This is a genomic window from Alphaproteobacteria bacterium (assembly GCA_005883305.1).
In the GTDB taxonomy this organism is placed as follows: Bacteria; Pseudomonadota; Alphaproteobacteria; order Sphingomonadales; family Sphingomonadaceae; genus Allosphingosinicella.
This window is the reverse complement of sequence record VBAC01000001.1, coordinates 671,131-725,303: the sequence shown is the minus strand read 5'-3', so window position 1 is coordinate 725,303 and position 54,173 is coordinate 671,131. Positions and strand designations below refer to the sequence as shown.

Below are 54,173 nucleotides of genomic sequence, written 5' to 3'. Positions count from 1 at the left end.
CCACGGACGCGATCATCGAAACCTCGAGCGCCTCGGACGGCGTGAGATCGGGGAGGATCGCGGGCAGGCAGGCGGCGAGCAGCGACTTGCCCGCTCCGGGCGGCCCGCTCATCAGCAGATTGTGGCCGCCGGCGGCCGCGATCTCCAGCGCGCGCTTGGCCGTTTCCTGGCCTTTCACCTGGGCGAGATCCGGCCCCATCGCGGGCGGCTCGGCGAGGCCCGGCGCCGGAGGGGCCATCACCGCCGTTCCCCGCAGGTGGTTCAGCAAGGCGATCAGGTCCGGCGCCGCCACGACTTCGACCTCGCCTGCCCAGGCCGCCTCCGGCCCCTGCGCGGCCGGGCAGATCAGGCCCAGCCCGCGCTCGGAGGCATGCAGGGCGGCGAGCAGGACTCCCGGCGAGGGCGCCACCCGGCCGTCGAGGCTCAGCTCTCCCACGGCGAGATAGCCGGCCAGAGTCTCGCGGTCGATCGCGCCCATCGCCGCGAGCAGGCCGAGCGCGATCGGCAAATCGTAATGCGATCCCTCCTTGGGCAGATCGGCGGGCGACAGGTTGACCGTGATTCGCTTCGGCGGCAGCGACAGGCCGATCGCCGCCAGCGCGGCATGGACCCGCTCGCGGCTTTCGCCGACCGCCTTGTCGGGCAGGCCGACGACGAGGAACTTCGGCAGGCCGCTGGCGATTTGAACCTGTACCTCGACGGCGCGCGCCTCCAGCCCCAGGAACGCAACCGTGGCGACATGCGCGACCATTTACTGATGCCCCCTGCCGTCGAACGCGTCGCATTATTGAAGAGGCCGATCGGCAAAGTCGAGAGGCAACGGATAGTTGGAGAGCGAAGCTTGGATCCCCAGATAGACAAGATGAGCGACAGACCAGTCGGCCGATCGTGGGGCGAAATACCGCTCGTGCGCCGGCTTCTGGTCGGGCTCGGCTTCGTGTTGATTGCGATCACCCCGCTGGTCGGGCCGATTCCGGGGCCGGGCGGGATCATCGTCTTTGGCGCGGGGCTGAGCCTGATCCTCAAATATACCGGCTGGGCGAAGCGCCTTTACGTGCGCTTCAAGCGCAAGCATCCGAACAAGGGCCGGTGGACCGACTGGAGCCTGCGCCGCGAGAGCGCTCGGCGGCGGGAAGCGATTCGCAAGCTGGGCGAAGGCGAGAATTGACTTTGCCGGCGCCCTTCCCTATCCGCCCCTCCGACGAGGCCGCCGTATCGGGTCCGCGCAAAAGTATCGCTTTTGTGGGATTCTGGGGCGGCCGTTTTCTTTCGACTTAGAATTACGAGGAATGAGCGATGAAGCGCACCTTCCAGCCGAGCAATCTCGTGCGCAAGCGCAGGCACGGCTTTCGCGCCCGGATGGCGACCGTCGGCGGCCGCAAGGTTCTGAACGCCCGCCGCGGCCGCGGCCGCAAGAAGCTGTCCGCGTAGCCACGCAGCCTATCGGCAAGCTGACCCGCCGCGCGGACTTTCTGGCCGCGAACGGCGGGTTTCGCGCGCCCGCGCCGGGCTTCGTCCTGCTGGTGCGCCGGCGCGGCGACGAGGATCCCTCGATCCGCCTCGGCCTGACGGTTTCGAAGAAGGTCGGCAACGCGGTCGTTCGCAACCGCATGAAGCGGCGGTTTCGCGCACTGGCACGCGCGATCCTGCCACAAGCCGGCATAGCCGGCGCGGACCACGTCCTGATCGGTCGCCAGAGCGGGATCGAGCGGCCTTATGCCGAGCTCGCGGCCGATCTGAAGCGCGCCCTCGCCAAAGCGGCGCGATGATCGCCCGGCTGCTGATCCTGATCGCTCGCGGCTGGCAATTGGGGCCTTCCCGCGTGCTTCCGCCGAGCTGCCGCTATCAGCCGAGTTGCTCGGCCTATGCAATCACCGCGCTTTCCCGCTATGGCGCCCTCCGCGGGAGCTGGCTGGCCGCCAGGCGGCTGCTCCGCTGCCACCCCTGGGGGGGATCCGGCTACGACCCCGTGCCCGAAAAGAAAGCTGGTTGAGGGACTAAGGTGAACGATCACAAGAATATCATCCTCGCGGTCGCCTTGTCGGCGCTCGTCCTGTTCGGCTGGGGCTGGCTTTCCGAGCGCTATTTCCCGACCGCCAACCCGCCGGCGACCAAGATCGAGAACGGCCGCAGCGTGCCGGCTCCGCAGCCGCAGGCGAGCGCCGTCCCCAACGCGCCGGCGGCGATGCGCGACCGCGCCGTGGTGCTGCGCGAAGGCCCGAGGGTCGCCATCCGCACGCCCCGCCTTTCGGGCTCGATCAATCTCAAGGGCGCGCGGATCGACGATCTGCTTCTGACCACCGAGCGCGAATCGATCGCCGCCAATTCGCCGCCGGTGCGCCTCTTCTCGCCTTCGGGCGCCGCCGGCGCCTATTTCGCTGGCTTCGGCTGGACCGGCCAGAACGTCGCCGTCCCCGGCCCCGACACGGTCTGGCAGGCGAGCGGCGCCGTTCTATCTCCGGCAAGCCCGGTGACCTTGAGCTGGAACAACGGCCAGGGCCAGGTCTTCCAGATCCAGCTCTCGGTCGACGACGGCTATCTTTTCACGGTCGAGCAGCGCGTCGTGAACCGCGGTGCGGGAGCGGTCGGCATTCAGCCCTTCTCGCTGGTGAGCCGAACGGGCGCCTCGCACGATCCGGACAGCTGGACCGCCCATGTCGGGCCGATGGGCGTATTCAACGGCGCCGCCGATTACGGCAACAATTATGCCGACATCGCCGCCGACGGCCAGCGCGGCTTCGACGGCCGCGGCGGCTGGCTGGGCTTCACCGACAAATATTGGCTCGCCGCGATCATTCCGAGCCAGACGAGCCATGTGCACGGCACCTTCCGCCACAGCGCACCGGGCGACGTCTTCCAGGCCGACTATGCCGCGCCGCTGACGCTCGTCGCGCCGGGCCGCGGCGCGCGCTACCAATCCCACCTCTTCGCCGGAGCGAAGGAAGTGCGGATGCTCCAGGATTATTCGGCCGCCTTGGGAACGCCGATCGAGCGGGCGATCGACTGGGGCTGGTTCCGCTGGTTCATGATCCCGATCTTCTCGCTGCTCATCTGGCTCTACGGCCAGATCGGCAATTTCGGCGTGGCGATCATCTGCCTGACGCTGATCGTCCGGACGATCCTCTTCCCGGTGGCGCAGAAGCAGTTCCAGTCGATGGCTAAGATGCGGGTGCTCCAGCCGAAGATGAAGGCGATCCAGGAGCGCTACGCCGACGACCGCATGAAGATGCAGGAAGAGACGATGAAGCTCTACCGGGAGGAGAAGGCGAACCCGCTCGCCGGCTGCCTTCCGATCTTCCTTCAGATCCCGATCTTCTACGCGCTCTACAAATGCCTGCTGCTGTCGGTCGAGATGCGCCACAAGCCCTTCGCTTTGTGGCTTCAGGACCTTTCGTCGCCCGATCCGCTGACCCCGGTCAACCTGTTCGGCTATCTGCCGTTCACGCCGCCGCACATGCTGGCGATCGGCGTGCTTCCGATCCTGCTCGGAATCACCATGTGGCTGCAGATGCGGCTCAACCCGCAAATGCCCGATCCGGTCCAGCGCCAGATCTTCGGGCTGATGCCGTGGGTGCTGATGTTCGTGATGGCCAGCTTCGCCTCGGGGCTTCAGCTCTACTGGGTGACCAACAATCTGCTGACCATCGCCCAGCAGAAGTGGCTCTACAGCCGCCATCCGCAGCTCAGAGCGCAAGCGGCGACGTGAGCGAGGAAATGGACCTCGAGGAATCGGCCCGGAAGCTCTTTTCCGGGCCGGTCTCGTTCCTGAAGTCGGCACCCGAGCTCAAGTTCCTGCCCGATCCCGGAGCGCCCGAGATCGCCTTCGCCGGCCGCTCCAACGTCGGCAAATCCTCGCTGCTCAACCGGCTGACCAACCGCTCCTCGCTCGCGCGCACCTCGAACACGCCGGGGCGCACCCAGGAGCTGAACTATTTCGAGGTCGGCGATCCGGTTCGGCTTCGGCTGGTCGACATGCCGGGCTACGGCTTCGCCAAGGCGCCGAAGGACATGGCGCGGCGCTGGCGATTCCTCGTCAACGATTACCTGCGCGGCCGCCAGGTGCTTAAGCGCGCGCTCGTCCTGATCGACGCCCGCCACGGCATCAAGGAGGTCGACCGCGACGTTCTGAAGATGCTCGACGACGCCGCGGTCAGCTACCGCGTGATCCTGACCAAGGCGGACAAGATCAAGGCGAGCGAGCTGGCGGAGGTCACCGCGCGCACCGAGGAGGAAGCGAGGCTTCACCCCGCCGCCCACCCCGAGATCATCGCCACGTCGAGCGAGAAGGGGCTCGGCATGGACCGGCTGCGCGCGGCGGTGCTAGAGGCGGCGTTGCTCTGACTTATCCACCCACGTCATTCCCGCGAAAGCGGGAATCCAGCCTGGGCACGGATTAGGAAAGCTGGACCCCCGCTTTCGCGGGGCGACGGGAAAAGAGAGAATCGACGTTGCTCAAGCTCATCATCGGCAACAAGGCCTATTCATCCTGGTCGCTGAGAGGCTGGCTGGCGGTGAAGCAGTCGGGCCTGCCGTTCCAGGAAATCACCGTGCCGATGTTCGACGAGGCTTGGGACAAGCGCACCCAAGGCCAGGAATTTGCGCCGTCCGGCGGCAAGGTGCCGATCCTGTGGGACGAAAAGACGGTGATCTGGGACAGCCTGGCGATCATCGAATGGCTCGCCGACAAGACCGATCGCGCCCGCTTCTGGCCGCGCGACGACGCCGCCCGCGGAATGGCCCGATCGATGGCCGCGGAGATGCATTCGTCCTACGCAAACCTGCGCCGCGAGCTGTCGATGAACGTGCGCAAGAATTTCCCGACGCCGGACCTCGACGAGGAGGTCAAGGGTGAGATTGTCCGAATCCTCGAGCTCTGGGCCCAGGCGCGCGCGCGGCACGGCAGCGGCGGGCCCTATCTCTTCGGAACGTTCGGCGCCGCCGACATCATGTTCGCGCCGGTCGTCACCCGCTTCGTCACCTACGCCATTCCCGTCCCCCGCTTCGCCGCCGCCTATATCGAGACGATCCTCGACCACGCCTGGATGCAGGAATGGATCGACGCGGCGCAGGACGAACCCTGGGTGATCGAGCAGTACGAGACGCCTCAGGCGTAGGGCGAGCCGTCCTTGCGGGTATATTTCCCGCTCGCGGCATCGAGGTGCATGTCGACGTCCGGATAATGGCAGTCGCTCGTCGCGGATTTGCCGACCGCGACGAAGGCGCAGGGCGCCTCAGAGCGGTTGACCAGGTGATGGCCGTTGGCGACCCCCTTGGGGAAGGCGGCGATGTCGCCCGGGCCCATGACGGTCTCTCCCTCGTCCTCGACCAGCACGGCTTCGCCTTCGAGCATGATCACCAGCTCGTCCTCGCCTTCGTGCCAGTGGCGCTGAGAGGAGATTCCGCCGGGCTCCAGCACGACGTGGCTGGCTCCGAAGTCCTCGATGGCCGCCGCCGGCGCCAGGCGGCGATAATGACGCCTGGCCATCGGCGCGTCGTAGGGCGGCGGATAGCCGGTGCGGTTGATCTGCTCGATCGCGCCGAGGTCGATCTTGGGCATTTCGTTTCTCCCGCCCTCGATGCTAGGCCGCGCGCATGACGACCGCAATCGACCCCGTGGACCTCGCCGCCCGACTGATCGCCTGCCCGAGCGTCACGCCGGCGACGGGCGAAGTGTTCGACGTTCTCGAGGCCGCGCTGAAGCCGCTCGGCTTCGAAGTCCATCGCTTCATCCTCGGCGAGGCGCCCGACGGCCCGGTCGAGAATCTGTTCGCCACGAGAGGGCGAGGCGCGCCGCATTTCGCCTTCGCCGGCCATCTCGACGTGGTTCCCCCCGGCGACGGCTGGGAAAGCGACCCCTTCGTGCCCGAGATTCGCGGCGGCCTGCTTTACGGGCGCGGCGCCGTGGACATGAAGAGCAGCATCGCCGCCTTCGCCGCGGCGGCCGCCGAAACCGATCACTCCGGCACGCTCAGCCTCCTCATCACAGGCGACGAGGAAGGCCCCGCGACCCATGGAACGCCGGCGCTGATGAAGTGGATGGCCGAACGCGCGATCCGCCCGGACATGATCCTGATCGGCGAGCCGACGAGCGAGGCGCGACTCGGCGATATCGTCAAGATCGGCCGGCGCGGCTCGGTCAATATGTGGATCAATGTCCCGGGGGTGCAGGGCCACGTCGCCTATCCGCACCGGGCCGACAATCCGGTGCCGAAGCTTGCCCGCGTGATCGCCGCGCTGGAGGCCCTGCGGCTCGACGACGGCAACGACGCGTTCCAGCCCTCCAACCTCGAGGTCACCGCGGTCGAGACTGCGAGCAAGGCGACCAACGTCATCCCGGGATCGGCCGCGATCCAGCTCAACATCCGCTTCAACGACCTCCAGCGCGGCGAGGATCTCGTCGCGCTCGTCCGCAAGACGGCGGATGAAGCGGCGCCCGGGGCCACGGTCGAGGCGAAGATTTCCGGCGAGGCGTTCCTGACTCCGCCGGGGCCGATCTACGAGATCGTCAGCGCGGCGATCGAGGCGGAAACCGGACGAAATCCCGTTCTTTCCACCCATGGCGGCACCTCGGACGGCCGCTTCCTGATCGCGCTCTGCCCGGTGGTCGATTTCGGCCTGCCCAACGCGACCATGCACAAGCTCGACGAGGCGGCGGCGGTGGAGGATATCCAGGCCCTCACGCGAATCTACGCGCGGGTGATCGGGGCCGCCCTCGGCTCCCCTCCCTGAAAGGGAGGGGTCGGGGGTGGGTAGCGCCGTCTGGCGCTCAGAACACGCGGTCCAAAAGCTCGCTTCGCTCGCACCCACCCCTAACCCCTCCCTTGCAGGGAGGGGAATCAGCGACGCTTCCTGAGCACGATGTAGAGCGCGCCCGAGCCGCCGTGGCGCGGATGGGCGCTCCGGACCGCGGCGATCGATCCGGCGTGGCGGGACGAGGCCAGCCAGTCGCCGACCGCCGCGCGAATCGCGCCCCGACGATCGGCTCCCGCGCGCGGCTTGCCGGTGATCAGCAAAAGGACCCGGTCGCCCGTGGTGACGGCTTGGTCGAGACGATGGTCGAGGAGATCGTAGGCGGTGGCAAGGCTGTGGCCGTGAAGATCGAGCGTGCGATCGGGCTGGACCAGGCCGCGCGAAAGCCTCCTGTCCCAAGTCCCGTCGAGCGTCGTTCCGGGCCCGGCCTTGGGCGCCGGCTGGGCCGCGACCTTCGCCGCAGCCGGTTTCGCGCGCGCGACAGGCTCGGACGGCGCAGGCTCGCTCCTGGAAAGCCCCGCATGGAACGGCCGAACGCTCTCCACGACCCGGCGCCAGAGCGCCTGCTCCTCAGGATCGAGCCGGCGCAAGGCGGCTCCTGAGCCGTTCCACGGCGGATCGCGGAAGCAAGATGGAGGCGCGGCCGCGGGACGACATCGAGCCGGCGATCCGCGCCGCCTCTTCGCCCGCGCCCCAGAAGGTATCGAAGCGGTTGGCCCCGCGGATCGCCCCGCCCGTGTCCTGCGCCACCCAGATGCCGTTGGCGGCCTGGTTGTCCATGCCGCTGAGCAGCACCGGCGCGCCGAGCGGAACGAAGTTCGGATCTGCGGCGACCGTGACTCGCGCCGTCACCGGCCGTCCAAGCGCGCCGAGCGGCCCCGGCCCGGTCAGCTCCTGGAAGAAGACGTAGGAGAGGTTCTCCCGCATCAGCGCCCTGCCCGCCTCGGGATTGGCGCGAATCCACTCGCGGATGCGCTGCATCGAGATCGGGGACTGGAGAATGCCCCGATCGCGCAGAAGGCGGCCGATGGCGACATATTCGCGGCCGTTCTGCCCCGCATAGCCGATGCGCATCACGCTTCCGTCGGGCAGGCGCAGCCGGCCCGAGCCCTGGATCTGGACGAAGAAGAGATCGACCGGATCGGCGGCATAGGCCAGTTCGAGCCCACGTCCGGCGAGCGCACCCTGCTCGATTGCCGAACGGTCGTGGTAGAGCACGTAATTGCCGTTTTCGTCGACGCGGCCTCGGCCCCTGGCTCCGGTCGCGGGGTTGGCGTCGAGCAGGTCCGGCGGCTTGCGATAGATGGGCACCTCGCAACCGGGCCGCGGCGTGCGGCAGCCGGGAATCTGCGGCTCGTAATAGCCGGTGGCGAAGGCGGCTCCGTCGCCGACCTGAACGGCGACGAAGCGGGTGCGGAAGAAGGCGGCGGGGTCGTCCGGCGTTTCCGCACACAGCGCGCGCCAGTCCGCCGGCTCGGTCAGGCCGCTCGGGTCGGCGCGGCTAAGGAGCGAGGGGCAGGAAAGCTGGAAGGCGCGGAGCGCGCGCTCGGCTGCGTCCGAATCGAGCGCCGGCAAAGCGGGGCCGAGGCGCAGGCCCGCCTCGAGCGCAGTCGCGGCAGCGGGCGGCGCGGGCGGCCTCGCCGGCGGTTGGGATGGTCTCGTGGGTCCGACGCAGCTGGCCAGCCCGAGCACAAGCCCGAGCAGCAGCGCGGCGCGGTTCAGGCCGCGTCGTCGGTGTCGACGAGCAGCCAGTTGGGGTCCTTGCTGGCCAGGTTGCGCTGGAAGGTCCAGATGTCGTTGGTCGGCACCGCGTCGGACATCGAGCCGGCGACGAGCGTGCCCTCCTTGTCGCGGGTCACGGCGGCGATGAACGCCTCGAAGCGGACGTCGATCTCGGCGACCTTGCCCTTCAGCCGGGCGTCGTCGATCGCCGCGCGCTCGATCGCGACGAGGCGATTTTCGAGCACATGGCCCTCGGCCTCGCGGGCGTCGATGGCCTCCTCGAAAGCGGTGCGAACCTCCGGGCTCGTCAGCCAGGCCAACTCTTCGCGATCGCCCTTCCAGAAGGCTTCGAGCACCATCCGGTAGGCCGACTGCGCCCCTTCGATGAAACGGGCGACGTCGAAGCTCGGATCGGCCGAGACGATCGCGCGGATGCCGCCCGCGGCACCCTGCTCGTAGACGAGGGCGCTCGATTCAGGCGTGCTCGGCGCCACGTCGGGCGCGACGAGCGCCGGCTTGGCTTCGGGCTGGGCCTCGGGACGGGTGACCGGCTGCTGCTCGTGACCCGTCCGCTGCCCGAGGACGGCATAGAGCCGAAAGCCCACGAAGAGGGCGATCATGGCCAGCAGGACGATTTCGACGGTCAACCAATTTCTCCCGGGAAGACGCCCCTTACATAGGCGCGAAGGCTTAAGGTTTCAAATGCATTGGGGGCAACGAACGCGGGCCGTGCTTGTTGCGCGCCCAGCGGCGTCCTGCTACCCGCCCGCTTGTGTTCGGCGCGCCCGCGCCGCCGTCCAATCCATCTCCTGTTTCGAAAGAGCGACATCATGGCCGAAGACGAAGGCGCCATCGACACCACCCAGCCCGCGAGCAACGGCAGCGACAGCCTGCCCCAGGTCGGAATCCTCGCCCAATATGTGAAGGACCTGTCGTTCGAGAATCCGAACGCGCCGGCCGTCTACCAGTGGCAGAGCCAGCCGCAGATGGACATCCAGTTCAACATCGGCACCCAGGCCGCCGGCCAGGACATCCACGAGGTCGCGCTCAAGATCGACATCACCGCCAAGGCCGAGGAAGGCACCGCCTTCCGCATCGAGTTGCTCTATGCCGGCCTGTTCGCGCTCAGGAACCTGCCCGAGGAGCAGCTCCAGCCGTTCCTGCTGGCAGAGGCGCCGCGGCTGCTCTTCCCGTTCGCGCGCAAGATCATCGCCGACGCTTCCACCGAGGGCGGGTTCCCGCCGCTTCGGCTCGATCCGATCGACTTCGCCGGCCTCTACATGCAGAGCGCCGCGCAACAGCAGGCGGCCGCGACCGGCGGCCAGGCCGGGGACGTGACGGGCCAGGCCTAAGCTGCCACAAGAGCGGCGATGAACCTCGCTCGCGCCCTCGGCTCGGTCGGCGGGCTGACGCTCGTCAGCCGCGTGCTGGCTTTGGTGCGCGACACGCTTCAGGCAAGCTTCGTCGGCGCGGGCTTCGCCTCGGACGCCTTCTTCGTCTCCTTCCGCCTGCCCAACATGTTCCGCGCCCTCTTCGCGGAAGGGGCCTTCTCGGCCGCCTTCATCCCGATGTTCAACCGGAAGGTGGCGGAGGGCGGCGAGCTTCCGGCGGGCCTTCGCTTCGCCGAGCAGACGCTGGCGGTGCTGCTGCCCGTGCTTCTGGTCTTCACTTTGCTGATGATCGCCGCCGCCTGGCCGGTCACCTGGGGCCTGTCGGGCGGGTTCGACAATCCGACGCCCGAGCAATTCGCCTTCGCCGTCGGCCTGTCGCGGATCACGCTTCCCTACCTGCTGCTGATCAGCCTCGCCTCGCTGCTCGGCGGAATCCTCAACTCGCTCGACAGATTCTGGGTCAATGCGGCGGCGCCGATCCTGCTCAACGTGGCGATGATCACGGGCCTGTGGTTCTTCCACGGCGATCCCTATGAGACGGCGCGGGTCCAGGCGATCTCTATCACGGTCGGCGGGGTGCTCCAGCTCGGCTGGCTGATGGTCGCCTGCCGGGCGAGCGGAGTCAGCCTTCGCCTGCGCCGCCCGCGGCTCGACGACGACGTCAAGCAATTGCTGAAGCTGATCCTCCCGGCGGCGATCGGCGCCGGCGCGGTGCAGGTCAATCTCGCCATCTCGACCGCGCTCGCGGGCGGCCTTCTCGACGAGGGCTCCATCTCCTACATCTATTACGCCGACCGGCTGAACCAGCTTCCCCTCGGCCTGATCGGCATCGGCCTCGGCACGATCCTTCTCCCCACCGTCTCGCGCCTGCTCAGCCGGGGGGAGGACGCGGCGGCGATGGAGACCCAGAATCGCGGCATCGAGCTGGCGCTGTTCCTCACCCTCCCCGCCACCGCCGCCTTCATCTTCGCGGCCGGCCCGATCATCAGCGGCCTCTTCCAGCACGGCGCGTTCGACGCCCGCGACGCGATGCTGTGCGGCTGGGCGCTTTCGGCCTTCTCGATCGGCCTGCCCTCCTACGTGCTGGTGAAGGTCCTCACGCCTGGCTTCTACGCGCGGGCGGACACCAAAACGCCGGTACGTCTCGCCCTCTGGTCCGTCGGCGTGAACCTGCTCGGCAACCTGATCCTCATCCCCCTGCTCGGCCGCTACGGAGTCGGCCATGTCGGCCCGCCGCTCGCGACCGCGCTGGCTTCGACGATCAACGTCTACATGCTCTACCGCACGCTTCGCCGTCGCGGCCATTTCGAGGCGGACGCGCAGCTCAAGCGGCGCCTGCCCCGCCTCGCTTTGGCCGCGCTCATCATGGGCGCCGCGATCTGGTTCCTGGCACCTTACGCCAACCCCTGGCTGACCCGCTCGCTGCTCGAGCGCGGCCTTGCGCTGGCGGTGCTGGTCGGCGGCGGAGTGGCCGTCTATGGCGCTTCATGCTTCCTCACGGGAGCGTTCGCGCTGCGCGATCTCAAAACCCTTCTCAGGCGCCGGGCTTCCGAGGCATGAATTTGATCAACATGAAGACCGTCGTTTCGGGCATCCAGCCGACCGGCAATCTCCATCTCGGCAATTATCTCGGCGCGATCCGGCGCTGGGTGCGGATGCAGGACGAGGCGCGCTGCCTCATCTTCCTCGCCGACCTCCACGCGATCACCGTCTACAACGATCCGGCGGAGCTTCGCCGCAACGTCAACGGCATGGCCGCGGCTCTGATCGCCTGCGGCATCGATCCCGAAAAGGTCGTGCTGTTCAACCACGCGCGGGTCCCCGCCCATGCGGAGATGGCCTGGATCCTGTCCTGCACGGCGCGGGTCGGCTGGCTGGGCCGGATGACCCAGTTCAAGGAGAAATCGGGCAAGAACCGCGAGGGCGCCAGCGTCGGCCTCTACGCCTACCCTGTGCTCCAGGCCGCCGACGTGCTGCTCTATCAGGCGACCCACGTCCCGGTCGGCGAGGACCAGAAGCAGCATGTCGAGCTGATGCGCGACATCGCGGCCAAGTTCAACGCCGATTACGGCGTCGATCTGTTCACCCTGCCCGAGCCGCATATCGCCGAGACCGCGGCGCGGATCATGTCCCTGCGCGACGGCAATGCGAAGATGTCCAAGTCCGACCCGTCCGACATGAGCCGGATCAACCTCAGCGACGACGACGACACGATCAACCAGAAGGTCCGCAAAGCGAAGACCGATCCCGAGCCTCTGCCCGACAGCGTCGATGAGCTGAAGGGCCGCCCGGAGGCGCTCAACCTCGTCACGATCTACGCTGCGCTGGCCGACCGCAGCGCTCAATCGGTGGCCGGGGAATTCGCCGGGAAGGGCTTCGGCGCGTTCAAGCCGGCGCTCGCCGATCTGCTCGTCGAAACGATCCGTCCTATCCGCGCGCGACTCCAGGATTTCGAACGCGATCCGAACGCGCTCGAGGCGATCCTCGCCGATGGCTCGCGAAAGGCCGCCGCCTTGGCCGCGCCGACGCTCGAGGGCGCCTATGCGGCGCTCGGCCTGCCCCGCTAGTCGGGCGGCAGGACGGGGCGCACCGGAACTTTTCACCACCGTTTCAAGGGCGCTTTGCGAAAAGCGACAAGTTGTTGTACAGTCACGACAAAGCTTCGCGGTCTCCAGCCGCGAATCCTGCGTGAAAGGACCGCCCCATGTCCATCGCCAAGAAGCTGTTCGCGCTCGCGGCTCCAGTCGCGCTGCTCGCCCTTTCCGCCTGCACGACGGGCCTGCCGACTCAGGTTCAGCGCTTCCAGGCGATGCCCGCGCCGCAGGGCCAGGCCTTCGTGATCGTGCCGACCAACGAAGCCAATCGCGGGGGGCTCGAATTCTCGCAATATGCCGATCTCGTCCGCCGCCACCTGGTCGCGCAAGGTTTTGCCGAAGCGCCGACGCCCGAGCAGGCGACCCTGATCGTCAGCCTTGATTACGGCATCGATAGCGGCCGCGAGCGGATCGTCTCCTATCCCGATCCCTTCCCTTATTACGGCTATGGCGGCTTCGGCCGGTACGGCGGCTATGGACGCGGCTGGGGTCGGGGCTGGGGCGGCGCCTACGGCCTCGGCTATTCGCCTTTCTACTGGGGCTGGGGCGGCTGGGGCGGCTACGACACCCACAGCTACACCGTCTACACCTCCTACCTCGATCTGGACATCAAGCGGGCGGCCGACGGCCAGTCGCTGTTCGAAGGACTCGCGCAGGCGCATTCCAGCTCCAACGAACTGCCGGCCCTGGTCCCGAACCTGGTCGAGGCGATGTTCACCGGCTTCCCCGGAAATTCGGGCGAGACGGTGCGCATCACGGTGCCGCCGCCCGACGCACGCACGCACAACTGATTGTGAAGAGGATGAAGAAGGGGCCGGAAATCCGGCCCCTTTTCGCGTCAGCTTTCGAGCTGTCTCGTGAGGAGCCGGATGTCCTGATCGAGCTCCGGATCCTGCGCCCGCAGCTTCTCGATCTGGCGCACGGCGTGGATCACCGTCGTGTGATCGCGCCCGCCGAAACGGCGGCCGATTTCCGGCAGCGAGCGCGGAGTCAGCTGCTTCGACAGATACATCGCCACCTGGCGCGGCCGGGCCACCTCGCGCGCGCGCCGCGCCGAAGTCATCTCCGCCTTGCGGATCCGATAATGGTCGGAGACCCGGGTTTGAATCTCGTCGATCGAGATCCGGCGCTGGTTGGCGCGCAGGATGTTGGCGAGCACCTCGGCGACGAAATCGAGGTCGATCGTGCGGTTCTGCATCGCCGCATAAGCGGCGATTCGGTTGAGCGCGCCCTCGAGCTCGCGCACGTTCGAGCTGATCCTCTTGGCGAGGAACATGACGACCTCGCCCGGCACCTTGACGTCGGGCAGCTGCTCCAGCTTCTTGGTGATGATGTTGAGCCGCAGCTCCAGGTCGGCCGCGTTGATGTCGGCGACCAGGCCCCAGGACAGGCGCGAGAGGATTCGCGGCTCGAGGCCGTCGAGGTCCTGCGGTGCGCGGTCCGAGCTGATCACGAACCGGCGGCCGGCCGAGATGATCTCGTTCATCGTGTGGAAGAATTCTTCCTGGGTCGATTCCTTGCCGGCGATGAACTGGACGTCGTCGATCATCAGCAGATCGGCCGAGCGCAGCTGCTGCTTGAACTTGAAGGTCTCGTTGGCGCGCAGAGCGGCGAGGAACTCGACGGTGAACTTCTCCGCCGACATGTAGATGATCTTGGCGCGCGGCCGCTGCCGGTGGAATTCGTGGCCGATCGCGTGCAGCAGATGGGTCTTGCCGCGGCCCGTGCCGCCATGGAGGAAGAGCGGGTTGAACGCGACCTTGTCGGAGGTGGCCAGCGTCTGGGCGGCGCTGAAGGCGACCTCGTTGGCCTTGCCGACGACGAAGCTTTCGAACCGGTAGCGCGGCTCGAGCGCGACCGCGTAAAGTCCTTTGGGCTCGGGCTCGGAATCCTGAGGCGGCGCCGGGATCTCGACCACTGCGGCGGTCTTGGGCGCGGCCGGGCCGACGCCGATCCGAATCTGCCTGACCTGCGGGAGCTTGGCGCGCCAGGCGAGGGCCAGCCGCTCGGCGAAGTGGGTCTGCACCCAATCGGCCATGAACTGCGATGGAAGCTGAAGCCGGAGCACGCCGGCGTCCGAATCGAACCCCCCGAGGGCGATCGGCCTCAGCCAGCCGTCAAAGGTTCGCGCCCCGCAGTCCCGGCGAAGACTCGCCCGAATCGATTCCCAGGTCACCGCGATGAGGTCGCCCGTGTCGGCGTCCGTTCCGCTCGCAATCTCTCTTGCCGGTGTCTGCACCGCGCACGCACCCCTCTCGTGACGCCGCTTTGGGCGGCTTATTGTTCAAGGCGCAAAAACTCCCCCGCGCGACGAACCTCCCCCGGCATGCCGCTGCTCGATGTATTTTTGCTTGTGCCGACGGATGATTTTCGTGCCGCCGGAAAGCCGTTGTATGGAGACCAAGCGAGTCCGATCAAGCGAAAAAAATCGGTCGCGACCAAATTAATTCGTTGACACCGAGAAAACGGCGGAACTGCGTTGTTGGTTCGGTAATAGTATTGTATTTCAATATGTTACCGCAACGCTACCGCAACGGCGCAGCGCGAATCGCGGGAAAACCTAGGCTTTTTGAAATCCCGTTTTGCGGCGCACCAAAAAGCCCGCCAGCGGGGGCCGGCGGGCGCATTCGGTCGACGGGAAAGGCGCTTAGCCGAGGGTCGCGAGACGGCGTGTCAGGCGCGACAGCTTGCGCGAGGCGGTGTTCTTGTGGAGCACGCCCCGGGCGACTCCGCGCGACAATTCCGGCTGCATCCGGGCCAGAGCGGCCTTCGCCTCGTCCTTGTTGCCCGAAGCCAGCGCCGACTCGACCGCCTTGACGAAGGTCCGGATGCGGCTGACGCGGGCGCGATTGATTTCGGTCCGGCTGGCGTTGCGACGGATGCGTTTCTTTGCTTGCGGCGTATTCGCCATCTTTGAGCTGCCTTATCTCTGAAATGAAAAGGGCGCGGCCAGACCGCACCCGCTCGGCGGGGCCTCTACGCAAAGAGGCCGCTCCGGTCAAGCGTCAGCGCTGGCATTTCGCGCAGTAGAAGGTCGAACGTCCGCCCTCGGCGCGGCGGCGAATCGGCGCCGCGCAGCGTGGGCAGGGCTTGCCCTCGCGCCCGTAGACCCGCCACTGGCTCGAGAAATAGCCGAGCTCCCCGTTCGGCCGGACATAGTTCCGCAGCGAGGAGCCCCCGGCCTCGATGGCGTCGCGCAGCACGGCCTTGACCGACTCGGCGAGCCGGTCGAGCCGGGCGTGCGAAAGACCGCCTCCAGCCCGCCCCGGAGCGATCGCGGCGAGGTTCAGAGCCTCGCAGACGTAGATGTTGCCGAGCCCGGCGACGATCCGCTGGTCGAGCAGGAGCAGCTTGATCCCCGCTTTGCGTCCGGCGAGCGCGCGCTTCAAATAGGCCCCGCCGAACGAGTCGCCGAGCGGCTCGGGCCCCATAGCGCGGAATAGCTCGGCCTCCTCCAGCCCCTCGGTCCGGACCAGGTCGACCGAGCCGAACCGGCGCGGGTCGTTGAGCGCGACTCGGCGGCCGTCCTCCGTCTCGATCACCAGGTGGTCATGCTTGCCGAGATCCACGGGATCGAGCCGCCAAGAGCCGGACATTCCGAGGTGAAAGACGAGCGTGTCCCCGCGATCGGTCTCGATCATCCCGTATTTGGCGCGGCGGCCGAGCGCCGTGACGCGAGCGCCCGTCAGCCGCTGGCGAAGGTCGGGCGGAAAGGTCCGGCGCAGATCGGCGCGGCGCGCCTCGACGGCCGCGATTCTCTTGCCCTTGAGCACCGGCTCGAGGCCGCGGACCGTGGTTTCGACTTCCGGAAGCTCAGGCATGTTCCACCATCCCCCCTCCCCTGCTAGACGGCGCCGCGATGGACAAGGTTTCTTTCGGCCGCGAGGATGTCGAGCCCGGCGAGAAGACTCGCCGGGTGGGCGCGGTCTTTTCGAGCGTCGCCTCCAGCTACGACCTGATGAACGACCTTATGTCGGGCGGCATGCACCGGCTATGGAAGCACGAATTCGTCCGGAGAGTCCGCCCACGCAAAGGCGAGACGGTCCTCGACATGGCCGGGGGCACCGGCGACATCGCCTTCCGCATGGCCAGTGCCGGGGCGCAGGTGACGGTCGCCGACATAAACCCGGACATGCTCTCGGTCGGCATCGATCGGGCCGGGGCGCGCGGAATCGGCGGCCTGATCTGGGCGGAGGAGAATGCCGAGGCGCTGAGCTTCGCCGACAAGAGCTTCGACGCCTACACGATCGCCTTCGGCATCCGGAACGTCACCGACATCCTGGCGGCGCTCCGCGAAGCGCATCGCGTGCTGAAGACCGGCGGGCGCTTCCACTGCCTCGAATTCTCCCAGACCCGCTGGCCGGGCTTCGCGACGCTCTATGAAACCTATTCGCGCCGGGTCGTGCCGCGGATCGGCAAGGCGGTGGCCAAGGACGAGGACAGCTATCGCTACCTCATCGAATCGATCGAGCGCTTCCCCGATATGGCCGCCTTCGCGCGGATGATCGGCGCCGCGGGCTTCGCCAACGTCAAGGCGGAGCCGATCTTCGGCGGGCTCGTCGCCATCCACAGCGGCTGGAAGATTTGACCTCGTCCGTCACCCACGTCTGGCGCCTGCTGAAATGGGGCCGGGTGCTGGCGCGGCACGGCGCTCTGCGCGGCATCGAGCGCGACCCGAACACGCCGCCGCCGGTGCGCCGGCTGGCGCGGATCGCCCGCTTCGGCGCCCGAGTGCCCACGGTTCCGACCTACGCCGAAGCGTTCCAGAACATCGGCCCGGCGGCGATCAAGCTCGGCCAGGCGCTGGCCACTCGGCCCGATCTCGTCGGCGAGCAGGCGGCCCACGATCTCGCCATGCTTCAGGACAGCCTGCCGCCGGCCCCGTTCGAGAAGATCAGGGCGGCGATCGAGCTCGGCCTCGGCAAGCCGATCGACCAGGTCTTCTCCTCGATCGATCCGGAGCCGGTCGGCGCCGCGTCGATCGCCCAGGTCCACCGGGCCGTGACGACGGAGGGCCGTCTGGTGGCGGTCAAGGTGCTTCGGCCGAATATCGAGGAGGATTTCGCCGCGGCGATCGAGACCTACGAATGGGCCGCGGCGCAGGTCGAATCGATGGGCGGCGAAGCGTCCCGCCTTCGCCCCCGCCTGGTCATCGAGACCTTCCGCCAATGGACCAACCGCGAGCTCGATCTGCGACAGGAGGCCGCCTCGGCATCCGAGCTGCGCGAGAATCTCGAGGCGGAAGGCGGCTTCTTCGTTCCCGCGATCGACTGGAGCCGCACCGCGCGCCGGGTGATGACGCTCGAATGGATCGACGGGATCAAGCTGACCGACCGCCAGGCGCTGGTCGACGCCGGCCACGATCTCAAGGCGCTCGCCGCGATCCTGGTGCGCGCCTTTTTGCGCCAGGCGGTGGTCGACGGCTTCTTTCACGCCGATCTCCACCAGGGCAATTTGTTCGCGCTTCCCGACGGAAGGCTGGCGGCGATCGATTTCGGGATCATGGGCCGGATCGACCGCCAGGCCCGGGTCTGGCTCGCCGAAATCCTCTACGGCCTGATCACCGCCAATTACCGCCGAGTCGCCGAGATCCATTTCGAGGCGCAATATGTGCCCCCCCACCACGATATCGACGAGTTCGCCACCGCCCTGCGCGCAGTCGGCGAGCCGATGCGCGGCCTCCCGGCGAAGGAGATTTCGATCGGCCACATGCTCGACGGCCTGTTCAAGATCACCCGCGATTTCGACATGCAGACCCAGCCCCATCTGCTGCTGCTTCAAAAGACGATGGTGATGGAGGAAGGCGTGGCGAGCGCGCTCGATCCGGACATCAACATGTGGGAAACGGCCGAGCCCTTCCTCACCGAATGGGTCCGCGACGAGCTCGGCCCGGAGGCGCGGATCGCCGACGAGATCGTGCGCACCGTGCGCACGCTTCGCAAGCTCCCCGAGCTGATCCGCCGAATCGATTATTACTACCCGCCGCCCGGCGCCGCGCCGCCCGCGCGGCCGCTGCCCGACATCGCGGTCGTGCGCCCACATCGCGCCTGGCCGATCGTGATGACGGCATTGGTGTCGGCCGCGGCTGGTGCGGCGGCGGTTTGGACACTATTCTAGCGCTATGAAGCGTGACGAGGTCCTTGCGATGCTCAGGCCTCTCGAATCGGAGCTCAAGCGGCTCGGGTTTGCGAGCCTCTACCTGTTCGGGTCGGCCGCTCGCTCCGATCCGGAAGTCCGAGACGTGGATTTGCTCTACGAAGCTGAAGGAACGCTCCGCCCGGGATTCCACGAGCTGATTGATGCATCGGACCGGCTGGAGGAGGTCCTAGGCAAGCAAGTGGACCTGATCGATCGGGAATTGCTTCATGGACGCATCCGTCCGCGCGTTGAGAGGGAAATGGTCCAGGTTTACTGATGAAGGCGAGCCCGGAAGCAGATAGCCTATACCTGGATCGCATAGTCGAGCTGATCCAGCTCATTCGCGAAAGCCTTGCCGGTGTAAATGAAGGCCAATTTCTACAGGACCGGATGGCCGGGGATGCGACGGCGCTTCGCCTCGGCGCCATCGGCGAAGCCAGCCGTAGGCTTTCGGAGGATTTGCGTACCCGACATCCCGAGGTGGAGTGGCGAAAGATGTACGGACTCCGCAACATCGTTGCACACCATTACCACCAGTTGAATTACCGGATGCTCTGGCAAATTGCGACAGGTGCGCTCGATCGGCTGGAAGTCGCCTGTCGCGACGAACTTTCACGACTCGATCAATGAACGGCAAGCGCGTCCTCCTGATCGTCGGCGGCGGGATAGCGGCCTACAAGGCGTGCGAGCTGGTCCGGCTGATCCGCAAAAGCGGCGGAAGCGTGCGCTGCGTGCTGACCGCGGGCGGGGCGCAGTTCGTCACGCCCATGACGCTCGCGGCGCTTTCGGAGCAGCAGGTCCACACCAGCCTGTGGGATCTCAAGGACGAGGCCGAGATGGGCCATATCCAGCTCAGCCGCGAGGCCGATCTCGTCGTCGTCTGCCCGGCGACCGCCGATCTGCTGGCGAAGATGGCCGCGGGGATCGCCGACGATCTCGCCACCACGCTTTTGCTCGCCACGGACAAGAAGGTGCTCGCCGCGCCGGCGATGAACGTGAGGATGTGGCGGCACGAAGCGACCAGGCGCAACGTCGCCCGGCTGCGCGCCGACGGAGTCACGATCATCGAGCCTGACGAGGGCGAGATGGCCTGCGGCGAATATGGTCCGGGGCGGCTGCCCGAGCCGGACGCGATCCTGGCGGCGATCGGGGGCGCCCTGGGCATGCCGGGCCCGCTCGCCGGCCGCCACGTCATCGTCACCGCCGGGCCGACCCACGAGCCGATCGATCCGGTGCGGGTCATCGCCAACCGCTCCTCCGGCAAGCAGGGCTTCGCCATTGCCGAAGCGATCGCAGCGCTGGGCGCCAGGGTGACCCTGGTCGCCGGCCCGGTCGCGCTTCCGACGCCCCCGGGAGTCGCCCGGATCAACGTCGAAACGGCGCGGGAGATGGACGATGCCGTGCGCTCGGCCTTGCCCGCCGACGCCGCCGTGCTGGTCGCCGCGGTCGCCGACTGGCGAGTCGAGCCCGCGAAGGCCAAGCTCAAGAAGGCGGACGGCCCGCCGACCCTCGACTGGCAGGCCAATCCCGACATTCTCGGCGGGCTCGACTCGAGCCCGCAGCGGCCGCGCCTGCTGATCGGCTTCGCCGCCGAGACCGGCGACCTCGAAGCCGAGGCCGCCGCCAAGCGCGGCCGCAAGGGCTGCGACTGGATCCTCGCCAACGACGTGTCGGGAGACGTGATGGGGGGCGATTCGAACCGCATCCATTTCGTTCACGGCGAGGGCGCCGAAGATTGGGAGACGATGAGCAAGGCCGACGTCGCCCGCCGCCTGGCACAAAGGATTGCCGATGCGATCGGCGGGAGCGCCGGTGACGCCTGAAATCCGAATCGCCCTGAAGCGGCTCCCCCATGGCGAAGGGCTCCCCCTCCCCGCTTATGCGACCGCGCACGCGGCTGGAATGGACGTCGTCGCCGCCGAGGACGTGACGCTTCCCCCGGGGGGCCGGCACGCGGTGGCGACCGGCTTCGCCATCGCCATTCCGGAAGGCTATGAGGTGCAGGTCCGTCCGCGCTCGGGTTTGGCGCTGAAACATGGTATAACCTGCCTGAACACGCCCGGCACCATCGACGCCGACTATCGCGGCGAGGTGAAGGTGATCCTCGCCAATCTCGGCACCGAGACGGTGGAGATTGCACGCGGCGAGAGAATCGCGCAGCTTGTGCCGGCACTGGTGCAGCGCGCGGTCTTCGCCGAGGTCGACGTGCTGGACGATACGGCCCGCGGCGTGGGCGGATTTGGTTCGACTGGGAGGTGAACATGAAGCATTTGATTTTGGCGAGCCTGTTCGTCGCGGGCGCCGCAGCGGCCGCGCCGACCCTCGAGACGGGAAGCGGCGACTGGAGCAACGTCCCGCAGATGCATCCCCGCGGCAGCGCGACGATCGATACCGACGTCGTCACCGCCATGATCGGGCTGGTCGACAGCGGCGAATGCAACATCCCCGGGCAGCGTCCGGGCCGAATCTCGATGAGCGTCCCCTTCCTTACCAAGTTCGACGCCCAGGGCTTGGCCGAGCGTGTGGTGATCAGGCCGGTCGGCTGCACCCGCGCCGACGGCCTGCTCGCGCAAGAGGTGCGGCGCATGGTCGAAACCCGCATCTTCCGCCCCGAGGGAGGCGAGCAGGAAGGCTGGTTCCGCGGCGAGATCGCTTTCTCCTATTTCCGGGAATAGCGACCCCCGCTTGAGCCTTACCGACGCGCAGCTCGATCGCTACGCCCGCCACATCGTTCTCAGCGAGATTGGCGGCGCGGGGCAGCGGCGGCTGCTGTCGGCGACCGTCGCCGTCGTCGGCGCGGGCGGAATCGGCGCTCCGGCGATCCTCTATCTCGCGGCGGCCGGCGTCGGCAGGCTGAGGGTGGTCGACGACGATATGGTGAGCCTCGACAATCTGCAGCGGCAGGTGCTGTTCGCGAGCGGCGACGTGGGCCGGGCGAAGATAGCCGTCGCCGCGGAAGCGGTCGCGGCGCGCAACCCGGACGTGGCCTTCGACGCCCGCGGCGCCCGACTCTCCGCGGAAAACGTCGCCGATCTGCTCGACGGCGCCGACGTTGTGCTCGACGGCAGCGACAATTTCGCGACCCGCCTCGCGGTCTCCGATCATTGCACGCGTGCGCGAATCCCGCTCGTCTCGGCGGCGATCGGCCAGTTCCAGGCGCAGGTCGGCACGTTCCGCGGCTGGGAGGCCGACAAGCCCTGCTATCGCTGCTTCGTCGGCGACGCTTTCGACAACGAGGATTGCGACACCTGCTCGGAACTTGGCGTGCTCGGCGCGATGACCGGCGTCGCCGGAAGCTTCGCCGCGCTGGAGGCGATCCGCGCCGTGACGGGCTTCGGCCAGGATCCGGCGGGCAAGCTCCACGTCTTCGACGGCCTCGCGCCTTCGATGCGCACGCTCAGGATCGTGAAGGATCCGGCCTGCCGGGGCTGCGGGGGCTAGACGCCGAGCGCGCGGAGCGACTGGTCGAGGAAGCGCGCGGTCATGCCGGGCTGGGCGGCATAGGAGAAAGCCAGTCCCGCGGAGAGGCTGAAGAGCAGGAACTTCCAGCCCAGAATCCGCCCGATCAGCGATGGGCCGCGCGCATGAGGTTCGCGCTCGGAGCGGGCGGGCGCGGGCTCGCAGAGCAGGATCTCGTCGGCGGGAAGCGCCAGGATCAGCGCCTTCTCCGCGGCGAACTCCTCAGCCGAGAGGAATTGGGATTCGTGCAGGCGGGTGAGGCGCTCAAGCGCGGTCAGGCGGTCGTGCACGGCGAAATAATCGGGCGAAACCGGCGGAGACCCCGGTAGCATTTGGGCCCGCTGGGGGATCGGTGCGGGCTCGCGCTTTGGCGAAGCCTCCGCCGGCTGCTGCACGAGCCTCAGCCGGGGCGAGACCGTCTCCGGCGTTCCCTCCAGCTGGTGCCCGCGGCTGATGCTTAGCCTCCCGGTTCGCATAAGACGCTTTTACCGGCGGCACGGTAAACAGAGCCGGACCGGGCATCGTAAACGCGCCGTCAACCACGATCAGCTCGCCGGCGTGTCACCCGGCGGAGCGATGGCGATGAGGTCGATGGTGAAGAGCAGGGTCGCGCCGCCCGGAATCGGCCCGCGCCCCTCGTAGCCGTAGGCGAGGTTGTAGGGGATGGCGAACTCGTAGCGGTCGCCGACGCCCATCATCGGCACGCCCTCCTGCCAGCCGCGGATCAGGCGGTTCAGCGGGAAGGTGGCGGGCTCGTTCCGGGCGACCGAGCTGTCGAACTCGGTGCCGTCGATGAAGCGGCCGACATAGTGGATGGTGACCGTGTCGGTGACCGCGGGATGGCGGCCGGTGCCCGGGCCGCTGACCTTGCGCCAGCGGAGCCCGCTCAGCGTCCGGTGCCAGCCCGCCGCCGGATCGAGATGATTGAGATAGCGGAAATGGTAATCGGCATTGGCCGGGTTGGGCGCAGGCGCGGGCGGTTCCTGTGCCGCGAGCGCGAGCGCCAGTGCAGCGGTAACGATCATTTGGCTCCCTTTTTCTTCGCCGGCGCCTTGCGGGCCCGGCCCTTTTTCGGCGGCCGACCCTTGGCGGCGCGCTCATCGATCAATTGCGCCGCCTCCTCCAGCGTCAGCTGATCCGGCGCCAGCGACTTGGGCAGAGTGGCGTTGGTCGTTCCGTCGGTGACGTAGGGGCCGAAGCGCCCCTCCATCAGCTTGATCTCCGCCTCGGTGCGCGGATGCGGGCCGAGCAGCTTCAGCGGCTCGCGCGAGCCCGCCCGGCGCCCGCCCCCGCTCGCAGCGTCGGCAAGCCTGGCAACGGCGGCGTTCATGCCGACCTCGAACACCTCGGCGGTCGAGGCGAGCTTGGCGTATTTGCCGTCATGGGCGAGATAGGGCCCGTAGCGGCCGATGCTCGCGGTGATCGGCTTGCCGCTCTCCGGATGGTCGCCGACGGTGCGCGGGAGGGCGAGCAGGCGGAGCGCCATTTCGAAATCGGCCTCGACGTCCTTCGGCACCGAGGCGCGCTTGGCCTCCTTGCCCTCGCCGAGCTGGAAATAAGGCCCGAAGCGGCCGGAACGCAGGGTCACGTCCTGGCCGGTTTCCGGATCCTGGCCGAGCACCTGAGGCCCGGCATCCTCGCCCCCTTCCCCGGCCTGGCCGAAGCGGCGGGTGAACTTGCAGTCGGGATAGTTGGAGCAGGCGACGAAGGCCCCGAACTTGCCGCCGCGAAGGCCGAGCCGCCCCTCGCCGCAGGCCGGACAGAGCCGCGCGTCCGATCCGTCGCCCTTGTCCGGGAACAGCCAGGGGGCGAGGAAATCGTCGAGCGCGGCGGTGATCTCGGAGGGCTTCTGCTCCATCACCTCGCCGGTCTTCGGCTTGAAGTCGCGCCAGAATTCCTCGAGCACCGCCTGCCAGCCCATCCGCCCGCCGGAAACGTCGTCGAGCTCGTCCTCCAAATGGGCGGTGAAATCGTAGGAGACGTAGCGTTCGAAGAAGCGCTCGAGGAAAGCGGTCAAAAGCCGCCCGCTCTCCTCCGGGATGAAGCGGTTCTTCTCGAGCCGGACATAGTCGCGGTCCTTCAGCGTCTGAAGCGTCGCGGCATAGGTCGAGGGGCGGCCGATGCCGAGCTCCTCCATCCGCTTGACCAGGCTCGCTTCGGAATAACGCGGCGGCGGCTGGGTGAAGTGCTGCTCCGCCTCGACGCCCTTCCTGGCCGGCGAATCGCCTTCCCTGAGGCGCGGCAGGCGGCGCGAATCCTCGTCCTCCGCGTCGTCCCTGCCCTCTTCGTAAAGCGCCAGGAAGCCGGGGAAGAGCACGACCTGGCCGGTGGCGCGCAGACCATGCTGACCGGTGCCGTCGGCGAGCTCCGCGGTCGTGCGCTCCAGCCGCGCCGAGGCCATCTGGCTCGCCAGCGCGCGCTTCCAGATCAGCTCGTAGAGCCGCGCATGGTCGCCGGAGCCCGCGCGGTCGCGCGAGAAATCGGTCGGGCGGATCGCCTCGTGCGCCTCCTGGGCATTCTTGGCCTTGGTTTCGTAGTGGCGCGGCTTGTCCGGCACGTAGCCGGCGTCGTAGCGATCGGCGACGGCCTTGCGCGCCGCCGAGATCGCCTCACCCGCCATCTGCACGCCGTCGGTCCGCATGTAGGTGATCGATCCGTCCTCATAGAGCCCTTGTGCCACGCGCATCGTCTGGCTCGCCGAGAAGCCGAGCTTGCGCGCCGCCTCCTGCTGCAGGGTCGAGGTGGTGAAGGGCGGCGGCGGATTGCGGGTGAGCGGCCTGGTCTCGACCGAGACGACCGAGAAACGCCCCTCCTCCACCGCCTTCTTGGCGGCGAGCGCCGTGCCTTCGTCGCCGATCGTCAGCCGGTCTATCTTGTCGCCATTGTAGCGCACCAGCCGGGCGGCGAACTCGGTGCCGTCGGCCTCGAGCCGGGCGGTGACGCTCCAATATTCCTGCGCGCGGAACAGCTCGATCTCGCGCTCGCGGTCGACCACCAGCCTGAGCGCGACCGACTGGACCCGGCCGGCCGACTTGGCTCCCGGAAGCTTGCGCCAGAGCACCGGCGAGAGCGTGAAGCCGACCAGATAATCGAGCGCCCGGCGCGCCCGGTAGGCGTCGATCAGGTCCTCGTCGAGCGCGCGAGGGTTGGCCATCGCCTCCAGCACGGCGGATTTGGTGATCGCGTTGAACGTCACCCGCTCGACATGGGCGGGGAGCGCCTTCTTCTTCGCCAGCACCTCCTGCACGTGCCAAGAGATCGCCTCGCCCTCGCGGTCGGGGTCGGTGGCGAGGATCAGCGACTCGGCGCCCTTCGCCTCGTCGGCGATCGCCTTCAATTGCCGCGCCTTGTCGGGATAGGTTTCCCACTGCATGGCGAAGCCGTCGTCGGGATCGACCGACCCATCCTTCGGCGGAAGATCGCGGACATGGCCGTAGGAGGCCAGGACCCGATAGCCCGTGCCCAGATACTTCTCGATGGTTTTCGCCTTGGCGGGCGATTCGACGACGACGAGCTTCATGGGGTTTCTTGTTCCTTACGCGTACGCGTACGAGGATGGGAAGCGGCGGTTGAGCGCGTCAAGGCCCGTCCCCCGCCGCGCGAGGTTGGCTCTCGGCCCGCAACTGGATTATGAAGAAGGGCCGGGAGGGGAAAACATGTCCAAGGAAGCCGAGGAACGCCGCGACAGGCTCGCCGTCGACCTGGATAAGGCGATCCACGTTCTCGGCAGCGCCGGAAGGCGCAATTATCTGGCCACCTTCTCGCTCGCCCTGATCGGCAGCGGCGCCAGCGTGATGGCGGGAATCCTCGCGTTCCTGCAGGTCGATAGCGTCATTGTCGGCGTGTTGGCCTTGATTCCGGCCATGTGCGCGATCGTGGTCGGCAGGCTGAAGCTCCAGGACCGCGCCAATTGGTATTATCGCAAGAGGACGGCGCTCTTCGCCCTCTACAACGAGGTTCATTTCGAGCTGCCGGATCCGCCCACTTCGGCCGCGATCGCCGAAATCTCCCGCAAGTGGAGCGCCCTCAATCAGCAGATGGAAGGCGATTGGGGATCGCGCCTGGCGCTCACGCTTGAGGATATGAACAGGACCGCCGCGTCGGCGGCGAGAACGCCCTAGCAGCTGGAGGCTGGAGCGGGCGGCGCCTCAGGCGAGGCTCACACGGCCTCCGGCGTGGCGCTCCAGCCGGCCCGCCAGCTCGAGCTCGAGCAGAACGGTCTGGACCGTCGCGGGCGGAAGCGCCGACTGGCGGACCAGTTCGTCGATGAGGACCGGGGTCGGTCCCAGCAGGCCGGAGACGGCGCGGCGCGCGGTCTGGTCGGCGTCGGGACCGGGACCCGCGGCGGCAAAATCGCGATCGGGCTGGCGCAGCGGCCGGACACTCATCGGATTGACCGCCTCGAGCACATCCGCGGCGTTCTGAACCAGGGTCGCGCCTTCGCGGATCAGCTGGTTGCAGCCCTGCGCCCGGGGATCGAGCGGCGAGCCGGGCACGGCCATCACCTCGCGCCCCGCCTCCGCGGCGAGCCGGGCGGTGATCAGCGAGCCTGACTTGGGCGCGGCCTCGACCACCACCGTTCCGTGCGCAAGCCCGGCGATGATCCGGTTGCGGTAGGGGAAATGGCGGGCGCGCGGCTCGGTGCCGGGCGGCTGCTCGGCGAGGAGAAGGCCGCGCTCGGCGATGGCTTCCTGGCGCGCCGCGTTTTCGGGCGGATAGACGACGTCGATTCCGCCGGCGATGACCGCGACGGTGCCGCTGTCGAGCGCGCCGTCGTGCGCCGCCGAATCGATCCCGCGCGCCAGCCCCGAGACGATTACCGCGCCGGCGGCGCCGAGATCGAAAGCGAGCTGGCGGGCGAAGCGGCACGCGGCCGCCGAGGCGTTGCGCGCGCCGACCACGGCGATGGCCATCCTGTCGAGCAGCGCCGTGTCCCCCTTGGCGACGAGGGCGGGGGGCGCCGTCTCCAGCTCGGCGAGCAAGGCCGGATAACCGCCTTGGCCGAGGAAAAGGTAGCGCGCGCCCAGCCGCTCCACCCGCTCCATCTCGCGCTCGATCTCCGCTCTGGCGGCGAGCCTCGGCGCGCGCCCGCCGCCGCGCGCGGCGAGATCGGGGATCGCGTCGATCGCCGACTGCGCCGAGCCGAACCGCGCGAGCAGCTGGAAATAGGTGACGGGGCCGATATTCTCGGAGCGAATCAGGCGCAGCCGCGCGACCTGGTCGGCCGGCGCTCCCATTCAGGCGTCGGCCCTGGCGCCGACCCGCGGCTCGGTGCCCGCGGCGAGGCGCGCGATGTTCGCGCGGTGCTTCCACAGGATCAGCGCGGCGAAGCCGAGGAAGGTCAAGGCAAGGTCGAACCGGCCCGTCGCCACCGCCGAGACCGGCGCCGCGATCGCCGCGGCCATGCCGGCGAGCGACGAATAGCGGGCGAGCGCGAAGGCGGCGAGCCAGACCAGGGCGACGACCACGCCGCACGGCCAGTGCAAAGCGGCGACGATCCCCATCAGCGTCGCCACGCCCTTGCCGCCCAGGAAGCGCAGCCAGACGGGGTAGAGGTGCCCGAGGAAGGCGCCGATCGCCGCGATGGCGGGGAATTGCGGCTGATCGGGCCACAGCCAGGCGGCGGCCAGCACCGCCGCCGCTCCCTTGGCCGCGTCGAGCAGCAGGGTCGCCGCGGCGAGGCCCTTGCGGCCGGTGCGAAGCACGTTGGTCGCGCCGATATTGCCGGAGCCGATCGCGCGCACGTCGCCGAGGCCGGCGGCGCGAGTCAGCAGCAGGCCGAACGGGACCGATCCGAGCGCGTAGCCGAGAGCCAGGCAAAGCAAAGGCGGCACGTAGATTTCGGCGGTCACGAACATCCCCCCTTGGGCGCCAAGCTAGCGCAAGCCGCGGCGGGGCCGCAACAAATTGCGTCAAGGCAGTTCGCCCCTTTCGCCCGACGGCGTGAGATAATCCGCTCATCCTGAGGAGCCGTTGAGCCTGTCGAAACGGCGTCTCGAAGGACGGTCCTTCGAGACGGGCCTTCGCCAAGCTCAGTCCCTCCTCAGGATGAGCGGAGAAGTTGAAACGGATGCTTTTCCCGCTACACGGCCCCCATGGCCGGCCCCTTGCTCATTTTCGATTCAGGGGTCGGCGGGCTTTCCGTGCTTGCCGAGATCCGCAAGGCGCTCCCTTCGGCGCCGATCGTCTACGCAGCCGACAGCGCCGGCTTTCCCTACGGCACCAAGAGCCCGACACAGATCGCCGAGCGCCTGCCCGGATTGCTCGGCCGCCTCGCCGAACACTACGATCCGGCTTTGATCGTCATCGCCTGCAACACCGCCTCGACCATCGCGCTCGAAGCGGTTCGCGCGGCGCTCGACCTTCCGGTGGTCGGAACGGTGCCGGCGATCAAGCCGGCCGCCGCGCTGTCGAAGACCCGGGCGATCGGCGTGCTCGGCACCGAGGCGACGATCGTCCAGCCTTATGTCGACCGGCTGGCGGCCGAGTTCGCCGCCGACTGCGCGGTCGTCCGCCACGGATCGGCCGAGCTGGTCGAGCTGGCCGAAGCGAAGCTTCGCGGCGAAGCCGGCGATCCCTCCGCTTACGCCCGGATCCTGGGCGGCCTGCTCTCGCTGCCGGGCGGGGACAGGATCGACACGGTGGTCCTCGCCTGCACCCATTTTCCGCTCGTCCGCGAGGAGCTCCTCGCCGCCGCGCCGCGCCCGATCGCCTTCGTCGACGGCAATCGGGGAATCGCCCGCCGCGCCCGGTGGCTGGCGCGCGATTTCGCCTGCGACGGCCTTCCGGCGGGGGACGTAGCCGTGTTCACCGGCCCGGGCGGAGAGGTCTATCGCCGCGGCCTCGCCGGCTACGGGCTTGCCCGAATCGAACGGCTCTGACCGGAGCGGTTGCGGGCATTTCACGCTGGCCTTAAAGGGCCCCGATCCGCTATTGGAGGCCGGCAGAGCCGGGGAAGCGAATCTTGGACTATCAGCGTATCTTCGCGGAGGCGATCGAGCGGCTTCACGCCGAGGGCCGCTACCGCGTGTTCATCGACATCCTGCGCAACAAGGGCTCCTTCCCCAACGCCCGCTGCTTCGCCGGCCATAACGGGCCGAAGCCGATCACCGTGTGGTGCTCGAACGACTATCTCGCCATGGGCCAGCACGCCGACGTGATCGCGGCGATGGAGGAAGCGCTTCACGACGTCGGCGCGGGCTCGGGCGGCACGCGCAACATCTCCGGCAACAGCCATTATCATATCGAGCTCGAGGCCGAGCTCGCCGACCTCCACGGCAAGGAAGCCGCGCTTCTCTTCACCTCGGGCTACATCTCGAACGAGGCGACCCTGGCGACGATCGGCAAGCTGCTGCCGGGCTGCATCGTCTTTTCCGACGCCCTCAACCACGCCTCGATGATCGCCGGAATCCGCAATTCGGGCTGCGAGAAGCAGGTCTTCCGCCATAACGACCTCGCCCATCTCGAGGAGCTGCTCGCCGCCGCGCCCGCCGACGCGCCCAAGCTGATCGCGTTCGAGAGCGTCTATTCGATGGACGGCGACGTGGCGCCGATCGCCGAGATCTGCGACCTCGCCGACAAATACGAGGCGCTGACCTATCTCGACGAGGTCCATGCGGTCGGCATGTACGGCGCGCGGGGCGGCGGCATTTCCGAGCGCGAGGGCCTCGCCCACCGCCTGACGATCATCGAAGGAACGCTCGGCAAGGCGTTCGGCGTGATGGGCGGCTATATCGCGGCCGACCGCAACATCGTCGACGTCGTGCGCAGCTACGCGCCCGGCTTCATCTTCACCACCTCGCTCTCCCCGGTGCTCGTCGCCGGCGCGCTGGCGAGCGTCCGCCACCTCAAGGCGTCGAGCGCCGAGCGCGAGGCGCAGCAGGCGCGCGCCGCGCGGCTCAAGGACGTCTTCGCCGCGGCCCGCCTTCCGGTCATGCCCTCGGTGACGCACATCGTGCCGCTGCTGGTCGGCGATCCGGTCAAGACCAAGAAGATCAGCGACATCCTGCTCGCCGAATACGGCATCTACGTTCAGCCGATAAACTATCCCACGGTTCCGCGCGGGACGGAGCGGCTGCGCTTCACCCCCGGCCCCGCCCATAGCGAACAGATGATGCTCGACCTCGCCCGGGCCCTCGTCGAAATCTGGGACCGGCTGGAGATGCGCTGGGCCGCCTGAGGGCCGTCACGGCCATCGGCCGCACGACGAGGCGATGCTCGCGGCTCAGATGTACCCGCACGCCTTCATCGCGTCGACCAGCCCGGCGCCGGTGGCGAGATCGGGGCCCGCCTTGGCCTTCTTGTTGTGCGCGGTCGTGCCCTTGACGATGTCGGTGGCGGTCGCGGTCAGCACCGATCGGATCTGATCGGGCGCCAGCCCCGGCTTGATCTGCTTCATCAAGGCGACCAGCCCGGCCACCTGGGGCGCCGCCGCCGAGGTGCCGGAAAAGACGCCCCATCCGGCGCCCTTGGGCGCGGCGCCGAAATTCTCGCCGTCGAGTTCGCTGGTCGGGGGCACGGGAAGCATGATGTGCCCCGCCATCGGCGCCGTCATCGAGCGCCCGACGATGCCGCAAATGTCCGGCGCCGCCCGGCCCGGATAAAGCTTGCTGGCGAAGCTGCTGGCATAGCTCGAGGCTTCCAGGCTGCCGTCCTCGTTGACCGTCACGCCGCCGGCCGAGATCACCTTGGGGAGCGCCCCGGGGAAGGAGAAATGGCCGTTGCCGGCGGAAAAGATCACGCAGATGCCGGCATCGACCGCCTGGCCGATCACGCTTTCCAGATCGACCATCTCGGCATAGGCGATGTCGTAGGGCGCCGCCTTGAACGCGTCGCGGCTCTGCTTGTCGATGCTCCAGCCCCAGGAATTGGTGATGATCTGCGGCTTGAGCGCGATCGCCGCCTCGAGCGAGCCGGCCGCGCTGTTGCCGTGCTTTACGCCGAACACCGTGCAGCGCGGCGCCATCGCGAAGATGTTCGCCGATTCGCCGGTGCCGTGGCCGCTGGTATCGACATCGGCGGGCCCCGATCCGGCCGATTGGGTCGGCATCAGGTTGAAGCCGTTGCGGACGAAATAGGGATGCGGCCAGAATCCGGTGTCGGTCATCGCCACCTTGACGCCCTGGCCGGTCCACCCCTGGGCGTGGCAGCGCGGCGCGTTGAGCGCCAGCGCCACGTCGCCGACGCGCAGGTGATAGATCGGGACGAGCGGCGGGATCGCCAGCGTCGCGTGATATTCGATCTCCTGCGGCACGTAGGCGAAGTCGATCACGTCGGCGAGCGCCGGCGGCACCGGCAGCGCGGAGCCGCGCTTGACCATCAGCGGCTCCGGCTCCCCGACGCTCGCCTCGACCATCGAGGCGACCGAATCCGCCACGGGCGACGCGAACAGCTGCATGAAATCCTCGGGCGTGAGCTCGGCCGAAAAGCGGTTGAGCTCGGATGGAATGGTCTGGACCCCGCCGCTCGCCAGCCGGCTTTGCGCCTCGATCATGTTCGGCCTGGTCGGCTTGACGATCAGCGCCGCCGATTCCGGGGAAAGAGCGGCCAGCAGCCCCAAGGGCGTGCTGCGATCGCGGCTCTTCGGGACGAACCTGACGGTGACCGACATGATTTTTGCCTCCAATGCGCTCCGCGAAATTGCGTTCAGGGAAAGTGATGGGGCTTTTGCGGCACGTAGGCGACCGGGCTGCCCTTCGCCGATCCCACCTTGCGGCCGATGTCGCCGATCGAGGGCAGCGCGCCCTGGCTGAGGTCGATCTTGGTCTTCAGCGCCGATTCGATCTTCGCCACCGTGCCGCGAAGGTCGATCCCGCGATGGCTCGATCCGAGGACCGACAGGCCGGCGCCGGCAAGCCATTGCACCCACTGATCGATATCGTTCGCACCCGCGGATTCGAAGGCGAGCCGGACGCTGATCTCCTCATCGCCGGATTGCGGCGCGGGCGAAGGCTTCGCCGTGTTGCTCATCGCAGGCCCTATAGCACCGAACGGGGCTCCGGCCTACGAAGAGGCGAGGAGCCGGGCCGCCCGTGCCGCAAGGAGTGGCGAATCCCGTTCGATTTGCTAAACTTGGCCGACATTTCAAAGCGGGGGAATGGCGCCGGATGCACGGCCAGACAAAGTCCGGATCGATCCCGGCGCGGCTGTCGGCGATTCCCGACCGCTGGAGCGCCTGGGTTCGCCCGCTCTGGCTGCTGACCTTCGCCTTCGCCGTCCTCGCCGACGTCGCGGGCGCGGGCTACGTGCTCCACGACACCTACGAGACCAACCCGGTGTTCGAGGATCTCGGGCTCAGCGACCAGATCGAATATGACGGATCGGTCACGCTCGGAGCCCCGGTCGGCGACGAGAGCGCGCGGCAGGGCATCAAGGAGGGCAGCCGGATTCTCGCCGTCGAGGGCCGCCCGGTTCCCGCCGGCATCAGGGTGGACGCCCTCGCCGACATCATCCGCGCCGCTCCGGGGCCGGTCGTCCGCGTGCGGATCCAGTCTCCCGAGGGCCGCGTCGCGGACTATGATCTCACCCGCTCGCCGATCCACGTCCGCCAGGAGGCGGCGCGCCAGCCGATCCCGCGCGACACGCGGATGGCGATTCGATTCCTCTTCTCCGCGCTCGGCTGCGTCACCTTGCTCGCCTGCGCCGTGATGCTGTTCATCCGCCGGCCGCGCGATCCGGTGGCGATGCTGATGTCCTTCGCCTTCCTCGGCATGGCGGCGACGATCGATCCGCCGCTTTTGATGTGGATGGCAATCGGGCTGACGGCGCTGAACGACGTCCTCTCCAGCGCCTGGTGGTATCTTCTGGTGGTCGCGCTCGCAGCCTTTCCCGACGGCCGATTCATGCCCGGCTGGCTGCGCTGGATTCCGCTGGCCGCCCTGCCGCTCGCCGTGCTCGTCTCCCTGCCGGGCGTCAACGAAGGCCTGCAGATCGTGGCCGGCCTGCTCATCCCGCTGGCGCTGCTGCTCGCCATGCCGCTGCGCTACAGGCGGCTCGAGCCTGGGATCGAGCGCCAGCAGATCAAATGGGCCGCCTTCGGCTTCGCCGCCGGCCTCCTCCTGATCGGCGTGGCGATGATCCTCGTCGCGATATTGCCGCCGGACGCCTCGCCGGCCCGCTCCGCGCTCAACCTCGTCACCGTGTGCATCTTCAGCCTCGGCTTCGCTTTGATGCCGCTGGGCGTCATGATCTCGCTGATCCGCTTCCGCCTGTGGGAGGCGGACACGGTGATCAGCCGCTCCGCCGCCTACGCCATCGTCACGGTGATCGTCGGCATCGTCTGGGCGGCGAGCACGGATTTGGTCAAGGAGCTGGTCGCCCGGATGATGGGCGAGGAGAACGCCACCGTGGCGACGACGATGAGCGCGATGCTCGCCGCCGGAGTGTTCGCGCCGACCCAGAACGTCGTGCTCGGCTGGACCAGGCGCCATTTCGGCAAGGACGCCGACAAGCTTCGCGGGCTCGCCGCGCGCCTCGCCGTGTGGCGCAACACCGAGACTGCGGCGGAGATGGGGATGCGCGCGCTGGCGATCGTCGCCGAGAGCGTCCACGCCGACAGCGCCGCGATCCTCGCGCTGACCCCGACGGGCCGCGATCTGGTCGCCGCGCGCGACGTCGAGGATCCGGAAAGGCTGGAGGAACCGGGCGCGCTCGACGAGGACGACCCGCGCTTTCCCCTGAGCCTTCCGCTGGAGGATGTGGACGGGCCCGTCGGAGTCCTTCTGATCGGCCCGCGCAGCGACGGCAACCGCTACAACAAGGACGAGCGCGAGGTCCTCTCGATCGTCACCGAGCCGCTCGCCGAGGCGATCCGCTTCGCGAACCTCCGAGCCGCGCGAGAGGACGGCATGCAAAAGATGATCATCAGCGCGGTCGAGGAGCGCCTCGCCCGGCTCAGGATCGATCCCGGCCCCAAGCCCGCCTGAGCGGGCGTCCGCCCTACGGCGCCTGCCGGATATGCCTTTCGAACGTGTCGAAATCGATGTTCGAGCCGCAAACGAGGACTCCGACCTTCTTGCCCGCGAGCCGCTCGCGTAATGGCCCCAGCAGCGCCGCCGTCGCCGCCGCGGCGGCGGGCTCGACCGCAAGCTTCATCTCGCGGAACAGCAGGGCCATCGCCGCGCGCATCGAGTCGTCGTCGACCAGCACGATGTCGTCCAAATTCGCCCGGCACAGGCCGTAGCTGTAGGGCAGGGCGAAAGGCGGCGCGAGGCTGTCGGCGATCGTCTTCACCTCGGCGTGGCCGATCGGCGACCCTTGGGCGAAGCTGCGGGTCATCGTGTCCGATCCGGTCGGCTCGACTCCGAAATCGCCGCCGAGGCGCCGCCGGCCAGCCCGCCGCCGCCGATGGCGATGATCGCGGCGTCGAGATCGGGAACCTGCTCGAGCCACTCCAGCCCCAGAGTCGCCGTGCCGAGCGCGGTGTACGGCCCCTCGAACGGGTGGATGAAGGCGCGGCCCTCGCCCTTAGCGATCGCCTCGACCATCTCGAACGCGGTCTTGCCGTCGGGCGCGACGACCACCTCGGCGCCGAGCGCCCGGCACGCCTCGACCCGCGCCGGATTGGCCGAGCCCATCATCACCACCTTGGCGCTCGTCCCGGCCGCCTTCGCGGCATAAGCGGCGGCGATCGCGTGGTTGCCCGCGCTGACCGCGCAAATCCCTCGCGCCCGCTCCTCGGGCGTGAGGCGCAGGATGTTCGAAATCGCCCCGCGCGCCTTGAACGTGCCGCTCTGCTGGAACAGCTCGAGCTTGAGGTTGACCCGAGTTGCCGGCGGAAGCAGCCCCTCGATCTCCCGCCCGCGCCAGTCGTGCACGGGCGTGCGGACGACATAGGGCGCGATCATGTCGCGGGTCTCTTCGATCTCGGCCAGGGTCAGGTGCGGCGTTTCGTCCATCCGCGATCCTTAGGCCCACCCGTCATTCCAGCGAAAGCTGGAATCTCGCTCCTTTTGGAGGCAGGGAGATTCGCATGAAGACCATGAAGCTCCTCAACTACGCCGCCGACCGCTGGATCGCCGGCGACGGCTCCCTCGCCCCCGTCCACAGCGCGGTGACCGGCGAGGTGATCGCCGAGACCGGCAGCGGCGGGATCGATTTCGCCGCGATGCTCGATCATGCCCGCAAGGTCGGCGGTCCGGCTCTGCGCGCCCTCACCTTCCACCAGCGCGCCTGGCTGCTGAAGGACCTCGCCAACGCGATCATGGCCCGCAAGGAGGAATTGTACGAGCTCAGCTACGCCACCGGCGCGACCCGGACCGACGGCTGGATCGACATCGAGGGCGGCGCGGGAACGCTCTTCTCCTTCTCCTCCAAGGGCCGGCGCGAGCTGCCCAACGGCCGGGTGCTGATCGACGGCGCGATGGAGCCCCTCTCGCGCGGCGGCAGCTTCGTCGGCCAGCACGTCTACACGCCGCTGCAGGGCGTCGCCGTCCACATCAACGCGTTCAACTTCCCGGTCTGGGGAATGCTCGAGAAGCTCGGCCCCACCTTGCTCGCGGGCGTCCCCGCGATCGTCAAGCCCGCCTCCTCCACCGGCTACCTCACCGAAGCCTGCGTCCGGATCATGATCGACTCCGGCATCCTCCCCAAGGGGGCGCTGCAGCTGATCATGGGCTCCACCGGCGACCTGCTCGACCACCTGACGCTGCAGGACGTGGTCAGCTTCACCGGCTCGGCGGCGACGGCGATGAAGCTCCAGTCGCACCCGGTGATCGCCCGCGAGAGCGTCCGCTTCGTCGCCGAGCGCGACTCGTTGAACGCCTCGATTCTCGGCCCCGACGCTTCGCCCGGCACCCCGGAATTCGACCTGTTCGTCAAGGAGGTCGCGCGCGAGATGACGGTCAAGGCAGGCCAGAAATGCACCGCCATCCGCCGCGCCATGGCGCCCGCGCGGCATCTCGACGCCGTCCAGGAAGCGCTCTCCGCCCGCCTCGCCAAGGTGAAGATCGGCGACCCGCGCGACGAGGCGACGACGATGGGCGCCCTCGCCGGCCGCGAGCAATTGCTCTCCGTCCGCGAGGCGGTCGCCGAGCTGGCCAGGTCGGCCCGGGTGGTCTCGGGCGATCCCTCGCGCTCCCCCGTCGCCGGCAACGGCGCCTTCATCGAGCCGATCCTGCTGCGCTCCGACGATCCCTGGGGCAGCCCCGCGATCCACGACGTCGAGCCGTTCGGCCCGGTCTCGACGATCATGCCCTATCGCGACCTCGACGACGCCGTCGCGCTCGCCAATCGCGGCATGGGCAGCCTCGCGCTCTCCTTGTTCACCTTCGACCACAAGGTGGCCGAAGAATTCGTCCTCGGCGCCGGCGCCTATCACGGCCGGATGGTGATCCTCGACCGCACCAGCGCGAAGGAATCGACAGGCCACGGCTCCCCTCTCCCCGTCCTCGTCCACGGCGGCCCCGGCCGCGCCGGGGGCGGCGAGGAGATGGGCGGCGTTCGCGGCGTGAAGCACTACATGCAGCGCACCGCGCTCCAGGGTGGGCCGGACGTGCTGTCGGCGGTAATCGGCCAATGGCTCCCCGGCGCGGAGAAAGTGGAAGGCGACGTCCACCCTTTTCGCAAGCGCATCTCCGAGCTCGAAATCGGCTACACGCTGAAGACCGCGAGCCGCACCGTCACGCTCGAGGATATCGAGCATTTCGCCGCCTTCACCGGAGACAATTTCTACGCCCACATGGACGAGGAAGCGGCGAAAGCCTCGCCGATCTTCGGCGGCAGGGTCGCCCACGGCTATCTCATCCTCTCCTTCGCCGCGGGCCTGTTCGTCGATCCCGCCCCCGGCCCGGTCCTCGCCAATACCGGCCTCGAAACCCTGCGCTTCCTCACCCCGCTTTATCCCGGCGATTCCATGCGCGTGGAGCTCATTGTTAAGTCCACGTCCATCCGCGACGAGGAAAAGGGCGAGGTGCGCTGGGCGGTCTACGTGTTCAACCAGAAGGACGAGATTGTGGCGACCTACGAGCTGATGACGATGAACCTGCCATGATTCACGCGCTCTTCGCCCTGCTCCTCGCGTTCCAGCCGGCGGCCGCCCCGACCATTCCGGCGCCGGCCACGCCGACCGTGTACGGCTACCGGGTCGTCGCGACCTATCCGCACGATCCGCAGGCCTTCACCCAGGGCCTCGTCTACTTGGGCGGCATATTCTACGAGAGCACCGGGCTGGAAGGCCGCTCGACGATCCGCCGAGTCCGCATCGCCGACGGACATGTGCTGCAATCGGTTCCGATCCCGCCGGGCAATTTCGGCGAGGGGATCGTCGACTGGGGCGACCAGATCGTCTCGATCACCTGGCAGGGCGGGATCGGCTTCCGCTGGGACCGGCGCACGCTGCGGCAGATCGGCGAATGGCACTATCGCGGCGAAGGCTGGGGCCTCACCCGCAACGACGCCGACATCATCATGAGCGACGGCACCGCGGACCTGCGCTTCCTCGATCCGGCGACGCTATCCGAACGCCGCCGAATCACCGTCACGGTCCGCGGCCGTCCGGTCACAGCGCTCAACGAGCTCGAATGGGTGAACGGCGAAATCTGGGCCAATATCTGGCACACCGGCTACATCGCCCGAATCGATCCGGCGACGGGCAACGTCACCGGAATCGTCGATCTGCGCCCGCTCGCCGCCGAGAATGCCGGCGACGAGGACAATGTCCTCAACGGCATCGCCTACGATCCGGCCGGTGACCGCATCTTCGTCACCGGCAAGAATTGGGCCCATCTCTACGAGATCGACCTCGAGCCGAGGCCGCAGAGCGCGGTCGAATGAGCGGCGGCTAGATTTCCTCCTTCACCTGCGCGTGCGCCAGCAGTGCGAACAGCCCGGTGCCGCCGATGACGTTGCCGATGAAAGCGGGGACCAGGAATCCGCCCGCGACCCAGCCGATCCCCGCGGCCCCGGTCCACAGCAGCAGGAAGGCCTCGGCGGCGCCGGCGATGACGTGGGTGAAGCCGCACAATGCGATCGGATAGGTGAGCGCCAGGACGATCCAGAAGCCGGAATCGTCGGCGGCGGAGCGGATCCAGGCGATCGAGGCAATCAGGAAGCCGGCCGGAATTCCCTGCAGCAGCAGCGCTCCGGGACTCTTCTCGAGCAGCTTGGCCGAGACCTCGACCATCGCATGGAGCAATTCCTCGCTCTGGATGTGGCCGAAGGCGGCCAGAGCGGCGATGGCCGCCGCGCCGATCAGGTTTCCGGCGAGCACCGCCGCCCACAGCCGGGCGACTCGCCGGAAATTGGCGAAATTCGGCGCCCGCGCCAGCGGCAGCACGGCGACCATCGTATGCTCGGTGAACAATTGCATCCGGCCGAGGATGACGATCATGAAGCCGAGCACGTAGCCGAGGGCCGCCACCGCCTCGCGCCACGGCGCGTCCGGAAGCTGCCGATGAAGCGCCGCCTGCGCCCAGAGCGACGCCATGATCGCGAAGCCGGCGGCGATTCCCGACCAGAAGAGCGAGCCGACCGGCCGGTCGAGCTCGTCCTCCCCCTGCCGAGCGACCGCCGCGTGGACGATCCGGGCCTCGGGCGGGCTGCGCTCCTCCACCTCCCGCTCTTCGCGCTCGTCCAGTTCGATGGGATCGCCGGCCATGACCGCCCAAACCGAGCGGCGGCGAGACTGTTCCCGGCGCGCGTCCCCGGAATTTCCTGCGCAAAGCGGGGCGAGCGGCCGCGCGGGTCAACGCAGGCGGGGCTTCCTAACTCTCCCCTCCCTGGAAGGGAGGGGCCGGGGGTGGGTCCCGCCGAGGCACTCGGCGGCCTTCAGCAGGACCGCCGCGCGAGTCAACGCAGGCGGGGCTTCCTAACTCTCCCCTCCCTGGAAGGGAGGGGTTGGGAGTGGGTGCCGCCGAGGCACTCGGCGGCCTTCAGCAAGATCGTCTCCGCCACCCCATCGGCATTCTCATCCACTTCGCTGTTCCAGAAGCGAATGATGGTCCAGCCGTCGCGCTCAAGAAACTCCGTGCGGACCGGGTCGCTCTCGGAATCGACGTGCTGGCTCCCATCGATCTCGACGATCAGCCGCGCCCGCCGACACGCAAGATCAGCCGTATAAGGCGGGATGGAAAGCTGCCGCGTGAACTTAGGCCGGTAACGCGAGAGAAGATTCCAGATCGCCCGTTCCTGCGGCGTCGCCTCCCGCCGCAATGCGCGGGCGCGATCCGTGAGGCGCTTCTCGATGCGGCGTTTCACGATAGCAACATAGCATAGACGCGCTTCGCGCACCCACCCCTAACCCCTCCCTTTCCGGGAGGGGAATCAATCCGCCGGCCAACCCTCCAGCAGCTCGACGAAGCGTGTCAGCCAGGCGTTGGTCTGGTGACCGTCGACCACCCTGTGATCGATCGTCAGGCTGACATAAGCCATCGGCCGGATCTGGATGGTGTCGACGCCGCCCACCTCGCGAACGACGACTCGCTTCTCCAGCTTGCCGACGCCGAGGATCGCCGATTGCGGCTGGTTGATGATGATCGGCGCGGCGAACAGCGAGCCCGAGACTCCGTGGTTGGAGATGGTGAAGGTACCGCCCTTGATGTCGGCGCCGGTCAGCTTCTCCGCCCGCGCCTTCTCGATCAGCTCGTCGAGCTGGGCCGCGATGCCCTTGAGGTTGAGCTGCTGCACCTTGCGGACCACGGGAACGATCAGCCCCTTGGTTCCGAGCGCCGTACCGACGCCGATGTTGATGTCGTCGTAAAGCTCCAGCCTGTCCGAATGCCAGCGGCTGTTGATCGCCGGCGCGGCCTTCATCGCCTCCGCCGCCGCGGCGACGAGATAGGCGGTGTAGGTCAGCTTCACGCCCTTCTTCGCGAACGCCGCCTTATGCTTCTCGCGATGGGCGATGATCGCTGAGAAATCCGCCTCGAACACCGCGGTGACGTGCGGCGCCTCCGTCACCGACCGCTGCATGTTCTCGGCGATGGCGAGGCGCATGCGGTCGTGGGGGAGGAAATGGGAGCGGATGCCTGTCCCGAGCGTAGTCGAGGGATCGCCCGTGGTAGCGGGGATCACGCCCTCGACCGGCTGGCCGATCTTTGTCGCCTCCTCCACCGCGCGGTCGACGTCGGCGCGCGTGATGCGGCCATTGCGACCGGTGCCTTCGATGCGCGAGGGATCGATGTCGTGCTGAAGCACGGCGCGTTTCACCGAAGGGGACAGGCGGGTTTCCCTCGTTTCGCGTGCGCCTCCAAACCCGTTCGTCCCGAGCGAAGTCGAGGGACCCTGCCGAGCGAAGCCGAGGCCCCTGTTCTCGGCTAAGCTCGAAGGGGTGTCTCGACTTCGCTCGACACGAACGGATTCCTCTGTGCCCACCTCAGCCACCGGCGCAATCCGCCCGAGCACCGCGCCCGGCACCGCATCCTCATCCGAGTGCAGCAAGATCTCCCGAAGCACCCCGGCCGCCGGCGCCGGAACCTCCATCGCCACCTTGTCGGTCTCCAGCTCGACCAGCGGATCGTTGACCTCGACCCGGTCCCCGACCTGCTTGAGCCAGGCGCGCACGACCGCCTTGGTGCCTTCCTGCTCTTCCGGAACGACGACGTCGATCACGTCAAAACCCCACCAGCTCGTCGATTTTCGCCCGGATCGTTTCGACCGTCGGCAAGGCCCATTCCATCAGCACCGGATTATGCGGGCTCGGAATGTCGGGCATCGTCACCCGCGCGACCGGGGCGTCGAGATCGAGGAACGCCTCGTCGGCGACCACCGCGGCGATCTCCGCGCCGAAGCCGCCCGAGCGCAGATCCTCGTGGACGATCAGGCAGCGGCGAGTCCGCCGCACCGATTCCAGCACCGTTTCGCGGTCCCACGGCATCAGCGTGCGCAAATCGATCACATCGGCGGAAACGCCTTCGGCCGCCGCCTCGCAGCGCGGCACCATCGCGCCCCAGGTGACGATGGTGATCGAATCGCCCGCCTTCGTCTTCTTCGCCCGCCCGAACGGCAGCACGTAATCGTCGCCGGGCCAGGGTCGCCGCGCCCACACGTCGTCGAGCATCGCGCGGTGCTCGAAGAAGACGGTCGGATCGTTGCCGCGCAGCGCCGAGCGCAGCAGGCCAACCGCGTCCTCGGCGTTGGACGGCGCGGCCACCAGCCAGCCCGGATTGTGGACGAACTGCACCTCGTTGGTCTGGCTGTGCCAGGGATCGCCGCACTTGAAGAAGCCGATCGGGCAGCGCAGCACCATCGGCGCGGCGAAGCGGTTGTTGGTGCGCCAGCGCATCGTCCCGCAATCGTTGATCTGCTCGAGCGCGGGCTCGGCATATTTGCGGAACTGGATCTCGGGCACCGGCATCAGCCCGGCGAGCGCCATGCCCACCGCGCGGCCGACGATGCCTTCTTCCGAAAGGCTGGTGTCGAACACCCGCGCCTCGCCATATTTCTCCTGGAGCCCGAGAGTCACCGCGTGGACTCCGCCCTTGGGCCCGATATCCTCGCCGAACAAAAGCAGGCGCGGGTTCAGCTCCAATTCCTGGTCCAGCACCTTGCGGATCGCGGTGACCATGTTGATCCGCTGGCCCTGCGGCCGCGGCGCCTCGGTCGAATCCGGCGCTGCATAGCCCTTGGTCCACTGCCCGCCCTGAAGCTGCATCTCCCCGTCGTAGAAGACATGGGACGTGACGGTCTCCGGCTCGGCCACGGGGCGCGCATCGGCCTCGGCCAGTGCTTCGGCCACCGCAGCGCGGGCTTCGCGCCCGGTCTCCTCCCAGATATCCTCGCCGACCAGGGCGCGAAGCCTGGGCAGCGGGTCGCGCGCCCATTCGGATTTGACGAACGCCTCGTCCTTATAGGCCTGGGTGTCCTGGAAGCTGTGCCCCTGGAGCCGAGGCACGGTGAGCCGAAGCAGCGCAGGCCCCTTCCCTCCCCGCACATGCGCCATCGCCTCGCCGATCAGCCGCGCGGCTTCTTGCGGTTCGGTGCCGTCGCCGGAGAGGACGTGAAGCCCGGTGAAGCTTTCGAGGTTCTTCGCGATGTCCCCCCCCGGCGTCTGGAAGCGCGAGGGCACCGAGATTCCGTATTGATTGTCCTCGACGTAGAACAGCATCGGCAGCTTCTGCGTGGTGGCGATCGTCAGCGCCGACCAGAAGCCGTTGGTCGCGACGCTCGCGTCGCCGCCGAGCACCACGCCCATCGCGCCCTCGTAGGACGGATCGCCGAGCACGTCGCGATAGTAAGTGATCGCCTGCGCCCAGCCGGCGGTCGGCGTATATTGCGCGCCGACTCCGCCGCACATCGGCAGCGCGGGGGCGCCGTTCGGATTGGGGTAGTTGAACACCGCGCCGATGTCGCGCCCGTCCGAATAGCCGCCGGCCCGCGCCATGCCGGAACCCAGCGCATCGGCCGGGTCGACGCCGAGCGCGAGCAGCAAAGGACGCGAGCGATAATAGCCGCAGGCGGCGTCGTGGCGGTGGGTGAGCTTGAGGCCCAGCATGACCTGCGCCATGTCGTGGCCGCGCGCGCTGAACTGATAGCGAAGCTTGCCGCCGGGAACGAGCTCCTCCTCCTCGATCCGGTCCATCTCGCGGCTGACCTGGACATGATAGGCGACGTCGCGCCAGCTCAAGTCCTCCTCTCCGGCGTCGGCCTTGAACCCGGCCTTTTTTGGCTCGCGAAGGTCGGTCATGCGAGCGCCTCCACCACAGCGGCGGCGAAGCGGTCGACATTGTCGTCCGAGAGCCCGACCACGTTGAACCGGCCCGACGGCGCCATGTAGATGCCGTGCTCGCGCCTCAGGTCGAGCACCTGCTCGCCGCTGAGCGGAAGCATCGAGAACATGCCCTTCTGCCCCTCGATATAGGCAAGCCGCGGATCGGACGCGGCGAGGCGGGCGCGAAGCTCGCGAATGCGGCTACCCATATTATCGACTTCCGAAACCCACAGCGCCCGCAGCTCGGCATCGTCGAGGATGATCCGCGCCACCGCGGCGGGATGGTCCGGCGGCATCGACCAGGAGGTGCGCGCGAGCCCCATCAAATTGCCGAACGCCACCTCGGCCGCCTTCGCGCTCGATCCCTTGACGAAGAGGTTTCCGAGCCGGTCGCGATAGCAGGAGAAATTCTTGTCGCAGCTCTGCGCGACCAAAGCCTGCTCCGCCGCCTCGACCACCAGCCGCGTGCCGCCCGCGTCGGCCTCGATCCCGTCCCCGAAGCCCTGATAGGCGATGTCCACGAACGGCACGAGCCCGCGCCGCGCGATCAGCTCCGCGACCGCTTTCCACTGGTCGAGGTCGAGGTCCGCGCCGGTGGGATTGTGGCAGCAGCCGTGGAGCAGCACGAGGTCGCCCCGTTCCGCGCCCTCCAGCGCGTCCATCATCGCGTCGAAGTGAATGCCGGCGCGGCCCTTGGTGTAATAGGAATAGGGCACCATTTCGACGCCCGCCGAGGCGATCAAGGGCTGGTGGTTGGGCCAGGTCGGCTCGCCGACGAAGATCCGAGCGCCCGGGCTCGCTTTGGCGATCAGCTCCGCCCCGAGCCTCAGCGCGCCGCATCCGCCCGGAGTCTGCAGGCCGATAATGCGGTCATCCGCCGCGAGGCTGTCGCCGAACACGATCGGCTTGATCAGGTCGGTGAAGCGCGCGTCGCCCTGGCTGCCGATATAGGCCTTGGTGCCTTGGGTCTCCCACAGGATCTTCTCGGCCGCCTTGACGCACTTCAGGATCGGCGTGCCGCCGGCGGCGTCGCGATAGACGCCGACTCCGACGTCGATCTTGGTCTGCCGCGGATCGGCCTCGGCCAGGGCGATCAGGGCGATCAGCGAATCCGCCGGCTGCGCCTCGAGCCGGTCCAGCAGCAAAGGCTTGTCGCTCAAGATGAACCCCTGTTCCATGTGCAGCGCCTGTCTTGGAGATTTGCTCTATTCCTAGTCGAACACCCGCGCAAAGGCTTATCAATCTCGCCGCGATATCGCCCTTTCGTGAAACATGCGTTTCATGATATGTGCAGATCATGAATGAAGAAGCCCATCTCGACCCGATAGACCGGCGGATCGTTCGCGCCCTTCAGCGCGACGCGAGCCTCAGCCACGCCGCCCTCGCCGAGACCGTCGGCGCCTCCGCGGCCTCGGTCTGGCGCCGGGTCCGCGCGCTCGAAAAAGCGGGCGTGCTCGGCCCCTCGGTCCGCCTCGCCGACCCCGCACGCCTCGGCCGCGCGGTCAACGTCATGTGCCAGGTCCGGATGCACCGCCAGACGGTCGACGCCCGCGCCGAGTTCGAGGCGTTCATCGGCTCGCGCGAGGAGATCGTCGAATGCTACGCCATGTCGGGCGAGTGGGACTATCTGCTGCGCATTGCCGTGCGCGACGTCGCCGATTACGACCGCTTCATCCGCCAGGGCGTCCTCGCCCACCCCAGCGTCGCCAACGCGGCCTCGAACTTCGCGCTTCGGCAGGTCAAGTACACGACCGAAATCCCGGTCTAGGTTGCCCGACTTTGCGGGGCGCCGCTTCGCCGGGACCACTCCCCTTTTTGGACCGCAACCTCGATTCCTAAATCAGTCGGATCAACGCGGCACGGTCCTGCACGCTGGGCAGCTCGCCGCCGCGATAGGCGATCGCGCCGCGCCGCGCGAACGCCTTCAGGCACCTGTTCACCTTCGGCCGGCTCGCCCCGACCGCCTGGGCGATGGTCGCCTGGCTCATCCTCAGCGACGGCGTCCGCCGCTCGAGCCGCTGCATGTCGAGCAGAAAGACCGCGACCCGCGCCTCGAGCGAGTGGAAGGACACCGATTCGAGCTTGCGCAGCAGCTCCCGCTGCTCCTCCGCGAGCGCTCGGGCGATCCGCGCCCAAAGGTCCGCGCCGGCGACCTCGGCGAGAGATCGCCACGGGATCGAGAGCGCGCTTCCATCGTCCCCGGCCAGCGTCTCCCTTTCCGCCGGCAAGGACATGACAGATTCGGGCAGACCGGCTATCTCTCCCGGCCCGCGAAACGAAACGATCAATTCGTTTCCGTCATGATGGATGAGGCGCTGTATCAGCCAGCCAGAATGGACGAGGAGGATCGTCCTCGCGGCCGCGCCGAAAGACTGGACGACATCGCCTTTATTAAAATTTTTTCGACTGGAAGAATACTGACTTCATTTCGGAGTCCGACATGGACGAAAACAGTGCGCTCCGCCGCATGGTTGAGATGAATTCGAATCGATCGTCAGTCACAGGCACGTTCCCCCTATCCTGTCCCCGCGCAGTTCAACCATATTGTCGCTCTTTTTGTCCAGCGTCTTGTTTTGTACCGATTATGATAGAAACTCCGCCCCTCCTTCGTACGGTTTTTCATCGCCTCATGTTACCCCGGTAACAATCGCGCGCGTTGTCGACTGATAGGCCTGCCCTTTTTCGGGAACGGCCTATGCTCGAACTGGAACTTCTCGACAGCGATACGGCGCCGCCGAAGCCGCTCGAGCTCATCATCGAAGAAAACCGCCAAGCGGTGCGCCTCGCCTGGACGCAATCATATCCCGCGCTCGTGTCGCGCGCGGCCTCGTTCTTCCGGGGCGACCGCGATCGCGGCGAGGATCTGGTATCCCGGGCGACGGCGCGGATCCTCGATTTCGTCGCCAGGCACGACCGGCCGCTGCGGGAAGTCGGCGGGCTCTATTTCCTCGTCTTGCGCAATCTTGCCATCGACGAATATCGCCAGGCGCGCCGCGGCGCGCTGCTCTACGACAGGACCGTCGACGTTCACTCGGAAGCCGACAGCTGGCGGCTTCCGTCCTGTGGAACCGACGTCCACGCCCAACTGGCGACGAGCCAGGCCCTCGCCGCGCTCGACGCATTGCTCGACCGCCTTTCCGGGGAGGCGCGCGAGCTGTTCGTCCAGCGCTTCCTGGAGCATCGGTCCTACAGCGAGATCGCGCCGTCCCTCGGGATCAGCGAGGCGGGCGCGCGCAAGCGGGTGCAGAAGCTCCGCCAGGCGCTTGCCGGCTGGTTTTCCGCCTGTTCGCGCGAGGGCGTCACGGACCGCCGGCCCGCGCGTCTAAGCTCGTGAACCTGTCTGAACCAGGGAGCCGCCGCTCATGCCGGAACATGTCAATGCCCAGATCACCGACGCCATCACCCAGACCAACGTCAAGGTGCTGGCCGAGGCGCCGGCCCAGGCGATGGCCGCCTTCTACCAGATCATGGCCAGCGCCAACGGCATCGCCGGCCAGAACGCGGTCAGCAATCAGCACAACCTCAACCAGCTCAACGCCACCATCGTCGCCAAGGCGATCCAGATGATCGAGAGCGGCAGTTGAGGCGCGCGGTCCCTGCTTCCAACACCGGGAGAGTTTGAATGAGCCTCGACGATCCAAGCTCCGACAGCCGCACGCCGGGCATGGTGATGGTCCAGGAAGCGGTCCGGTTCACCAATCGCAAGGTCCTGGATCCGACCAAGGGCCTTTCGGGCGAGATCCTGCCGACCGGCATGCAGGTCGGCGCGAACGCGCTCGCTGACCAGGCCGGCGCGATGATGATCCAGGACATGCGCAGCTTCCTGCAGAGCATGGAGATGATCATGGTTCCCGCCACCGCCCGCGCGCTCAACGAGTCGCTCGAAGACAATCCCGCAGGCCCGGCGACGCTCGTCCTGATCCAGGAGCTGATGGGCGAGCTCCCGGTCTTCGCCGGGGCGATCATCACCGAGGCCGCCGAAACCAAGACGGTGTTCGCGTGAGGCCGCGCGCCGAAAGGCCGCGCGGCGCCCGCACCGCTCGCCGCCGGCGCGAGCGCGCAGTCCCGACCCTTCCAGCCCCGCCCGCGATCACAGGAGAAAGCGCAATGAACGTGATCCCGTTCAACGTCCCCGGCCTTCCCGAACCGGAGGGCTTGTCCAGCCGGTTCGTCTTCAAGCCGATCGCCGTCGACACCAGCGATCCCCAGGCCGGGCCCAGGATCGCGCATCGGCCCGGCGCTCGGGCGGGCGCCGCGTCCGACTGGCACGGGGACGGCGTCCTGTGCATCTATCCCGAGATCGAAACCATCGGCCACCTGTTCCGCGCCAGCCTCCACACCCGGCAGAGGGAGCCGGTTCCGGCGATGGTCGTCTCCACCCAGTCGACCGACGGCCTCTGCGCGATCTTCGGCTTCGGCCAGAACGAGGACCTTCCCCAGCTCACCGTCGACATCCTGCCCGCGGAACATCTGCCGCTCATTCTCGGCCGCGACGGGGGCGCCGCCTCGATCGACCTCGGCCGAATCGACGATCGGCTGGAGATCAGCCAGACCTTCGCCTTCAATTCGTTCGGAGTGATCTCGCGGGTCGCCAACGATCTCGTGCACGCGCCCAAGCCGGAAACCCGAAGGCACGGCAGCAAGCCCATCTTCACCCTTAACGACGACACCAGCTCGATCGCCGACGTCTGCAGCTTCTACATGTCGCGTGCGCTGGCGCTGGCCCCGGTCGACGACACCTATGGCGGCCGGGCCCTCGGCGCCAATTTGATGGGCGGGCCGGATTGGGTCTGGCAATTGCTGTGGAAGCCGGCCGCCGTTCGCTGCGTCGCCGCCTTCGCCACGGTCTTCGTCCTCACCCGGCTGTCGATCAGCGTCCGCCGGGCCCGGGGCGAGACGGTCTTCGCCCTCGATTACAATCGCCGCGCCAACTGGCCCGATCCGCCGGCCAACGAATGACCCGCGGCCGCCACTGCTCCTCGATCCTGAACGGAACAAAGCCATGACCAGCGAATCGGCGCGAGGCGCCAGCGAAGCCCCGCCGCCGGGGGTGAACGCGGTGGAACATTCATTCGATCGCACCCACGCTTTGCTTGGCAGGTTCCGCGAAGAGCTTGCCGTTCTCATCCACAGGGTGCACCGCGACGTCGACCGCCTGCGCGAAATCGCGCTGGGCGAGCCCGGGCCCACGCCCTGGATCGACCCCATGCTCTCGGAGAGCGCGGCCGAGGAGCGGCGCCTCGCCGAGATGGCCCGCGAGGAGCGGGCGGTGCAGAGAACGACGGAGATGGTCAACGAGCTGATGGACGCGCGGTTCAGGACCCTCACGAGCCTGATCGACGCGAAGGTCAAGCAGAATGCCGGCGCGCTTCAGAAGCTGCGCTCCGGCGCGTCACGCGGCAAGCCTTGAGGCGTCCTATTCCCATGAACAACGACGGGACCGAACCGATGGTCGATATTGATCCCCGCTTTGCCGAAGCCCTCGCCTACGACGTCAACGCCGACGTCATCGGGCTGACGCCGGCGGTCAGCCTCGCCAGCCTGATGGTTGCGCACGTCGCCACCGTGGCCAGGGACCAGCTCGCGGCAAGCAATCAGTATCAGCTCAACGCGATGAGCGCGATGCTCGAGCTGACCAGGGAATATGGCGAACGCGGCGCGCGAACGAGCCTTGCCGTCAAAGAAGCACTCGACCTGGTGAAGCAGGTCGTTGCCACTGCCCAGGCGTCTTCGTGAGGCGCGCTGGCCGTTCAACCCCGTCTTGAAAAGGAACAGACTGATGCCAGACTATCCGGAGCACTATCGGGTCAACCCGCAGGTCACCGACGCGGTCACCCAGTCGAACGTCAAGGTCCTGGCCGACGGCCCCGCGATCGCGATGGGCACGATCTACCAGTCGCTGGCCCAGGCGACCGGGCTGATGTTCCAGAACGCCGTCACCACCCAGAACTCGCAGAACATCCTGCAGCAGGCGGCGACGACCCAGGGCGTCATCCAGCTGTTCAGCGTCGACACGCTGGCCGACGCGGACGCCTCGGTCGGCCTCGCCGAGAGCCTGGCGCAGATCCTCCGCACCGGCACCTGATCATCCCGGTCCGGCCCTACTCCCCGCGGCGGCTCCCCGGAGCCGCCGCTTCCTTTTTAGAGCATGCGAATCCGCGGCTCGGCGCGCGGCGCGGCCAGCTCGGCCATCGCCCAGACGAGGGCGTCGGCCCGGTCGGGCGACTTGCCCGGCCCCTCATAGCCGCCGGCGAGCGTCAGCCCCGCAAGCTCGTCCTCGAGCGCCGGAAACCGCCCCGCCAGCCGCGCCCGCCCGCTCTCGAACAGGGCCGCGACCGGCTCGGCCCGCGCCACCTTGCCCCGGCTGGCGCTGACCAGCCGCACCGGCAGCCGCGCCTCGATGCTCCTCAGCACGCTCTCGACCATGTCGCCGCCCTGGTTCTGCTCGGCGATCACCCGGTCCGCGCCCCAGTCCCGAGCCGCCGCCGCCACCGCCCGCGCCCAGCCCTCGGGCCTCAAGCCCGCCACGCTGCGGTCGTCGAGCACATAGGCGATCTCGTCCGCGCCAAGAGCGCAAACCACGATCCCGCACGCCCCCTCGACGCTCGCCGGCGGATCGACACCGACCACGACGCGCCCGAAGGGACAGTTACTAGTAACTGTCCCCAACTGAACCCGCCCCTTCTCCATGATCTCCCGCGGAAACAGCGCCCCCTCCGGCTGGTCGAACAGCACCCCCTCCAGCTCCTGCCGCCCGAGCCGGGTGCCTCCATAAGCCGCCTCGGCCCAGCGCACGAACGCGCCCGACGCATGGACATTCTCCGCCATCGTCCCGTTCGTCTCGACCGTCCCCGAATCCGCCCGCACGCGCCGCAGGATCGCGCCCGAACGCGGCGTGGTGGTGACGATCGCCCGCGGCCGCTCGCCCAGCCTCAGCCCGAGCATCAGATTGTCCCACGCCGCCTCCGCCCGCCGCCATTTGGCGAGCTCGTCGCACCAGGCGAAATGATGCTCGGGGCCGCGAAGCGCTTCCGGCGCCGCGCCCGAATAGGGAAAGGCCTCCGCCCCGTTCGGGAATTCCAGCACGCCCCGCGTCGGCCGCCAGCGCAGGCGCTCGTCGCTCCGCGCCACGGCGAGCAGCCCGCTCGGCCCCTCGATCATCACCTTGGTCACCTCGTCGCGGGTCGCCCCGGCCAGCGCGATCCGCGCGCCCGGATTCTCCCGCGCCCTTGCGCTGACCCACTCCGCCCCGGCCCGGGTCTTGCCGAAATTGCGCCCGGCCATCAGCAGCCACACGCGCCAGTGGCCCGAGCCTGCCCCGGCGGAGGCCGCCGGCTCCTGCTGCCCGCCATGCGCCTGCCAGGCGAAGAATTCCTCGCTGATCCTTCTCAGCACCGGCGGCGGCAGCCCGCGAAAATACCACGCCCACGCCGCCTCGCCCTCCAGCATCCGCGCCGCCACCCGCATCATCGCCCCGAAATCGGCGGTATCGTGGGCGGTCATTGAATATCCTCCCCGGCACGGGGAGGGGGACCATCCGTAGGATGGTGGAGGGGGCCCGGATTCGGAGGCGGCAATTCGGACTCCCGTGAAGCGGCCACGTTCGGGGCCCCCTCCACCCCCGCTTCGCGGCGGTCCCCCTCCCCGTCCCGGGGAGGAGTTTCAGCGCTCCGCCCAGCCCGCTCCGCCCGAACCCGCGCCCGAAACGCCCTCAGCCTTCCCGCCAGCGATTCCCGCACCTCAGCATTGGTCGCCACCCGCGGCGCGGCGCCCGCCTTGGGCCAGCCCGCCAGCCGCCGCTCGCTCTCGCGAAGGATCGCGAGACCGATCTGCGGATCGACGTCCGCCATCTCCGGCGCGTCGAGATCGCCGTCGATCCCCCGCCGCGGCGCCGCCTTGCTCTCCAGCAGCTTGGCCTTCAGCCGCGCCACCCCCTGCTCCAGCGCCCGGTCCCAGTCGGCGGCGAAATCGGCGTCGTTCATCCGGTGCCTGAACGCCGTCTTGTAGTTGATCCCGGCCTGCTCGGCGGCGAGCGACACGTTCGCCGTCGCCGCGAACCATTCGAGAAACACGCCCCGCCGCTCCTCGTCGAACAGCTTGCGCCCACCCGTCCGCGCCACCTGCACGTCGCGATGCTTGTTCGCCTGCAACCGGGCCTCCGGCCCAACCCCGTCATTGCGAGCGCCGCAGGCGCGCGGCAATCCAGCCCTCTTCTGTCGACCCGCAATCCCTTTCCCGCTCCGACCCTTTCGCTCAGCCATCCCGCCCTCCTTCAGGCACAAAAAAGGGCCGCAACGGCGAATGCCGCGCAGCCGGTTTTCTTGCTTCCCGAGTGGCGACTCGCACTTCGCCACTCTGTCTTCTTTTTACCTTACCAGAGTCACACTGTCAAGCGAAACGAACCAATCAGGCGCTTTCCTACAAACGCCTCTGTGCGCGCAGAGAGGCACAAGTCGGACGCGAAATCCAACAGAATCAAAGAAAATTGCGCGCAATAAATATTTTCAAGGGGCCGATTCCGGCCTCAATCAACCGACTTCCTGCGACTCGGAGTCGCGGAAGTCCTCCGCGTCATCCCGGGCATCCACCTTCTTTTGCGTCTTCGCGGATTCGCGTGAACGACACCGTTCGCGAAAAAACAGACATTCATGTCTACACCGACTTGACAAAACACGGACACATATGTCCACATAAGGCATGAACAGCAGCCAGTTCCGCCGCTATCTCGCCGGGCATGGCTGCACGTTCGAGGAAGGCAAGAGGCATACCCTGGTCCGGCGCGGCGACAAGATGGCCGCCCTCCCGCGGCACGGCGGGAGCAAGCAGCTGGGCACCGGCCTGATGCGGGCGATCAGGAAGGACTTGGGAATCGAGGATTGAGCCATGGAGCGCGCGATGAACACCTATCCGATCGTCCTCACGCCGGACGACAACGGCACCTTTCTGGTGACCTTCCCCGACGTCCCCGGCGCAATCAGCTACGGAGCGACCGAGGCCCAAGCGCTGGAAAATGCGGCGGATGCGCTGGAGACGCTATTTTCCGGCCTCATCGCCGACCGCCGGGATATTCCGGCACCCTCCCGGCCGCGCGGCCGGCCGACGGTCACGCTGTCGCTGCTCGGCGCCCTCAAGCTCTCCGTCTATCGCGCCATGCGCGCGCAGGGGTGGCGCAAGGCCGACCTGGCCCGCGCGATGAACCTCAACCCCCGCCAGGTCGATCGCCTGCTCGACCTGCGCCACGCCTCGACGGTGGCCCAACTGGCCTTGGCCCTGAAGGTGTGCGGGCGCCGCGCCGAAGTGGAAACGCGGGATTTGGCGGCGGCGTAGCGCCAAGCGCCCCGAGCGCAGTGCAGCGATTACGCAGCAATCGTCGCGCAGCGCGAAGAGGGGCGCAGGCCGGCCGACAGGTGGGCGCAGCCCAGCCTGATCGACGTCACGGGATTCACTCCGGTGACGGCCCTCCCCGTCATCCCGGACCTGATCCGAGATCCACCTTCTTCGCGCCCTTCTTTGCGCCTTCGCGGCTTCGCGTGAAACGAATCCGTGCGCTTGCAAAAGGCATTTAACGTATATACATGAAATATGAACCATGAATTCGATCCGGCAAAGGACGAGGCGAATCTCGCCGCGCACGGCCTGAGGCTGAGCGACTTCGCCGGCTTCGACACGGAGGTCGCGGTCGTGGAAGACAAGCGCTTCGACTATGGCGAGCGCCGCTTCCGCGCCTTCGGGCGGATCGATGGCAAGGGCTATTGCCTGGTCCTCACTGTCCGCGACGGCAGGGAGCGGCTGATCAGCTTCCGCCGCTGCCACGAGAAGGAGATGCGCCGCTATGAATGACGAACCTCGGCGGCCCCCGCCCCCACCCGACGGCGAGTATGACGAAAACCCCGAATGGACCGAGGAGGATTTCGCCAACGCCCGCCCGGCTTCGGAGGTGCTCGGCCCCGAAATGGCCGCCCGCCTGATGCGCCAGCGCGGCCGCCCGGCCATGGCCGCCGGCGAGCGGAAGGAAGCGGTCTCGATCCGCCTCTCCCCCGACGTCCTCGCTCACTTCCGCGCCACCGGCGACGGCTGGCAGACCAGAATAGATGAAGCGCTCCGCGGCTATGTAGCCGCTCAGCGAATTTAGCGGAGTTCCCCTCCCGACCGTCCTGAGCCTGTCGAAGGGCGAGGCGCTGAGGAAGGTGGTGAAGGGGCGGCGCTAGGGGCGGCGTCCCATCCCCGTCATCCCGGACTTGATCCGGGATCCAACTTCTTCCTTCGCGTCTTCGCGTCTTCGCGTCTTCGCGCCTTCGCGCCTCCGCGTGCAAAACAAAAAACGATCGGTTCACGCAAAGCCGCGAAGGACGCGAAGAGGGGCGTGCAATCAGCTCAGCGCAAAGCTGGTCTCAACCACCCCTTCGCCGGATTCTACCACCAGCCGAAGCCGCTTGCCCTTGGCCTCGGCGATCCGCTCCAGGACGGACAGGCTGGGGTCGCCCCGAACCTCGATCTTCGAGACGTTCGACTGCGTGACGCCGAGCAGCCCGGCCACTTCGGCCTGGGTCAGGCCGAGCGCCTTGCGCAGGCTCCGCATCAAGGCGATCCGCGGCTCCAGCTCCCGGCGCAGCTGGCCGATATGCTCCTGTGCCTTCGGAGAGAGGTCGGGCTCCCACTTGACCAAATCAGGCTTGTTCTTCGCCATATCCCAGTGTCCTCATCGGACATCATCCGACATCATCGGTCTGGCATCTAGAATATTCCTGCATGGAATACAAACCCCAGAAATATGCGAAGGATCGCTGCACACGGCCCCCCTCGCCCGTCATTCCGGCGGGGGCCGGGATCCAGCTTCTTGCGTCTTCGGGCCTTTTCTGTCCTGAGCCTGTCGAAGGGGCGTGAACCGTCCCACCCAGTCTTTGCGGGATGCGAATCCGCATGGCATGAAAGGCCCGATGGTCGCCTCTTCGCTCATTCGATCTCCGTGGCCGGCGGGCTTTCCCGATGTCGTCGTCCACACCTCGGTCCACGACCGGGATGTCTACGAGGGTTATGCCGCGGCGAAATCGGGCGACGCGGATGCGGCTCTCGCTCTCGCCATCGGACTCATCAGCGATGCCGGCGTTGCCCGGTTGAAACAGTTGATCGGCGACAGCGATTGCCTGCTGCTTCCGGTCATCGCCGACGAGGATGCGGGCTTCAACGCGATCCCCGATGCAATGGCTCAGGTACTCGGCCGCGACCTTGATCTGCAGGTCGTGGCCGGCGAGGTCGTGCAGACGAACAAGGTCGGGCATACGAGGGCCAGGACGTTCCAGCGCATCGTCACTCCCGCCACCTTCGCCGGCCCTGTCCTGCCAGGCGCGGCCTATGTTCTGGTCGATGATCATGTCGGCATCGGCGGCACGCTGGCCAATTTGCGCGGCCATGTGGAGGCGAGCGGCGGGACGGTGATCGCCATGACCGCGCTGACCGAGAGCCGCGACGGCCGCC

The 54,173-nt window shown here is 67.9% G+C and carries 62 protein-coding genes and 1 pseudogene (2 of these 63 only partly in view); 39 read left to right on the top strand and 24 right to left on the bottom strand.

The features are described 5' to 3' along the window. Positions 1-751: the start of an ATP-binding protein gene (locus E6G92_03590; protein TMJ18916.1), read on the bottom strand. 758 nt of this gene lie to the left of the window's left edge; 751 of the gene's 1,509 nt are visible here — the first part of the coding sequence; the start codon lies at positions 749-751; its stop codon lies beyond the left edge, outside the window. A gap of 156 nt (positions 752-907) precedes the next feature. On the opposite strand from E6G92_03590, the gene E6G92_03585 reads away from it, so the two are divergent. The 7 genes from E6G92_03585 to E6G92_03555 all read left to right on the top strand — a co-directional run bounded on the left by E6G92_03585 (position 908) and on the right by E6G92_03555 (position 5,114). Beyond that, positions 908-1,168, top strand: coding sequence for a hypothetical protein (locus E6G92_03585; GenBank protein TMJ20690.1), 261 nt, complete (start codon positions 908-910; stop codon positions 1,166-1,168). Between the two features lie 128 nt (positions 1,169-1,296). Continuing rightward, positions 1,297-1,431, top strand: coding sequence for a 50S ribosomal protein L34 (locus tag E6G92_03580; protein TMJ20688.1), 135 nt, complete (start codon positions 1,297-1,299; stop codon positions 1,429-1,431). A 20-nt stretch (positions 1,432-1,451) separates the two neighbouring features. Next, positions 1,452-1,769 carry a ribonuclease P protein component gene (gene rnpA, locus E6G92_03575; protein TMJ20689.1) on the top strand — a complete coding sequence of 106 codons (318 nt, stop codon included), beginning with the start codon at positions 1,452-1,454 and terminating at the stop codon, positions 1,767-1,769. Further along, entirely contained in the window at positions 1,766-1,993 is a 228-nt protein-coding gene (gene yidD / locus E6G92_03570) for a membrane protein insertion efficiency factor YidD (protein ID TMJ18915.1), read from the top strand. Before rnpA ends, yidD begins: the two co-directional genes overlap by 4 nt. 9 nt (positions 1,994-2,002) lie before the next feature. Then, positions 2,003-3,706 carry a membrane protein insertase YidC gene (yidC, locus tag E6G92_03565; protein ID TMJ18914.1) on the top strand — a complete coding sequence of 568 codons (1,704 nt, stop codon included), beginning with the start codon at positions 2,003-2,005 and terminating at the stop codon, positions 3,704-3,706. 8 nt (positions 3,707-3,714) lie between these two features. Then, positions 3,715-4,341, top strand: a complete 627-nt coding sequence (locus E6G92_03560; GenBank protein TMJ20687.1) for a YihA family ribosome biogenesis GTP-binding protein — start codon at positions 3,715-3,717, stop codon at positions 4,339-4,341. 107 nt (positions 4,342-4,448) lie between these two features. Next, entirely contained in the window at positions 4,449-5,114 is a 666-nt protein-coding gene (locus tag E6G92_03555; GenBank protein ID TMJ18913.1) for a glutathione S-transferase family protein, read from the top strand. Here E6G92_03555 and E6G92_03550 read toward each other — a convergent pair. Then, on the bottom strand, positions 5,105-5,557 hold the full coding sequence (locus E6G92_03550) for a cupin domain-containing protein (protein TMJ18912.1): 453 nt from the start codon (positions 5,555-5,557) through the stop codon (positions 5,105-5,107). The genes E6G92_03555 and E6G92_03550 overlap by 10 nt on opposite strands. Before the next feature lie 35 nt (positions 5,558-5,592). On the opposite strand from E6G92_03550, the gene dapE reads away from it, so the two are divergent. Then, positions 5,593-6,729, top strand: coding sequence for a succinyl-diaminopimelate desuccinylase (gene dapE / locus E6G92_03545; GenBank protein ID TMJ18911.1), 1,137 nt, complete (start codon positions 5,593-5,595; stop codon positions 6,727-6,729). A gap of 107 nt (positions 6,730-6,836) precedes the next feature. Here the strand turns inward: dapE and E6G92_03540 are convergent, their stop codons facing one another. Genes E6G92_03540 through E6G92_03530 form a run of 3 tightly spaced genes read right to left on the bottom strand, consistent with a single transcriptional unit; the run spans position 6,837 to position 9,119 of the window. Continuing rightward, a complete protein-coding gene (locus tag E6G92_03540; GenBank protein ID TMJ18910.1) occupies positions 6,837-7,340 on the bottom strand; it encodes a DNA mismatch repair protein MutS in 504 nt (167 codons plus the stop codon). Then, entirely contained in the window at positions 7,321-8,502 is a 1,182-nt protein-coding gene (locus tag E6G92_03535) for a hypothetical protein (GenBank protein TMJ18909.1), read from the bottom strand. Before E6G92_03535 ends, E6G92_03540 begins: the two co-directional genes overlap by 20 nt. Beyond that, positions 8,469-9,119, bottom strand: a complete 651-nt coding sequence (locus tag E6G92_03530; GenBank protein ID TMJ18908.1) for a Tim44 domain-containing protein — start codon at positions 9,117-9,119, stop codon at positions 8,469-8,471. The genes E6G92_03535 and E6G92_03530 overlap by 34 nt, the downstream gene beginning before the upstream one ends. Positions 9,120-9,302: 183 nt before the next feature. On the opposite strand from E6G92_03530, the gene secB reads away from it, so the two are divergent. The 4 genes from secB (at position 9,303) to E6G92_03510 (ending at position 13,248) form a co-directional block, all read left to right on the top strand. Next, positions 9,303-9,824, top strand: a complete 522-nt coding sequence (secB, locus tag E6G92_03525; protein ID TMJ18907.1) for a protein-export chaperone SecB — start codon at positions 9,303-9,305, stop codon at positions 9,822-9,824. 18 nt (positions 9,825-9,842) lie between these two features. Beyond that, positions 9,843-11,423 carry a murein biosynthesis integral membrane protein MurJ gene (gene murJ, locus E6G92_03520; GenBank protein TMJ18906.1) on the top strand — a complete coding sequence of 527 codons (1,581 nt, stop codon included), beginning with the start codon at positions 9,843-9,845 and terminating at the stop codon, positions 11,421-11,423. 11 nt (positions 11,424-11,434) lie between these two features. Next, complete coding sequence (trpS, locus tag E6G92_03515; GenBank protein TMJ18905.1) at positions 11,435-12,430, top strand: tryptophan--tRNA ligase; 996 nt, start codon at positions 11,435-11,437, stop codon at positions 12,428-12,430. A 137-nt stretch (positions 12,431-12,567) separates the two neighbouring features. Further along, complete coding sequence (locus tag E6G92_03510) at positions 12,568-13,248, top strand: DUF4136 domain-containing protein (GenBank protein TMJ18904.1); 681 nt, start codon at positions 12,568-12,570, stop codon at positions 13,246-13,248. 47 nt (positions 13,249-13,295) lie between these two features. On the opposite strand, the gene dnaA is transcribed toward E6G92_03510, so the two are convergent. From dnaA to mutM, 3 genes are all read right to left on the bottom strand, one after another. Further along, positions 13,296-14,675 (bottom strand): chromosomal replication initiator protein DnaA, encoded by a 1,380-nt coding sequence (gene dnaA / locus E6G92_03505; protein ID TMJ20686.1) that lies wholly within the window; start codon positions 14,673-14,675, stop codon positions 13,296-13,298. A 429-nt stretch (positions 14,676-15,104) separates the two neighbouring features. Next, positions 15,105-15,368 carry a 30S ribosomal protein S20 gene (locus E6G92_03500; protein TMJ18903.1) on the bottom strand — a complete coding sequence of 88 codons (264 nt, stop codon included), beginning with the start codon at positions 15,366-15,368 and terminating at the stop codon, positions 15,105-15,107. A 94-nt stretch (positions 15,369-15,462) separates the two neighbouring features. Beyond that, positions 15,463-16,278 (bottom strand): bifunctional DNA-formamidopyrimidine glycosylase/DNA-(apurinic or apyrimidinic site) lyase, encoded by an 816-nt coding sequence (gene mutM / locus E6G92_03495; GenBank protein ID TMJ18902.1) that lies wholly within the window; start codon positions 16,276-16,278, stop codon positions 15,463-15,465. 38 nt (positions 16,279-16,316) lie between these two features. Here mutM and E6G92_03490 point away from each other — a divergent pair, with 38 nt between their 5' ends. The 8 genes from E6G92_03490 to E6G92_03455 are packed head-to-tail and all read left to right on the top strand — an operon-like array spanning position 16,317 to position 22,036. Further along, the gene (locus E6G92_03490) at positions 16,317-17,045 is read left to right on the top strand and encodes a class I SAM-dependent methyltransferase (protein ID TMJ18901.1); all 729 of its coding nucleotides are present in this window, start codon (positions 16,317-16,319) and stop codon (positions 17,043-17,045) included. Then, on the top strand, positions 17,042-18,574 hold the full coding sequence (gene ubiB, locus E6G92_03485; GenBank protein ID TMJ18900.1) for a 2-polyprenylphenol 6-hydroxylase: 1,533 nt from the start codon (positions 17,042-17,044) through the stop codon (positions 18,572-18,574). Before E6G92_03490 ends, ubiB begins: the two co-directional genes overlap by 4 nt. Before the next feature lie 4 nt (positions 18,575-18,578). Beyond that, a complete protein-coding gene (locus E6G92_03480) occupies positions 18,579-18,872 on the top strand; it encodes a DNA polymerase III subunit beta (protein ID TMJ18899.1) in 294 nt (97 codons plus the stop codon). Beyond that, on the top strand, positions 18,872-19,225 hold the full coding sequence (locus E6G92_03475) for a DUF86 domain-containing protein (protein TMJ18898.1): 354 nt from the start codon (positions 18,872-18,874) through the stop codon (positions 19,223-19,225). The genes E6G92_03480 and E6G92_03475 overlap by 1 nt, the downstream gene beginning before the upstream one ends. After that, entirely contained in the window at positions 19,222-20,418 is a 1,197-nt protein-coding gene (coaBC, locus tag E6G92_03470) for a bifunctional phosphopantothenoylcysteine decarboxylase/phosphopantothenate--cysteine ligase CoaBC (protein TMJ18897.1), read from the top strand. Before E6G92_03475 ends, coaBC begins: the two co-directional genes overlap by 4 nt. After that, positions 20,387-20,854, top strand: a complete 468-nt coding sequence (locus tag E6G92_03465; GenBank protein TMJ18896.1) for a dUTP diphosphatase — start codon at positions 20,387-20,389, stop codon at positions 20,852-20,854. The genes coaBC and E6G92_03465 overlap by 32 nt, the downstream gene beginning before the upstream one ends. 2 nt (positions 20,855-20,856) lie before the next feature. Beyond that, entirely contained in the window at positions 20,857-21,270 is a 414-nt protein-coding gene (locus tag E6G92_03460; protein TMJ18895.1) for a hypothetical protein, read from the top strand. 10 nt (positions 21,271-21,280) lie between these two features. After that, positions 21,281-22,036 carry a HesA/MoeB/ThiF family protein gene (locus tag E6G92_03455; protein TMJ18894.1) on the top strand — a complete coding sequence of 252 codons (756 nt, stop codon included), beginning with the start codon at positions 21,281-21,283 and terminating at the stop codon, positions 22,034-22,036. Here the strand turns inward: E6G92_03455 and E6G92_03450 are convergent. From E6G92_03450 to topA, 3 genes are all read right to left on the bottom strand, one after another. Continuing rightward, the gene (locus E6G92_03450; protein ID TMJ18893.1) at positions 22,033-22,344 is read right to left on the bottom strand and encodes a hypothetical protein; all 312 of its coding nucleotides are present in this window, start codon (positions 22,342-22,344) and stop codon (positions 22,033-22,035) included. The two genes, E6G92_03455 and E6G92_03450, sit on opposite strands and share 4 nt — an antisense overlap. A gap of 255 nt (positions 22,345-22,599) precedes the next feature. Then, positions 22,600-23,079 (bottom strand): FKBP-type peptidyl-prolyl cis-trans isomerase, encoded by a 480-nt coding sequence (locus tag E6G92_03445; GenBank protein ID TMJ18892.1) that lies wholly within the window; start codon positions 23,077-23,079, stop codon positions 22,600-22,602. After that, positions 23,076-25,574 carry a type I DNA topoisomerase gene (gene topA, locus E6G92_03440; GenBank protein TMJ18891.1) on the bottom strand — a complete coding sequence of 833 codons (2,499 nt, stop codon included), beginning with the start codon at positions 25,572-25,574 and terminating at the stop codon, positions 23,076-23,078. Before topA ends, E6G92_03445 begins: the two co-directional genes overlap by 4 nt. Here topA and E6G92_03435 point away from each other — a divergent pair. After that, positions 25,531-26,175 (top strand): hypothetical protein, encoded by a 645-nt coding sequence (locus E6G92_03435; protein ID TMJ18890.1) that lies wholly within the window; start codon positions 25,531-25,533, stop codon positions 26,173-26,175. The genes topA and E6G92_03435 overlap by 44 nt on opposite strands. 27 nt (positions 26,176-26,202) lie before the next feature. On the opposite strand, the gene dprA is transcribed toward E6G92_03435, so the two are convergent. Both dprA and plsY read right to left on the bottom strand, forming a co-directional pair. Next, on the bottom strand, positions 26,203-27,291 hold the full coding sequence (gene dprA / locus E6G92_03430) for a DNA-protecting protein DprA (GenBank protein ID TMJ18889.1): 1,089 nt from the start codon (positions 27,289-27,291) through the stop codon (positions 26,203-26,205). Continuing rightward, on the bottom strand, positions 27,292-27,912 hold the full coding sequence (plsY, locus tag E6G92_03425) for a glycerol-3-phosphate 1-O-acyltransferase PlsY (GenBank protein TMJ18888.1): 621 nt from the start codon (positions 27,910-27,912) through the stop codon (positions 27,292-27,294). 237 nt (positions 27,913-28,149) lie between these two features. Between plsY and E6G92_03420 the strand changes: the two genes are divergently transcribed. Beyond that, positions 28,150-28,935 carry a glutamate racemase gene (locus E6G92_03420; protein TMJ18887.1) on the top strand — a complete coding sequence of 262 codons (786 nt, stop codon included), beginning with the start codon at positions 28,150-28,152 and terminating at the stop codon, positions 28,933-28,935. Between the two features lie 83 nt (positions 28,936-29,018). Next, positions 29,019-30,233, top strand: a complete 1,215-nt coding sequence (gene hemA / locus E6G92_03415) for a 5-aminolevulinate synthase (protein TMJ18886.1) — start codon at positions 29,019-29,021, stop codon at positions 30,231-30,233. 45 nt (positions 30,234-30,278) lie between these two features. Here hemA and E6G92_03410 read toward each other — a convergent pair whose 3' ends face one another. Continuing rightward, complete coding sequence (locus E6G92_03410) at positions 30,279-31,913, bottom strand: serine protease (GenBank protein TMJ18885.1); 1,635 nt, start codon at positions 31,911-31,913, stop codon at positions 30,279-30,281. A gap of 247 nt (positions 31,914-32,160) precedes the next feature. Here E6G92_03410 and E6G92_03405 point away from each other — a divergent pair, with 247 nt between their 5' ends. Beyond that, on the top strand, positions 32,161-33,978 hold the full coding sequence (locus E6G92_03405; protein TMJ18884.1) for a hypothetical protein: 1,818 nt from the start codon (positions 32,161-32,163) through the stop codon (positions 33,976-33,978). 13 nt (positions 33,979-33,991) lie between these two features. Here the strand turns inward: E6G92_03405 and E6G92_03400 are convergent. After that, positions 33,992-34,950 (bottom strand): annotated as a pseudogene (locus E6G92_03400) (pyridoxal-phosphate dependent enzyme). A 74-nt stretch (positions 34,951-35,024) separates the two neighbouring features. Here E6G92_03400 and paaZ point away from each other — a divergent pair. Continuing rightward, a complete protein-coding gene (gene paaZ / locus E6G92_03395; GenBank protein ID TMJ18883.1) occupies positions 35,025-37,043 on the top strand; it encodes a phenylacetic acid degradation bifunctional protein PaaZ in 2,019 nt (672 codons plus the stop codon). Then, the gene (locus E6G92_03390; GenBank protein TMJ18882.1) at positions 37,040-37,825 is read left to right on the top strand and encodes a glutaminyl-peptide cyclotransferase; all 786 of its coding nucleotides are present in this window, start codon (positions 37,040-37,042) and stop codon (positions 37,823-37,825) included. Before paaZ ends, E6G92_03390 begins: the two co-directional genes overlap by 4 nt. A gap of 7 nt (positions 37,826-37,832) precedes the next feature. Here the strand turns inward: E6G92_03390 and E6G92_03385 are convergent, their stop codons facing one another. The 5 genes from E6G92_03385 to E6G92_03365 all read right to left on the bottom strand — a co-directional run bounded on the left by E6G92_03385 (position 37,833) and on the right by E6G92_03365 (position 43,876). Next, on the bottom strand, positions 37,833-38,648 hold the full coding sequence (locus E6G92_03385) for a formate/nitrite transporter family protein (protein TMJ18881.1): 816 nt from the start codon (positions 38,646-38,648) through the stop codon (positions 37,833-37,835). A gap of 191 nt (positions 38,649-38,839) precedes the next feature. Next, entirely contained in the window at positions 38,840-39,235 is a 396-nt protein-coding gene (locus E6G92_03380; GenBank protein TMJ20685.1) for a DUF559 domain-containing protein, read from the bottom strand. Positions 39,236-39,313: 78 nt separating this feature from the next. Continuing rightward, a complete protein-coding gene (locus E6G92_03375) occupies positions 39,314-40,600 on the bottom strand; it encodes a dihydrolipoamide succinyltransferase (GenBank protein TMJ18880.1) in 1,287 nt (428 codons plus the stop codon). A gap of 1 nt (position 40,601) precedes the next feature. After that, a complete protein-coding gene (locus E6G92_03370) occupies positions 40,602-42,674 on the bottom strand; it encodes a pyruvate dehydrogenase (protein ID TMJ18879.1) in 2,073 nt (690 codons plus the stop codon). Then, positions 42,671-43,876, bottom strand: a complete 1,206-nt coding sequence (locus E6G92_03365; GenBank protein ID TMJ18878.1) for an aspartate/tyrosine/aromatic aminotransferase — start codon at positions 43,874-43,876, stop codon at positions 42,671-42,673. The genes E6G92_03370 and E6G92_03365 overlap by 4 nt, the downstream gene beginning before the upstream one ends. Before the next feature lie 119 nt (positions 43,877-43,995). Between E6G92_03365 and E6G92_03360 the strand changes: the two genes are divergently transcribed. Further along, complete coding sequence (locus E6G92_03360; protein ID TMJ18877.1) at positions 43,996-44,466, top strand: Lrp/AsnC family transcriptional regulator; 471 nt, start codon at positions 43,996-43,998, stop codon at positions 44,464-44,466. A gap of 67 nt (positions 44,467-44,533) precedes the next feature. On the opposite strand, the gene E6G92_03355 is transcribed toward E6G92_03360, so the two are convergent. After that, entirely contained in the window at positions 44,534-44,932 is a 399-nt protein-coding gene (locus E6G92_03355; GenBank protein TMJ18876.1) for a winged helix-turn-helix domain-containing protein, read from the bottom strand. 461 nt (positions 44,933-45,393) lie between these two features. Between E6G92_03355 and E6G92_03350 the strand changes: the two genes are divergently transcribed. From E6G92_03350 to E6G92_03320, 7 genes are all read left to right on the top strand, one after another. Next, the gene (locus tag E6G92_03350; GenBank protein TMJ18875.1) at positions 45,394-46,032 is read left to right on the top strand and encodes a sigma-70 family RNA polymerase sigma factor; all 639 of its coding nucleotides are present in this window, start codon (positions 45,394-45,396) and stop codon (positions 46,030-46,032) included. A 28-nt stretch (positions 46,033-46,060) separates the two neighbouring features. Continuing rightward, positions 46,061-46,282: a RebB like protein gene (locus tag E6G92_03345; GenBank protein TMJ18874.1), complete on the top strand. Its 222-nt coding sequence runs from the start codon at positions 46,061-46,063 to the stop codon at positions 46,280-46,282. 38 nt (positions 46,283-46,320) lie between these two features. Next, a complete protein-coding gene (locus tag E6G92_03340) occupies positions 46,321-46,701 on the top strand; it encodes a hypothetical protein (GenBank protein TMJ18873.1) in 381 nt (126 codons plus the stop codon). A gap of 104 nt (positions 46,702-46,805) precedes the next feature. Beyond that, on the top strand, positions 46,806-47,657 hold the full coding sequence (locus tag E6G92_03335; GenBank protein TMJ18872.1) for a hypothetical protein: 852 nt from the start codon (positions 46,806-46,808) through the stop codon (positions 47,655-47,657). Positions 47,658-47,700: 43 nt separating this feature from the next. Further along, positions 47,701-48,108, top strand: coding sequence for a hypothetical protein (locus E6G92_03330; GenBank protein ID TMJ18871.1), 408 nt, complete (start codon positions 47,701-47,703; stop codon positions 48,106-48,108). A 14-nt stretch (positions 48,109-48,122) separates the two neighbouring features. Beyond that, entirely contained in the window at positions 48,123-48,434 is a 312-nt protein-coding gene (locus tag E6G92_03325; protein TMJ18870.1) for a hypothetical protein, read from the top strand. Positions 48,435-48,477: 43 nt separating this feature from the next. Beyond that, a complete protein-coding gene (locus tag E6G92_03320; protein ID TMJ18869.1) occupies positions 48,478-48,783 on the top strand; it encodes an antirepresssor protein RebB in 306 nt (101 codons plus the stop codon). A gap of 56 nt (positions 48,784-48,839) precedes the next feature. On the opposite strand, the gene E6G92_03315 is transcribed toward E6G92_03320, so the two are convergent. Continuing rightward, on the bottom strand, positions 48,840-50,147 hold the full coding sequence (locus tag E6G92_03315; GenBank protein ID TMJ20684.1) for an ATP-binding protein: 1,308 nt from the start codon (positions 50,145-50,147) through the stop codon (positions 48,840-48,842). Positions 50,148-50,197: 50 nt separating this feature from the next. After that, positions 50,198-50,899 (bottom strand): hypothetical protein, encoded by a 702-nt coding sequence (locus E6G92_03310; GenBank protein TMJ18868.1) that lies wholly within the window; start codon positions 50,897-50,899, stop codon positions 50,198-50,200. A 496-nt stretch (positions 50,900-51,395) separates the two neighbouring features. On the opposite strand from E6G92_03310, the gene E6G92_03305 reads away from it, so the two are divergent. The 4 genes from E6G92_03305 to E6G92_03290 all read left to right on the top strand — a co-directional run bounded on the left by E6G92_03305 (position 51,396) and on the right by E6G92_03290 (position 52,830). Then, a complete protein-coding gene (locus tag E6G92_03305) occupies positions 51,396-51,578 on the top strand; it encodes a type II toxin-antitoxin system HicA family toxin (GenBank protein ID TMJ18867.1) in 183 nt (60 codons plus the stop codon). A 15-nt stretch (positions 51,579-51,593) separates the two neighbouring features. Continuing rightward, positions 51,594-52,025 (top strand): type II toxin-antitoxin system HicB family antitoxin, encoded by a 432-nt coding sequence (locus E6G92_03300; protein TMJ20683.1) that lies wholly within the window; start codon positions 51,594-51,596, stop codon positions 52,023-52,025. A gap of 255 nt (positions 52,026-52,280) precedes the next feature. Beyond that, positions 52,281-52,538: a BrnT family toxin gene (locus E6G92_03295; protein TMJ18866.1), complete on the top strand. Its 258-nt coding sequence runs from the start codon at positions 52,281-52,283 to the stop codon at positions 52,536-52,538. Continuing rightward, positions 52,531-52,830 (top strand): BrnA antitoxin family protein, encoded by a 300-nt coding sequence (locus E6G92_03290; protein TMJ18865.1) that lies wholly within the window; start codon positions 52,531-52,533, stop codon positions 52,828-52,830. The genes E6G92_03295 and E6G92_03290 overlap by 8 nt, the downstream gene beginning before the upstream one ends. Positions 52,831-53,067: 237 nt before the next feature. Here the strand turns inward: E6G92_03290 and E6G92_03285 are convergent, their stop codons facing one another. Next, a complete protein-coding gene (locus tag E6G92_03285; GenBank protein TMJ18864.1) occupies positions 53,068-53,385 on the bottom strand; it encodes a helix-turn-helix transcriptional regulator in 318 nt (105 codons plus the stop codon). A gap of 238 nt (positions 53,386-53,623) precedes the next feature. On the opposite strand from E6G92_03285, the gene E6G92_03280 reads away from it, so the two are divergent. Further along, positions 53,624-54,173, top strand: the 5' portion of a protein-coding gene (locus E6G92_03280; protein ID TMJ18863.1) for a hypothetical protein. The gene runs 230 nt beyond the window's last position; the window shows 550 of its 780 coding nt (coding positions 1-550); it begins with the start codon at positions 53,624-53,626; the stop codon falls past the right edge of the window.

What these genes read in the sequence shown, in the direction of transcription:
- E6G92_03445 (TMJ18892.1), bottom strand. Translation starts at nt 23,079, where the DNA reads ATGATCGTTACCGCTGCACTGGCGCTCGCGCTCGCGGCACAGGAACCG.
- paaZ (TMJ18883.1), top strand. Translation starts at nt 35,025, where the DNA reads ATGAAGACCATGAAGCTCCTCAACTACGCCGCCGACCGCTGGATCGCC.
- E6G92_03475 (TMJ18898.1), top strand. Translation starts at nt 18,872, where the DNA reads ATGAAGGCGAGCCCGGAAGCAGATAGCCTATACCTGGATCGCATAGTC.
- E6G92_03350 (TMJ18875.1), top strand. Translation starts at nt 45,394, where the DNA reads ATGCTCGAACTGGAACTTCTCGACAGCGATACGGCGCCGCCGAAGCCG.
- E6G92_03300 (TMJ20683.1), top strand. Translation starts at nt 51,594, where the DNA reads ATGAACACCTATCCGATCGTCCTCACGCCGGACGACAACGGCACCTTT.
- E6G92_03325 (TMJ18870.1), top strand. Translation starts at nt 48,123, where the DNA reads ATGAACAACGACGGGACCGAACCGATGGTCGATATTGATCCCCGCTTT.
- E6G92_03420 (TMJ18887.1), top strand. Translation starts at nt 28,150, where the DNA reads ATGGCCGGCCCCTTGCTCATTTTCGATTCAGGGGTCGGCGGGCTTTCC.
- E6G92_03370 (TMJ18879.1), bottom strand. Translation starts at nt 42,674, where the DNA reads ATGACCGACCTTCGCGAGCCAAAAAAGGCCGGGTTCAAGGCCGACGCC.
- E6G92_03335 (TMJ18872.1), top strand. Translation starts at nt 46,806, where the DNA reads ATGAACGTGATCCCGTTCAACGTCCCCGGCCTTCCCGAACCGGAGGGC.
- E6G92_03410 (TMJ18885.1), bottom strand. Translation starts at nt 31,913, where the DNA reads ATGGCTTGCCGGCGCCGGCCTGTCGGTCCTCGGATCGAGCCATCGCGG.
- E6G92_03340 (TMJ18873.1), top strand. Translation starts at nt 46,321, where the DNA reads ATGAGCCTCGACGATCCAAGCTCCGACAGCCGCACGCCGGGCATGGTG.
- E6G92_03510 (TMJ18904.1), top strand. Translation starts at nt 12,568, where the DNA reads ATGTCCATCGCCAAGAAGCTGTTCGCGCTCGCGGCTCCAGTCGCGCTG.
- E6G92_03295 (TMJ18866.1), top strand. Translation starts at nt 52,281, where the DNA reads ATGAACCATGAATTCGATCCGGCAAAGGACGAGGCGAATCTCGCCGCG.
- E6G92_03460 (TMJ18895.1), top strand. Translation starts at nt 20,857, where the DNA reads ATGAAGCATTTGATTTTGGCGAGCCTGTTCGTCGCGGGCGCCGCAGCG.
- dapE (TMJ18911.1), top strand. Translation starts at nt 5,593, where the DNA reads ATGACGACCGCAATCGACCCCGTGGACCTCGCCGCCCGACTGATCGCC.
- E6G92_03315 (TMJ20684.1), bottom strand. Translation starts at nt 50,147, where the DNA reads ATGCTGGAGGGCGAGGCGGCGTGGGCGTGGTATTTTCGCGGGCTGCCG.
- E6G92_03500 (TMJ18903.1), bottom strand. Translation starts at nt 15,368, where the DNA reads ATGGCGAATACGCCGCAAGCAAAGAAACGCATCCGTCGCAACGCCAGC.
- E6G92_03480 (TMJ18899.1), top strand. Translation starts at nt 18,579, where the DNA reads ATGAAGCGTGACGAGGTCCTTGCGATGCTCAGGCCTCTCGAATCGGAG.
- E6G92_03360 (TMJ18877.1), top strand. Translation starts at nt 43,996, where the DNA reads ATGAATGAAGAAGCCCATCTCGACCCGATAGACCGGCGGATCGTTCGC.
- E6G92_03490 (TMJ18901.1), top strand. Translation starts at nt 16,317, where the DNA reads ATGGACAAGGTTTCTTTCGGCCGCGAGGATGTCGAGCCCGGCGAGAAG.
- E6G92_03345 (TMJ18874.1), top strand. Translation starts at nt 46,061, where the DNA reads ATGCCGGAACATGTCAATGCCCAGATCACCGACGCCATCACCCAGACC.
- E6G92_03465 (TMJ18896.1), top strand. Translation starts at nt 20,387, where the DNA reads ATGCGATCGGCGGGAGCGCCGGTGACGCCTGAAATCCGAATCGCCCTG.
- plsY (TMJ18888.1), bottom strand. Translation starts at nt 27,912, where the DNA reads ATGTTCGTGACCGCCGAAATCTACGTGCCGCCTTTGCTTTGCCTGGCT.
- E6G92_03290 (TMJ18865.1), top strand. Translation starts at nt 52,531, where the DNA reads ATGAATGACGAACCTCGGCGGCCCCCGCCCCCACCCGACGGCGAGTAT.
- E6G92_03560 (TMJ20687.1), top strand. Translation starts at nt 3,715, where the DNA reads ATGGACCTCGAGGAATCGGCCCGGAAGCTCTTTTCCGGGCCGGTCTCG.
- E6G92_03385 (TMJ18881.1), bottom strand. Translation starts at nt 38,648, where the DNA reads ATGGCCGGCGATCCCATCGAACTGGACGAGCGCGAAGAGCGGGAGGTG.
- E6G92_03365 (TMJ18878.1), bottom strand. Translation starts at nt 43,876, where the DNA reads ATGGAACAGGGGTTCATCTTGAGCGACAAGCCTTTGCTGCTGGACCGG.
- topA (TMJ18891.1), bottom strand. Translation starts at nt 25,574, where the DNA reads ATGAAGCTCGTCGTCGTCGAATCGCCCGCCAAGGCGAAAACCATCGAG.
- coaBC (TMJ18897.1), top strand. Translation starts at nt 19,222, where the DNA reads ATGAACGGCAAGCGCGTCCTCCTGATCGTCGGCGGCGGGATAGCGGCC.
- mutM (TMJ18902.1), bottom strand. Translation starts at nt 16,278, where the DNA reads ATGCCTGAGCTTCCGGAAGTCGAAACCACGGTCCGCGGCCTCGAGCCG.
- E6G92_03330 (TMJ18871.1), top strand. Translation starts at nt 47,701, where the DNA reads ATGACCAGCGAATCGGCGCGAGGCGCCAGCGAAGCCCCGCCGCCGGGG.
- E6G92_03580 (TMJ20688.1), top strand. Translation starts at nt 1,297, where the DNA reads ATGAAGCGCACCTTCCAGCCGAGCAATCTCGTGCGCAAGCGCAGGCAC.
- yidD (TMJ18915.1), top strand. Translation starts at nt 1,766, where the DNA reads ATGATCGCCCGGCTGCTGATCCTGATCGCTCGCGGCTGGCAATTGGGG.
- E6G92_03320 (TMJ18869.1), top strand. Translation starts at nt 48,478, where the DNA reads ATGCCAGACTATCCGGAGCACTATCGGGTCAACCCGCAGGTCACCGAC.
- trpS (TMJ18905.1), top strand. Translation starts at nt 11,435, where the DNA reads ATGAAGACCGTCGTTTCGGGCATCCAGCCGACCGGCAATCTCCATCTC.
- dprA (TMJ18889.1), bottom strand. Translation starts at nt 27,291, where the DNA reads ATGGGAGCGCCGGCCGACCAGGTCGCGCGGCTGCGCCTGATTCGCTCC.
- E6G92_03550 (TMJ18912.1), bottom strand. Translation starts at nt 5,557, where the DNA reads ATGCCCAAGATCGACCTCGGCGCGATCGAGCAGATCAACCGCACCGGC.
- murJ (TMJ18906.1), top strand. Translation starts at nt 9,843, where the DNA reads ATGAACCTCGCTCGCGCCCTCGGCTCGGTCGGCGGGCTGACGCTCGTC.
- E6G92_03355 (TMJ18876.1), bottom strand. Translation starts at nt 44,932, where the DNA reads ATGTCCTTGCCGGCGGAAAGGGAGACGCTGGCCGGGGACGATGGAAGC.
- E6G92_03390 (TMJ18882.1), top strand. Translation starts at nt 37,040, where the DNA reads ATGATTCACGCGCTCTTCGCCCTGCTCCTCGCGTTCCAGCCGGCGGCC.
- E6G92_03405 (TMJ18884.1), top strand. Translation starts at nt 32,161, where the DNA reads ATGCACGGCCAGACAAAGTCCGGATCGATCCCGGCGCGGCTGTCGGCG.
- E6G92_03435 (TMJ18890.1), top strand. Translation starts at nt 25,531, where the DNA reads ATGGTTTTCGCCTTGGCGGGCGATTCGACGACGACGAGCTTCATGGGG.
- E6G92_03285 (TMJ18864.1), bottom strand. Translation starts at nt 53,385, where the DNA reads ATGGCGAAGAACAAGCCTGATTTGGTCAAGTGGGAGCCCGACCTCTCT.
- secB (TMJ18907.1), top strand. Translation starts at nt 9,303, where the DNA reads ATGGCCGAAGACGAAGGCGCCATCGACACCACCCAGCCCGCGAGCAAC.
- E6G92_03305 (TMJ18867.1), top strand. Translation starts at nt 51,396, where the DNA reads ATGAACAGCAGCCAGTTCCGCCGCTATCTCGCCGGGCATGGCTGCACG.